Genomic DNA, 56,133 nt, shown 5'->3' with positions numbered 1-56,133 from the left:
AGGTGGCGTTTCCGAAGACCCGCGAGCTGTATCGCGAGGTCTGCGCGCTGCTGTTCTTCCGTTACGGCATCACGCCGACCGCGAACCGGCTGTACCAGCTGGTCCGGCGCGGCAGCATGGGCACGCCGACCGCCGTGCTCGGCGAGTTCTGGGCGGAACTGCGCGAGAAGAGCCGGGTACGCATCGAACATCCCGACCTGCCCGCCGATCTCGGTGCGGCCGCCGGCGAACTGGTCGCCACCCTCTGGTCGCGCGCCACCGCGTCAGCCGAAGCTGCGCTCGACGCGCTGCGCGCCGAACTCGAGGCGCAGCGGGCCGAGGCGCAACAGTCGGTCGCCGCCGCCCGGGACGAACTGGGTCGCGTCGAGACCGCGCTCGAACAGCGCACCGCGGCGCTGCTGGCCGCGCAGGTCGAGGTGCGGGAGCTGGACAGGGCCCAGGCCGAAGGTCACGCGCAGCGGCAGGCGCTGGAGGCCGAACTTGCCCGGATCGGGGCGGCGCTGGCTGCGCGCGATCGCGAGCTCGTGGAGGTCAGGGAAGGGTTTTCGCGCGATCTGACGAAGCAGCGGGAAGCGGCAGAGCGCGCGGAGGAGCGGCTCAGGGCGTCCGAAAAGCGCGCCCTGCTCGAGATCGACCGCGAGCGCAGTGCCGCGACGAAGCTGCAGAAAGAGCTGGACGAAGCCACCCGTCGCGCGGACCGGAAGGACGCCGACCATCGCCGTGCATCTGAAGCCATGCAGGCGCAGCTGGGCGATGCGCGTCATCAGGCGGGCGTGCTGCAGGGGCGGCTGGATGCCGTTCAGGCGGAGAATAGCCGGCTGCAAACCGAGATGATGACGCTGCGGGAAACGGAAACGCGTGCGCGGGAAAGCCAGCAGTCGGCCGCCCCGGCCGGAGTGCGGAAGGCACCACGTCCGACCCGTTCGTCCCGCACCGTGCCGGCCGCCAAACCGGCAACGCGGCGCAGGAAAACGGTATAAACGCAGAGTGACTCCGCCGAGGAAATACGCTGCATGGCTGACAGTTACCTGCTGACTGGACTGACGCTTCCACAGGGCGTCGCGCATGAGTCCCTGCCCGGGACAGTGACGCTCTTTGTATCCGATTGCTGGCCCGGCATGAGTCGCACGCAGATGATTGCCCGCGCGAAACGGCGGGGACTGCGCCTGTCGTTCCGCGCAACAGCGCGGTGTCCGTCCGGAGTAACCGGCGTGTTCGAGTTGCGCTTCAACGATGGCGCCGTGGAATGCCTGATGCTGGCACGGCTGCAGCGCGTTGGGAACAGCAGCGGTGGAAATCGACGGACCCGCCGGGCCGACGTATCCCGACCCCCGGCGCGTGATCCCCGGCAGACCCGGTTGTTCTGACGCGACGGTACCGGTTGCCGCGTCACGCGCTGCCCGCTATGCTCGCAGCCTTCAACGGATCAGGAGTGACGAAGTGCGGCGCGTGACGGTCAGGAAATCATCGGTTCATGGACGAGGCGTGTTCGCGCAGCAGGCAATTCCAGCCGGCCAGCGGATCTTCGAATATCGCGGTGAGGTGACCTCGTGGCGACGGGCCTCTGCCCGGTACCGGCGATCCGGAGCGCCCGGCCACACATTCATCTTTGGACTGGCCGACGGGCGCGTGATCGACGGCAGCGTCGGGGGCAACAGCGCCCGCTGGCTGAACCACTCCTGCCAGCCGAACTGCGAGGCGATCGAGGACGGGCGGGGGCGGGTTTTCATCGAGACGCTCAAAGACGTGATGCCGGGCGACGAGCTTTCTATCGCCTATGGACTCACTATCGATGACGCGATTACTCCCGAACTGATCGCTGACTACGCCTGTCGCTGTGGGACGAAGAGGTGTACCGGTTCGATGCTCGCCCCGGCGAGCGGATATTAAGCGCGCCCCTGACAGGCGCATCCAGCTTTTCCTTCGAAATGGTTGGCCGCAGGAAGATCCGTCGAGCTGTGCGCCGTCCCGTCGCACGCGGCCGCCACACGTTATCTGCGCAAGGCCGACGCGCCTTGCCAGCACCCCCGTCGACGGAGTAGGATTAAATCCTGTCAGCCTGGAGGGCGCCATGCGTACCACAAAGCAGTTCAGCATTACCCTGCCCAACGAGATGGCCGAGCTCATCCGCACCAAGGTCGCCAGCGGCGAATATGCTTCTGAAAGCGAGGTGATTCGCGACGGGCTACGCACCCTCGCGGCCCGCGACAGGGCCGTTGAGGCCTGGCTGCGCGACGAGGTGGTGCCTGCGGCCGAAGCTTTGCGCGCGGAGCCCGCGCGCGCGCTCACGCCCGAGCAGGTGCGCGCTCACCTGGCGAAGAAGCGCTCGGGCGCCGCATGACCTACCGGGTGCAGTTTGCCCCGGAAGCGCGGGACCAGCTTGAGGACATAGAACGGTTCATCATTGAAGCGGGTTCGCCCGTCACGGCGGCTTGCTACGTGGACGCCATCGTGAATTTCTGCCTGCGCCTGCAGACGTTCCCTGAGCGCGGCGTCCCGCGCGATGATCTGTTACCTGGCCTGCGCGTGACCCACTACCGGCAGCGCGCGGTCATTGCTTACCTTCTGGATCCCGAGGTGGTGTCAATCGTTGGCGTGTTCTACGGCGGGCAGGCCTGGGAACCGTCTTTCGTAGATCCGACGGAACACGACCACTGATGACGCGCCCGCACCGCGGTCACCGACGCGAGCGGTCGGCGCGCAATCGTCGAGTCAGTCGACGAGCACGACAGGAAATTGAGAAGCACGGTCAAATGGAATAACCTCGTCAGTCCGACCAGCCAACTGTTCTGAATCCGACGGATGCAGCTCGACATTTTCAACGACAGCCGCGATGTGATGCTGCGCAATGACGTCCTGTCAGCGTTGCAGCGGTACGATGCCGCGGGCGCGCGGCGCGCGCTGCAGGCCCTTGCGAACGAGTATCCGGACGATGTCGCCCAGGTGTATTTCGGTTCGATCGTCAATGCTCTCGAGGGTCGATCGACGGTACCGTTTGACCGTCACGAAGCCGCCCTGCAGGCTCGCCAGGCGCTATCTCACGAAGTCCAGCCCGCAGTCGCGCGTGTGTTCCCGAGGCAGAGCGGGGCGACCTGGCTCGCACCGCTCTGGGCAGAACTGGCCGGGCGCGCCGCTGCGCTGCCTTTCCGTGCGGACCACGCGGATGCGCACGTGGCGCCGCTCTTCCTGCTTGCTGCGCGGTGGGCCGAGGCCTCCGATGCGACATCGCGCATCGCGTCCTGGCGACGGATTCCAGCGCCGCTTTGCTGGATGACGGAGGCACGTTACCGGCTCGATGGCCTGGACGCGGCCTGGCCATTGCTGGTGGAGCTTGCGTGGCTTTCTCCATCCCGGTTTGACCAGCTTTTGAGCCGGCTTGGCGACACGTGCGTCAATACGTTGCGGCGCTACTTCGATACGTCGTTCGACGGCGCCGGCGACATTGACGATCTCGCATGGTTTCCGGCGTGGGTCCTCACAGAAAAGGCCGGACTTGCACCCCTGTTCAGGCAGGCGGAGCCTTCCCGACGGCACGCGCCCGAACTGGCGGCGAAGCTGATGCTCGGACTGCTCAGCCTGGAGCGGCAGGGCCGGCATCACGAACTGCTGCAAGCCCGGCGCGAACTGCAGACACTCAATGGGGCGGTGTACGCCGCCTATATGAAGACGCGCTGAGCAGGTGGCCCGGGATATGACACGCACACCATCTCACAAGTGGGTCTTTGCCGCGCGGTTCCGACGGGGCACCTTCGGCTGGAAATCCGCGTTGCCGATCCAGCGTCTGAAAGAAGCCCAGGCGGAGATCCGGCAGATCGCCCGTGCCGATCCTGTTCTCGCCGCGGATGGCGCGGTCGCTTTGCTCGAAAAGCTTTCGCCGGCGCTCGAACACGTAGACAGTTCGTCCGGCGCAATGGGTACCGCGGTGAATCGCGCGATCGATACACTTGTGCCGGTCATCGCCGGGGTGGACGTGTCCGCTCCGGTACGCACACGTTGGCTGGAGCGCCTGTTTGACGCGCTCCAGGACGACCAGATGCCGTATATCGAACAGCTGGGCGATCGCTGGGGTGACCTGTGCGCCTCGCCCGCCATCGCGTCCGCATGGGCAGACCGGCTGTTGCCGTTTATAGTTCAGGTGATGGGCGCTGAAGGTTCGGGCGGCCATTTCGCGGGTACCACCGCCTGTCTGAGTGCACTGAATGCCGCCGGGCGCCATGAGGAGCTCCTCGTTCTCGTGAACGGCGCGCGCCTGAACTGGTGGGGGTATCGCCAGTACGGGGTAGACGCACTGATCGCACTGGGTCGTTCCGCTGAAGCACTGCGTTACGCGGAAGCGTCCAGGGGGCTGAATGCGCCCGCTGCTGCAATCGCCCGCAAAGGCGAAGCTATCCTCCTGTTGTCGGGCATGATGGACGAGGCATATCGACGCTACGCGATCGAGGCCAATCAGGGCGCCACGCATCTCGCGACGTTCCGTGCCATCGCGAAAAAGTATCCGGACAGGAGTCCGGACAGCATCCTCCGCGATCTGGTCACGAGCAGTCCCGGCGCCGAGGGGAAATGGTTTGCCGCCGCGAAGGATGCCGGCCTGCTCGATCTGGCGGCGTCTCTCGCGATGCGCGGCCCCACCGATCCGCGAACCCTGACGCGGGCCGCACGCGATTTCGCGCAGCGCAAGCCTGAATTCGCGGTGGCCTGTGGCACGGCGGCGCTGCACTGGATGGCAGCAGGCTTCGGTTACGAAATCACGGGTAGCGATGTGCTGGATGCCTACGGTGCGCTGGCGGACGCGGCCCTTGCTACCGGCATGGAACGTGACCAGCTCAACAGGCGTCTGCGGGACCAGTTTGCGGCCACTCCGGGGCATTCGTTCGTCGCCACGGTGCTGGCGCATCATTGGGCGGCATGACGTCGCGATGCATCCAGGTCACGGGATTGACGGTTCCCGCACGACCCGTGGTCCGGCGTGTTGTCGTCAACGAGTCGCTCCCGGTCGTATGGGACGAGCGCGCGTTTTGCCGCCGATGACCGGACTGACGCGCAACGCGGCTGGAGATGGCAGTTTTAAGACAGGCAGCAGTCAGTACAGGACTTGCATCATGGAAGAGTACAACCCCGGGTGCGCGCCCGAACCTGAATCATGGCTTGAACTTGACGAACAGGAGCGCATTGCGGTCGTCGAAACGTATCACCGCGGCGCCAGGATCAAGCTTCCCAACGTCACGGCACACGCTGCGCTACACGTGATCGTCGAAAACCAGATCGCCCTGAACGTTGAGCCCGTGGTCCGGGCGATGCATCGCCTCGGGAAAGAAGGACTTACGCGACACGATGCGGTTCACGCGATCGGCTCAGTCGTCGCAGAGCATCTATTTGATATTCTGAAGACGGATCAGAACGGCGATGCTGCGACTTCTCAAGCACGTTATTACGCGGCGGTGGAGCGATTGACCGTCGCGAGCTGGCGCAATGGTGAGCACTGATGGCGGTACCATCGAAGCTTCAGCCCTGGTTTGAAGCGCGGCAGCGTTTCAGGTTGAGCGCGCGAACTGGGATTGAATCCCCGAAAATTCGGATCGCTGGCTAACGACCAGCAGGAGCCGTGGAAGCGCCCCCTCGCCGAATTTATCGCGCACTGTTATCGCAAGCGCTTTGGTCGTTCGACCCCCGAACACGTGCAATCGCTGGAAGAAGTCGTGAAGCGTGCGGAACAGCGACGCAGCGAGCGTCGGGAGAGAAAAGCCAACAATGCGGTTCTGCCAACAGGGCCTCAACGTACCGATAGCGGATCAAACGGAAAGCTGCCAGAACTGCACGAACATGACAGTGAATAGGTACGAAGGGAACGGACACGACGACCGTCTGGGTGGCGATGTAGACTATTTGCGCCAAGGATGCATCTACCTTTACTTCCGAAACGCTTCTACTTTCGCTTCATTGCACGATTGGCGGGCTGCGAGCCCAGCCCGCTAATCCTGCTGTTCAGTGTAACGGTGACACACCTCGTCTAAATCATACGGGTTGGTTGCGGGGTGGCGGCGCGAATTATCAAGACTGTAGGTCGATCGCGAATGCGGGGTCCGCCCTTCGTCAGTCTTGCCGTGGTCACTGGAGCGGAACGTATGGCCACGTTGACATGAGCTGGGTGCGACTACCTCAGATCGAACACTTACGACGGTCGTCGCGATTTCGCGGGGTGACTCTGTCCGGCAAGCGGACCTTCCTATGGCGAGCTTATTCGCGATTACAAGATAAGCGATCGCTCTGAAACGTACGCAACCGCCCGTTTGGAAAGGCAAAACACATTGATCAAGCCAATCTCTTGGGGGTTGGCAGCTAGCGCTCGAGCCTGAGCGTCTCTAGATGAGAGTGCATTCGAGGAGGCTACTCCGCTCCACAGATATAGGTTGAGATGGGCGATAATATGGCATTCCAGCGCGCGTCCCTCGGCATGTCGAGCACGCGTCACAGCTATCGTGCGTTTCTCTTTTTGCCGCCCATGTCAGACCTCAGAATCGACCGCAATGCCAAGACCCTGCGCGAACTTACGCTGGACAAGCTGCGTGGCGCGATAGTGCAAGGGTATTTCCGGCCGGGCGCGCGGCTCGTCGAACGCACGCTGTGCGACGAACTCGGGGTGAGCCGCACGGTGGTGCGCGAAGTGCTGCGGCATCTGGAGACGGAAGGGCTCGTTGAGATCGTCGCGCGGCAAGGGCCGATCGTCGCGCGGCTCGATCCTGAACAGGTCGGCGAAATCTACGAACTGCGCGGCCTGCTCGAAGCCAATGCCGCGCGCGCGTGCGCCGAGCAGTCGACGCCCGAACTCGTTCGGCAGTTGCGCGAGATCCGCGCGACCATCGAAGACGCGTTCGAGAAGCAGGACCTGCCGCGCGTGCTCGAATACACGGAGCGATTCTACGAAGCGCTGTTCGAGGGCGCGCAAAAGCGCGTCTCGCTGGCGGTCGTCAAAACGCTGAACGCGCGCATCAACCGGCTGCGCGCGTTGACCATCGCCATGCCGGGACGCGGCGGCGAGTCCAATCGCGAGATGAACAACCTGCTCGATGCAATCGAGCGGGGTGACGGCGAGGCGGCTTCGGCGGCATCGGCCGCGCACATCAAACGGACCGCTGAACTGGCGCAAAACGCGCTCGCGCAGCCAAACGAGACCGCCGGCAACGCCTGAGCCGCATCCCATTCCGTTCCCACGAAGGCCGCCGGTAATCCGGCGGCCTTTTGTTTTGCCCGCGCACCTGTCTCCTCGCTCTACTCTGACAAATTCCTCCTCCGATATGTTGCGCCGCACAAGCGGATGCAGTCGCCGAACCCGTTAGCCGAAAAACATGCCTGAAAGGGTGTGATTCGTATCATGGTATTCCATAACACCGTTGTTCTTGGTGTGGGCCATAAGATGGAATACCATAATCTCAACGGATGACATTCACGGCCTCGGCCCCTCAGGAGAACGATATGAAGATGGAAGTGCGCAAGCTGGTTACTTACGTCGAAGAAACTTTCATCGAAGGCGGCAAGGAGGCGGCGCGGCCGTTGAAGCTGTTTGGCGCGGCGGCCGTGCTGCGTAATCCGTGGGCAGGGCGCGGCTTTGTCGAAGACCTGAAGCCGGAGATTCACGCGCTCGCGCCGCAACTGGGCGAAATGCTGACGGCGGAAGTGCTGCGCGTAGCCGGTTCCGGCGATGCGGTCGAAGGCTACGGCAAGGCGGCAATCGTCGGCACGTCGGGCGAGATCGAGCACGCGTCGGCGCTGATTCACACGCTGCGCTTCGGCAACCACTACCGCAACGCGGTTGGCGCGAAAAGCTATCTGAGCTTCACCAACCTGCGCGGCGGTCCGAACTGCCCGATCTCGATTCCGCTGATGCACAAGCACGACGAAGGCATGCGCTCGCACTACCTGACCGTGCAGTTTTCGATCGTCGACGCGCCTGCTCCCGATGAACTGGTGATCGCGCTGGGCGCATCGATTGGCGGCCGTCCGCATCACCGCATCGGCGACCGTTATCAGGACCTGAAGGAGCTCGAGTCCCATGAAGCCTGAGCTCGCGTCCGCGCGTGCCGTGTCGCGTGGCGAGGCTGCGGACACGAGCTACAGCGTCTACACGCCGCGGTTGGAAGAAGCGCGCGCCACGGTCGTGCTGATCCACGGGGTGGGTATGAACCAGACCGTATGGTCGCCGCAGATCGAAGCGTTGACAGCGAACTACCAGGTCGTCGTGTACGACATGCTCGGGCACGGCGACAGCGCACTGCCGACAGTCGCGCCGACGCTCGACGAATACGCGTCGCAACTCGAAGCGCTGCTCGACACGATGCGCATCGAACGCGCGCATGTGGTAGGACACTCGATGGGCGCGCTCGTCGCGCTCGAATTCGCGCTGAAGCATCCGCAACGCACGCTGAGCGTCGCCGCGCTGAACGCGGTGTACGACCGCACGCCGGCGCAGCGCGAAGCCGTGATGACGCGCGCCGCGACGCTCGGCGATGCGCCGCTGGATACGGGCGTCGACGCCACGCTCTCACGCTGGTTCGGCGATCCGGTTCCGGGCCATCTGACCCAGGCGGCGCAAGCCGTGCGCGGGCTGCTGCTGTCCGTCGATCCTGTCGGTTACGCGCGCACCTATCGGCTCTTTGCCAGCTCGGACGATGCGCACGTCGGCCGTCTCGCCAGCCTCGCCGTGCCCGCGCTGTTTCTCACGGGCGGGTGCGATCCGAATTCGAGCCCGGCGATGTCGCGGGCGATGGCGGCGGCCACGCCGTTCGGCCGCGCCGAGATCATCGCCAACGAGCGGCACATGATGAACGTCACCGATCCCGAGGGCGTCAACGAAAGGCTGCTCGCGTTTCTCGCCGAAGCGTCGGTGGAAGAAGCGCCGCATGAATCGATCAATGGAGAACGTCATGACTGAGCCGATGTTTGACCAAACCGCGCAACAGACTTTCGACCTCGCCGAATTTCGCCGCGCGCTCGGCGCGTTCGTGACGGGCGTGACGGTCGTCACGACGATCCAGCCGGACGGCTCGCCGCGCGGCTTCACGGCCAACTCGTTCACGTCGGTCTCGCTCGATCCGCCGCTGATCCTCGTGTGCATCGCCAAGACCGCATCGAGCTATGAAGTGTTTTCGCAAACACGCCACTTCGCCGTGAGCGTTCTTGCCGAAGATCAGAAGTCCGTGTCCGGCGTGTTCGCCTCGAAAGCGGCCGACAAGTTCGCGCAAGTCGCCTGGCAGACGCGCGCAACGGGCGCGCCCGTGATGGACGGCGCGGCGGCGACCTTCGATTGCACCACGCATGATGTGGTCGATGCCGGCGATCACATCATCCTGATCGGACGTGTGGTCGATTTTCTTCATACCAGCTCGTCGCCGCTTGGCTACTGCCGGGGCGCGTATGTGAACTTCAGTTTGTCCCAGGATGCACTGGCTGCCGCCGGATCACGGGCGCAAGTGGGCGCGATTCTCGAACATCGCGATGGACTCGTGCTGCTCGACACCCCCAAGGGCCTGCAGTTGCCGACGGGCATCAAGCTCGAACCCGCAAGCGATGCCGCGAGCCTGCGCGGCGTGCTGGCGAAGCTCGGCCTCGAAGCGCATCTCGACTTTATTTTTGCCGTATTCGAGTCAGGCAACGGGCCGGCCTCGAGTGTACAAATCTACTATCGCGGCCGCGTGATCGACAGCGGCGCGGCATGGATGGACAGCACCATCCGCATTGTCCCGCTGGCGCAGATTCCGTGGCACGAACTGCGCGATGACGCGGTGCGCTCGATGCTCGAGCGCTACGTGCGCGAACGCAGTGAAGACGCGTTCGGCATCTATGTCGGCGATACGGAAGCCGGCACGGTGCAGACGCTCGCGCTCGCGCACTGAGCGCACCAAAGGCCAATCCGCCGATGAATCCTGCTGCGCACGATCGCGCAGCCCGCAGCATGGGACTGGAGTAGGTGCTAAAGCACGAACTCCGGTCGACACGGGAGACGAATCATCATGAAGTTTTCATTGTTCCTGCATATGGAGCGGTACGACGACACGACGTCGCATCGCGAACTGTTCGACCGGATGACCGAGCTCGTGCAGATCGCCGAGCGCGGCGGTTTCGAAACAGCGTGGATCGGCGAGCATCACGCGATGGAATTCACGATCGCGCCGAATCCTTTCGTCAACCTCTCGTATCTGGCCGCGAAGACGGAACGCATCCGTCTGGGCACGGGCACGGTGATTGCGCCGTTCTGGCATCCGATCGCACTGGCGGGTGAGGCGGGCATGGTCGATGTCGCAAGCAACGGGCGGCTCGATCTCGGCATCGCACGCGGCGCGTATTCGTTCGAATACGAGCGCCTGCTGCCGGGCCTCGACGCAATGGGCGCGGGTGCGCGCATGCGCGAACTGGTGCCCGCGTTGCGCAAGTTGTTCAAGGGCGATTACGCGCATCAGGGCGAGTTCTGGTCGTGGCCGTCGACGACGCCCGTGCCGCGTCCGGTCCAGCAACCGCATCCGCCGATGTGGCTGGCCGCGCGCGATCCGAACTCGCATGCGTTCGCCGTCGCGAACGGCTGCAATGTGCAAGTGACGTCGCTAGCGCAGGGCGATGCGGAGGTCGTGAGTCTGATGGAGCGCTTTAACGCCGCCTGCGCCGCGCATGCCGACGTGCCGCGTCCGCAGGTGATGATGCTGATGCACACGTTTGTCGGCGCGAACGCCGCCGAAGTGGATGAGGCGGTGCAGGACCTGGCGCGCTTCTATCGCTACTTCAGCAAATGGTTCAAGAACGAGCGGCCGGTCGAGCAGGGCTTCATCGAGCCGCTGACGGATGCCGATGTCGAGATGTTCCCGCAATACTCGCCCGAGGCGATCCGCAAGAACCTCGTGATCGGCGAGCCGAAACAGGTGATTTCGCGCCTCAAGGGCTATGAGGAACTCGGCTACGACCAGTACAGCTTCTGGCTCGACAGCCACATGAGCTTCGAGCGCAAGCGCAAGTCGCTGGAGCTGTTCATTTCCGACGTGATGCCCGCATTCGACGCGCGCTGACGCGAACGCTCTTACATCTGATGACTCCACGGAGTAGCTGACATGGTCCAGCGGTTCCAGCAATACATCGACGGTGCCTTCGAAGATGCGCGCGAGCATTTCGACAGCGTCGATCCATCGACGGGCGACGTGTGGGCGAGCATGCCGGCCGCTAGCGCGGCGGATGTCGACCGCGCGGTGCGCGCGGCCGATCGCGCGCTGAACGATCCGGCGTGGGCGAATCTGACGGCGAGCGCGCGCGGCAAGCTGCTGTACAGGCTCGCGGATCTCGTCGCGCAACACGCGCCGCGTCTGGCCGAACTCGAAACGCAGGATACGGGCAAGATCATCCGCGAGACGCGCAGCCAGATCGGCTATGTCGCCGAGTATTACCGCTATTACGCGGGCGTCGCGGACAAGATCCAGGGCGCGTGGCTGCCGGTCGACAAACCCGATATGGAAGTCACGCTGCGGCGCGAGCCGGTCGGTGTGGTCGCGGGCATCGTGCCGTGGAATTCGCAGCTTTTTCTGTCGGCGGTGAAGGTCGGTCCTGCGCTTGCCGCGGGTTGTACGATCGTGCTCAAGGCGTCGGAAGACGGTCCAGCGCCGTTGCTCGAATTCGCCCGGCTCGTGCACGAAGCCGGTTTTCCGAAAGGCGTCGTCAATATCGTGACCGGATTCGGCAACGATTGCGGCCGCACGCTGACGAGTCATCCGCTCGTATCGCGTATCGCCTTCACCGGCGGGCCGGAAACGGCGCGTCACGTGGTGCGCAATTCGGCGGAAAACCTCGCGGCGATGTCGCTGGAACTCGGCGGCAAGTCGCCTGTGCTGGTATTCGACGACGCCGATCTCGACAGCGCCTGCAACGCCGTCATCGCGGGCATTTTCGCGGCGACGGGGCAAAGCTGCGTCGCCGGTTCAAGGCTCGTCGTGCAGCGCGGCATTCACGATGCGCTGATCGAGCGGCTCGTGGCGAAGGCGCAAACGATTCGCATCGGCAATCCGCAGGACATCGCGACCGAAATGGGACCGCTCGCCACCCGCCGTCAACTCGAACACATCGAGAAGGTGCTGCGCGCGAGCGTCGAAGCGGGCGGGCGCATCGTCACCGGCGGCAAGCAACCGGACGGCGTCGGCCAAGGCAACTACTTTTTGCCGACCATCGTCGATTGCGCGAACGCGCAAGTGCCGAGCGTGATGGAAGAACTGTTCGGGCCGGTGCTGAGCGTCGTCACGTTCGATACCGAAGCCGATGCCATCGCACTCGCCAACGACACGCGCTACGGCCTCGCATCGGGCGTATTCACGCGCGACCTGACGCGGGCGCACCGGCTCACGCGCGCGTTGCGCGCGGGCATCGTGTGGGTCAACACGTATCGCGCGGTGTCGCCGATCGTGCCGTTCGGCGGCTATGGCCTGTCCGGTCTCGGTCGCGAAGGCGGGCTCGAAGCAGTGCTCGATTACACACGCACGAAGTCGGTGTGGATCCGCACGTCGGACGAACCGATTGCCGATCCGTTCGTGATGCGCTGACGCACAAGCGCCAACTCTGGTCGACACGAGACAAGCCAGCATGTTCTACGAAATCCGCACATACCGCATCAAGACGGGCGCCGTGCCCACTTATCTGAAGCTCGTGGAGGAGGAGGGCATCGAATTGCAGAAGCGGTATCTGGGTCAACTGGTCGGCTACTTCTTTTCGGAGATCGGACCGCTGAATCAGATCGTGCATATCTGGGCCTATCCGAGTCTCGACGAGCGCGAACGCCGCCGTGCCGCGCTCGCTGAAGACGCCGCGTGGCGGGCCTTTGCGCCGAAGATTCAGGCGCTGATGGAAGAGATGGAAAACAAGATCATGAAGCCAGCGCGATTTTCGCCGCTCGCCTGAGAGAGCATTCGACTCGCTACCTTACACGTTGGACCGATACCGACCGTATTCCTTGGAGAGAGACATGAGCAGCAGAAGCAACTCATTTATCGCGCCGCTGATCGCGCTCTGCGCGGCGACGCTCGCGGCGTCCCCGGCACTGGCCGCGGACCCGATCGTTTTCACGAGTTGGGGCGGCACCACGCAGTCGTCGCAACAGAAGAACTGGGCGCAGCCCTTCACGCAGGCCACCGGCGTCAACGTGCTGATGGACGGCCCGACCGACTACGGCAAGCTCAAGGCGATGGTCGACAGCGGCAATGTGAACTGGGACGTGGTCGACGTCGAAGGCGATTTCGCGTACGCCGCGCACCAGGCAGGACTGATCGAGCCGATCGACTATTCCGTCGTGAAGAAGGACGAACTGGATCCGCGCTTCGCGACGCAGGACGCAGTTGGCAGCTTCTACTACTCGTTCGTGCTCGGCTACAACAAGGCGAAGTACGCGGGCGCGCAGCCGGTCACGTGGGCCGATCTGTTCGATACGAAGAAATTCCCCGGCAAGCGCACGCTCTATAAATGGTCGGCCCCCGGCGTGCTCGAAATCGCGCTGCTCGCCGATGGCGTGCCGCCCAACAAGCTCTATCCGCTCGACCTCGACCGCGCGTTCAAAAAGCTCGACACGATCAAGGGCGATATCGTCTGGTGGAGCGGCGGCGCGCAATCGCAGCAACTGCTCGCGTCGGGCGAGGCGCCCATCGGCATGTTCTGGAATGGACGCTTGCATGCGCTCGAACAGACAGGCGTGCCGGTCGGCATCTCGTGGAACCAGAACCTGACGGCCGCCGACATGCTGGTGATTCCTAAGGGCGCAAAGCACAAGGCCGAAGCGATGAAGTACCTCGCCGCCGCCACGAGCGCTCAGGCGCAGGCAAAGTTCGCGACGGATACGGGCTATGCGCCGATCAACGTGAAGTCGGCCGCGCTGATGTCGCCCGCCATTGCGAAGACGCTGCCCGATCAGTACAAGTCCTCGCAGATCAATCTCGACATGAAGTACTGGGCCGAGAACCGCGATGCGATTGCCAAGCGCTGGTACGCGTGGCAATCGAAATAGGCACGCTGCACGTGAGCGCCGCATAGTCATCGGAGTGGATGGGAGACACCATGCCTAATGTTCTGAGTACCGTCGCGCATCCGCCCGCGACGGCCACGCGCCGGCGGCGCGACTGGCGCAGCATCCGCCTGCTGGTGCCCGCGCTGTTGCTGCTCGTGATCTTCTTTCTGCTGCCGGTGCTGTCGCTGCTGTTGCACAGCGTGCTCGAACCGGCGCCGGGGCTGAGCAACTACGCGCAACTGCTCGGCTCGACGACCTATCTGCGAGTGTTCGGCAACACGTTCCTGGTGGCGACGGTAGTGACGGTGGCGACCCTCGCGATCGGCTTCCCGACGGCGTGGCTGCTCGCCATCGCGCCGCGCAAGCTGAGTTCCGCGCTGTTCGCGATCATGCTGCTGTCGATGTGGACCAACCTGCTGGCGCGCACGTTCGCCTGGATGGTGCTGCTGCAACAGACCGGGCCGATCAACCGTTTGCTGATGGCGCTCGGCGTGATCAGCGAGCCGCTGACGCTCGTCAACAACCTGATCGGCGTGACCATCGGCATGACGTATATCATGCTGCCGTTCCTGGTGATGCCGCTGCACGCCACGCTGCGGAGCATCGACCCATCCACGTTGCGCGCCGCGGCGATCTGCGGCGCGAGCCGCTGGCAGGCGTTCTGGCGGGTGCTGGTGCCGCTCGCGATGCCGGGCATCGCGTCGGGCGCGTTGATGGTGTTCGTGATGGCGCTCGGCTATTTCGTCACTCCTGCACTGCTCGGCGGCGCGTCCTACATGATGCTGGCGGAACTTATCGCCCAGCTCGTGCAGCAGCTGCTGAACTGGGGCCTCGCCGGTGCCGCCGCCTTCGTGCTGCTCGCCGTGACGCTCGCACTGTATGCGCTGCAACTGCGCTTCACCGGCAGTGCGCGCGCCAATCCGGGAGGCCGCTGAGATGAAACAACCCCCACGCTCACTACGTTCGCTGCCCCCCGAGGGGGCGTCGGCCTCCCTTGGGGCGGCCCGGCGGGAGGACTGACATGTTGCTCGATTTCGATCGTCTGGGCGCGCTGCGCTATATGTTGCTGGCCGTTGGCGCCGCCGTTGCACTGTTTCTCCTGCTGCCGATCGCGTTCATCGTCGCGCTGTCGTTCGGCGATTCGCAATGGCTGATCTTTCCGCCGCCGGGCTGGACGCTGGAGTGGTATCGCCAGCTTTTCACCGACGCCGGCTGGATCGACTCGCTGCTGACGAGCGCGAAGCTCGCGGTGATCGTCACGGCGCTATCCGTGCTGATCGGCTTTCTCGCGTCGCTCGCGCTGGTGCGCGGCAAGTTTCGCGGACGCAATGCCGTGCAGGCGTTCTTCCTCACGCCGATGGTGCTGCCCGTCGTCGTGCTCGCCGTCGCACTGTATGCGTTCTTCCTGCGTATCGGCCTGAACGGCACGATGACGGGCTTCGTGATCGGCCATCTGATCATCGCGTTGCCGTTCTCGATCATCTCGATCAGCAACTCGCTGTCGAGCTTCGACACGGCGCTCGAAGATGCGGCGCTGATTTGCGGCGCGTCGCCGCTCGAAGTGAAGCTGCGCGTCACGTTGCCCGCGATCCGGCTCGGCCTGTTCGCCGCCGCGATCTTCTCGTTCCTCGCATCGTGGGACGAAGTCGTGGTGTCGATTTTCATGTCCAGCCCGACCCTTCAAACGCTGCCCGTGCGAATCTGGGCAACGTTGCGGCAAGACCTGACGCCGGTCGTGGCGGCGGCGTCTTCGCTGCTGGTCGGATTGACGACCGTATTGATGTTGGCGGGCGCCCTGGTGCGCCGCGCACGATAACCGAGGTGAATGAGCCATGACTGCCGCATTCCTGCAAATCCAGCGCCTGCGCAAGACCTACGACGACGTCGTCGCCATCGACCATGTATCGCTCGATGTGCGCAAGGGCGAGTTCATGACCTTTCTCGGACCGTCGGGTTCGGGCAAGAGCACCACGCTCTATATCGTTGCGGGCTTCCAGGAGCCGAGCGAAGGGCGCGTGCTGCTCGACGGCAAGCCGCTGCTCTCCGTCGCGCCGAACAAGCGCCATATCGGCATGGTGTTTCAGCGCTATACGCTGTTTCCGCATCTGACGGTGGGCGAGAACATCGCCTTTCCGTTGCGCGTGCGCCGCCGTCCCGACGCGGAAGTGAAGGCCAAGGTCGAACAGATGCTGAAGCTCGTGCATCTGTCCGAGTGCCGCGACCGGATGCCCGCGCAATTGTCGGGCGGGCAGCAGCAGCGCGTCGCGATTGCCCGCGCGCTCGCCTATGATCCGCCCGTGCTGCTGATGGACGAACCGCTCTCCGCGCTGGACAAAAAACTGCGCGAGGAAATCCAGCTCGAACTGCGCCGCATTCATCAGGAGACGGGCGTCACGATTCTCTATGTGACGCACGATCAGGAAGAGGCGTTGCGGCTGTCGGATCGCATCGCCGTGTTCAACAAGGGGCGCATCGAGCAGGTCGGCACGGGCGAGGAGCTTTATGGGAATCCGGCGTCGCGTTTCGTCGCGAGTTTTATCGGCAACTCGAATTTCCTGCCGGTGCGCGTGACGTCGAACCGCGACGGCCAGATGAACGGCGTGTTTCCGAACGGTCATACGGTGGCATCGGGCAGCTTCAATCCGGTGCTCACGGCGGGCGACGAAGGCACGCTGATGATCCGTCCGGAGCAGATGCGCATTCATGCACTGCGCGACGCGAGCAGCGCGGCGGGTCTGCCTGTCACCGTGCGCGACATCACGTATCTCGGTGACGCGATGCATTACGCCGTCGCGACGCCGTGGCAGCAGGAGATTTCGGTTCGCATGCCGGCCGGACATCGCCATGACAGCGGCCTCACGATCGGCACGCATGCGCTCGTCGATTGGGACATGCGTGATGTGCGGCTGTTCGCGCAGGCGTGAGCACGGCAATGCACGCCATGAGTGACGCTCTGCCTTCGCTGAAAGTCGAACGCCGCACCACGACGTTGCGCGAACTCGCGCTTGAAAAAATGCGTACGGCGATTCTGGAGGCGCATTTTCGTCCGGGCGAACGGTTGGTCGAGCGTTCGCTGTGTGAGGAACTGGGTGTTAGCCGGACCGTCGTGCGTGAGGTCTTGCGGCATCTGGAGACGGAAGGGCTGGTCGATTCGATACCGAACCAGGGGCCCATCGTCGCGAGGCTGGATGCCAACACGGCCGCCGAAATCTACGAAATTCGCGCGCTGCTGGAAGGCGATGCGGCGATGGCGTGCGCACAGCACGCGGATGAAACGGTGCTTGCGCTACTGGCCGAGTGCATCACGCGAATCCAGCAGGCGTTCGAAGCGCACGCGCATCAGACGGTGCGCGAGCTGACGACCGCGTTTTATGAGGCGATGTTCCATGGCGGCGGGAAGAAAGTGTCGTGGGAAATCGTGCAGACGCTCAATGCGCGGATCAACCGGTTGCGCGCAATGACGATCGCCTCGGATGATCGCGGCTGGCAGGCCGTGCAGGAGATGAACCACATTCTCGATGCTATCCGTGCGCGCGACGCGCACAGCGCGCGCGATGCGGCCACGAGTCACGTGGCGCGGGTAGCAGATATCGCGGCGCGAATGTTGACGCAGTCGGCTGAAGAGGTGCTGCCTTGACAGAAAGGCTATGCGCCGGTTCTTGCGATGGCATTGTCAACTTGCCGAGAGTGAAACGGCACTACGGCAGATGTGACGACTGGTCAGAAGGCAGTCGACGGAGTTTGGGCGAGTTCGGCGAATTCGCGCCATGCAACGAACCGGGCTGCGAGTTGTTTGCGATGAAGTGAGGCGCTTATCACTTGCCGCTTCAGTGCGAAGTGTTGCCGTATCGGCCCGAAGCACGAGAGAAATTTTTGTGTGCGTTTCGGGTCGCGAAAGCCGCGCATGCGACGCTCGCGTTCGCGCGTCGGTTGGTGGCTGTTCTCCGCCCGGTTGTTCAGCCGGGCAGCCGCTTTTACGAACACGTGCTTTACGCCCACCAACTCCGGAATTTCGGCCTTTGCGGCCGGATAACTGCGCAGTTGATCGGTGACGATCTTGCGCGGCACGGGGCTGGAGCGCAGCAAACGCTTGAAAAAACGTTTGGCCGCGGCTTTGTCGCGCCGCTTTTGTAGCAGGATGTCGAGTTCGGTACCATGCTCGTCGACCGCACGCCACAGCAGATACGGTTCGCCACGCAGCGTGACGAACATCTCGTCGAGGTGCCACGTGCTACCCGGCTTGCGTCTCGCCGCTTTTACCCGGTGCGCAAAGCCCCGACCAAACTTGTCGCACCAACATCGGATCGTCTCGTATGTCACGGTCACACCGCGCTCGAAGAGGAGTTCCTCAATGTCGCGCAAACTCAACTGAAAGCGGAAATACCAGCGAACTGCGTGGCTGATGACCGCTGCCGGGAACCGATGACCGTGATAAAGCGATTTTGCCTTCTTCATTGCTCAATCTTACGCCGCAGCCTCGTCAACCTGACAGAGCCCACGACAGGGGCATGCGGTGAAACGGACCGCCGAAAACAGGCTGAAGGTGGTCACGGTCCGCGTCGATCCACAGATCGGGCAAAGGTTGCACCTACTGGCAGAATTGACGGGACGCAGGCAGTCGTTTTTCCTGCAGCAGATGATCGGGGGCGGCATCGGCGCGATGGAGGACACCTGGCTGCCGCCGGATGTGCTCTCGCGGGTCCGCAGTGACACGATGCCGTCGCGGCAGCAGGCGGTCGACGCGATCCCAGACCTGTTTGGCAGCGCATTCTTAGCCGGCACTCGGTGTGACACATAGTCGTTCCACGTTTGCGCCAGACTATAGTGGTATAAATCAGCCCTCGTTATCGAGGGGTCAGCAGCAATCATGGACCTTCTGCGCGAAGCAAACGACGGTACCAGCACCCAGCCGATCCCGCTACCGCGGCGGCGCGGGCTCATTTTCCCCGCTTTTGCGTGGTCCGGCTTCTCATCCGCGTTCGCCTCCATTGTCGTCGGCAGTCACCTGCAGGCGTCGCTAGGCACGCTCGACGCGTTGTTTGCCGCAATCCTCGGCAACTGGATCCTTTTCATCTATTCGGCGGCGATCGGTTTCGCAGCCGGCCGCTGGGGCTTGAGTTCCCAACTCGTGCTCGAAGCAGTCTTCGGCCGCTGGGGCGCCGTCATCCCCGGCGCGTTGCTCGGGTCGCTCGTAACGGGCTGGTTCGCTTTCCATGTCGCGCTTACCGCCTCGATCCTGGCCGGCATACTGCATCTGCCGGGCGATTCGACACTCGCGATTTGCGTGATTGGCGTTCTTTTCGCGATACCGGCCATTCTCCGCATCAGCCGCGGCTTCAACATGACAGCGATCGCGATCCCCGCGATGGTGCTATTCGCCGCTATCGTCATCGCGCATCACCTCGCACCCAGATGGGCTGTACTGCTGGACGGCCCGATCGGCGGAACGCTGCCGTTCGGCACAGGCGTGTGCATCGCATTCGGCACCTTCGTCGTGAGCGGCACGATGACCGGTGACATCGTGCGTTACTGCCGCACCGGAAACGAAGCGGTGCAGGCGACCGCATTCGGCTTCCTCCTGTCGAATCTCCCGTTCCTGATTTTGGGTGTGCTGGTCGCTGCGGCCGGTATCAGCGTGAACGACCTGTTCACCGCGGGCAACGCCCTCTCGTGGCTCCTGTTGGTGCTCGTCATCGTCTCCAACTGGACCACCTGCGATGCGTGCCTCACCAACGCCGGGGCGACGTTCAAAAGCGCCTTTCCGACACTGCCGTGGATGACGATCACGGCTGTTGCCACATTGTTGGGCCTGCTACTGGCCATTGGCAACACCGTCGGCGACGTGTCCGGGTGGACGTTGCTGCTCACGACCGTTGTATCGCCGATTGGCGGAGTGATCGTCGCGGACTATTACGTCCTGCGTGTGCGCGTGGGGTTCTCGCGCACGAGGGTGGCGCCCGTCAATCTTGCCGCGCTGCTTGCGATGGGGGCGGGCCTGACGGTGGCGCTCTTTTGTCACCGGATGTTCCCCGACGTGATCACCCCTTTGATTAGCGCGCCTGCAGCGGGCTGCCTGTATCTCGTTCTGTCCGGTGTGGCGTCGCATCGTCTCGGCACGGATCTCGGTGCGTCTAACGCTGGCGCGGAAGCACTTGACTGATGTCCATGTTCGGCACCCGAACCAGAGCGCTCACCCCGCGTCCTCCAGCCGAGGCGAGAACCGCCATTGTGGTGATCGTTCTGATTTCGTCGCTCGCGTTTCTGCTTTTTCAGGCACGCAAAGACGCGCTCGACAATCTTCTCCTGCATCAGGCACGTCTCGCGATCCAGTTTGCCTCTGCCGAAGCCCGTGTCGATACTTCAGACGGTGTAACGCTCATTGATGACGCTGTACGCCATTCGAGCAGCCCGCTCGCGGGCATCGCCGCATGGCCGGGGCAGAAGACGATCGCAATTCCGCTCGCATCGGGCTGCGCGGAAAGTCCCGTCTGCCGTGGTCTGTCAGACGCGCAGAACGAAGACACCCAAGGCAAGTTCATCATCCGCAACGGCGCGCTGTTCGCGTCGCTTCGTGGCAGCAAGGTCGCCGTTTTGACGTCCGCACCGCTTTCCGCGCTGGCGGCTGGCCTGTTCGGCCGCAATACGATGGACATTGCCGGCGTGTTCTTCCTCGGATGCCTGCTCCTGCTCGTGCGCGAGAGCCGGTTAAGCGACTACTCGGTGCACCGCTTACTAGACGCGTCGCCGATTCCGCTTCTGCTGATTGATGCGCAAGGACAGATTGAATTCGCCAACCGGCAGGCGCTTGATCTCTTTCTGGACGATCCGTTGCGCTCACTCGGCAAATTGCAGGAAGCGCTGCGGCGCGAGGCGCATCTATTCACGTGGCTGATCTCTCAACAGGACACGGGCGGCGCAATCGAGACGAGCGAGTTCGAAACCGATAGCGGCGGTGCCGTCCGCCACCTGCTGGTTTCGCGGCAGTCGTTGCCGGTGCGCTCGAAGCGGATGATCATTGCGAGTGCGGCGGACATCACGGTGAGGCACGACGCAGAGACCGCGCTCGTCAAAGCAAAGAACGCGGCCGAGGCGCTCGAGCGGATGAAGTCCGAATCGCTTGCGATGATAAGCCATGAGCTGAGAACGCCTGTCAACGGGGTGCTCGGACTCGCGCAACTGCTCGTCCAATATGAGCTTCCCGAAGGCGCTGCGCAGATTGTGCGCCGGATGATTCAGGCCGGTAAGACGCTGGCGGCGATCATCAACGACATTGTCGACCTCGCCTTGCTCGAAGTCCGGCACGTCCGGCTGGACCGTCGTCGCTTCGATTTGCGCGAAGTGATCACGGGCGCCGCCACACTGGCGAGTGCCGCCGCCGTGGAGAAGGGCCTGATGGTCCGCGTGAGCGCGCTTACGCCGCTGCCGTCAGCCGTATTCGGTGACCCTGCGCGCTTGCAGCAGATCATCATCAACCTGGTCAGCAACGGCATCAAGTTCACCGAGTCAGGGCACATCGAGGTCAAGACGGATGTCGCCGCGCGCCGTGACGATTGGATCGAGATCGTCGTCGAAGTGACCGACACGGGGATCGGCATTGCCCCCGACGTCATCCCGCAGCTGTTCCGTCCGTTCTCGCAGGCGGAAACCGGACATGAAAAGCGCTTCGAAGGAACGGGTCTGGGCCTTGCGATCAGCAAAGGTCTCGCTGAAGCGATGGGCGGCTCGATTTCGGTACGCAGCGACATCGGGCACGGTTCGACCTTCGCGGTGCGCTTGCCGTTCGCATTGGCGGAGCGCGAGGAAAGCGTGCCGAAGGTCGCGCTGAGCTCGCGCGTGCTGGTCGTCGACGACGTGGCGCTCAATCGCGACGTCGTAAGCGAATTGCTGCGCGCCGAAGGGTGCGATGTGACGTCCGCCGGCTCAGGGCAGGAAGCGCTGGATATCCTCAAGACGCAGCATTTCGACCTGGTGTTGATGGATATCCGCATGCCCGTGATGGACGGGCTCGCCACCACTGCAGCGATCCGGTCGAGCCGCGAGCCGCACCGGCATACGGGCCCGATACTCGGGCTAACCGCGAATCCTCTGCCGACTGACAAACCACTTTATTTGCTGCGCGGCATCGACGGGATCATCGAAAAGCCGGTCGAGGTGGAAACCCTGCGCTCGGCGTTGCGGCAGGCGACGCTGCCGGCGCAAACCGTCGTGACCGAAGAACCGGAGCGCATCGAACGGCTGCGCCAGAAGCTGGGACAGAATCGAACCCTGCGGATCGTCGCGGCGTTCGCGCAAACCGCCAGCGAGGCCCTTGAAGGAATCGTGAACGGTTGCGCTCGCGCGAGCCTCGAGAAGGTCGCGGAGAACGCACATCGTCTCGCGGGCGCGGCGTCGAACGTCGGGTTTCAGCAGTTGGCGGACGCCGCTGCGGATCTGGAGCAGATTGCCCGGACAGGAAGCGCGATACAGGTTTCGGACGCGACGTTGACTGTCGTCATCATCTACCGGGATGTGGAGTCCTACGTGCGCACCCTGTTGTCGTCTGCGCCGGTCGGACCCGAGAACAGATACCCGGTGCCATGAACGGTTTTGATCAGGTGTGGATTGTCGGGATCCGCCTCGATCTTGCGACGCAAGCGGCGCACGAGCGTGTCAATCGTTCTGTCCATTGACTCGAAGTGCCGCCGCTTGATGGCCAGGATCAGCCGCTCCCGGGACATCACCTGGCCCGCGTTCCGGACGAATACCGAAAGGAGATCGAACTCCGCGGTCGTGAGGGGCACGCTTTGGCCCGCCGGGTCGGTCAGGCTGCGCCCGCGCGTGTCGAGCTGAAACCGGCCGAACGACAGCATGGAAGGCGCGGTGACGCTACGGCTGTGTTCCACGCGCCGCAGCAGATTGCGCACGCGCGGCAGCAGTTCACGTTCATCGATCGGTTTCGCGATGTAGTCGTCCGCGCCGTATTCGAGGCCGAGAATGCGATCGACCTTGTCGTTTCGGCCCGTGATCAGAATGATGCCCATCTCGGACTTTTCGCGCAGATCGCGCGTCAACGACAGGCCGTCGCGCCCCGGCAGCCGGATATCGAGTAGCACGAGGTCCACCGGACGGACGCGCATGATCCGGTCGAGTTCGTCGGCATCGGCCGCGCAGCAGATCTCGTAGCCTTCCGCTTCCAGAAACCCTTCAAGTGTTTCGCGTATGGATGGGTCGTCATCGACCACGGCAATTCGCTGATCAGTCCGGTTCTGCTGCATAGGTTCCTCGTGAATGCTTATTGCCCCCACCCATCCGGGACGCGCGCGGCCAGTCCTTCGCGATTGGGCCGGCCGCCGCCCAGCCCGGGCTGTAGCACTCCCGCGTCCTCCTGTTCACAAATTTTAACAAACCGACACAGCCTGTTCAACGGATGGTGGAGACTCGTTCACAACATCGATGGATAGTTAGCGCACCACCCAAAAACCGGATCAGGAGATGAGCATGGACGTCAAGCAACAGATCTGCGGCATGGACGCGGTCGCCCTCGCGAGGGCCATTCGCAGCAAGGAGCTTTCGCCCGTCGAAGTGGTCGAGGCACACCTGGCGCGAATGGATGCGCTCGAGCCGTCGATTCACGCGTTCTGCACCATTACATTGCAAGCGGCGCGCGAGCAGGCGCGCCAAGTGGAAGCACGCATTCTGCGCGGCGACGAGGTGGGTGCACTGGCCGGCGTGCCTGTGGGCATCAAGGACCTCGTCAGCACGGCGGGCATCAGGACCGCGTCCGGCTCGCCTGCGTACAGGGATTTTGTGCCCGACGAAGACGACGTGGTCGTCGAGCGCCTTAAAAAGGCCGACGCGATCATCGTCGGAAAGACCAACGTGCCGGAATTCGGCTACAGCGGTGTTGGCCACAACCCGGTATTCGAAACCACCCGGAACCCATGGAATCTGGACATGACGCCAGGTGGCTCCAGCGCGGGTTCCGGCGCGGCGGTGGCGAGCGGCGAGGTGCCGTTTGCCATCGGCAGCGACGGCGGCGGATCGATCCGTATTCCGGCGGCGCATTCGGGAATTTACGGCATCAAGCCGTCGATGGGGCGCGTGCCGCTCTATCCCGGCTGCCGTGATGAACGCTACCCAGGCGTATCGAGTTGGGAGAGCCTGGAGCATATTGGCCCGATGAGCCGGACGGTCGCGGATAGCGCACTGATGCTGTCAGTGATCGCAGGGCCTGATTCGCGCGACCGCCATTCGCTGCCGTCCGCCGGTTTCGACTGGCTAAAAGCGCTCGACGGCAACCTGAAAGGGCTGCGTGTTGCCTACAGCCCGGACTGGGGCTACGCGGCTGTCGACCCGCAGGTGCGCCGCGTAGTCGATGACGCAGTGCGTGTCTTCGAGCGCGATCTGGGCTGTAGCGTCGAGATCGCGCATCCCGGGTGGAGCGATCCCTTCGACGCGTTCTGGGCGATCGTCGCGATGGATACCGACCTCAAAGGCATGCGTGAAATGGTGGCTCGGTGGGGCAAAGAGATGTCGCCGCACCTAGTCGCGTTTCTGAATCATCCGTGGACCGCAGAGGACTTCACCAACGCAATGGTGACCCGCAAGAGCGTGGTCAACAAGATGTGGCGCTTCATGACGAACTACGACCTGTTGCTGACGCCGACGCTGACGGTCCCGCCTTTCCCCGTTCATTGCCAGGGACCGGAGAAAACCGACGGCCGCATGGTCGCGCCAACGCAGTGGCTCTCGTTCACCTATCCGATCAACCTGACCGGCCAGCCGGCGGCCTCCGTGCCGGCGGGCTTCACAAGCGACGGCCTGCCGATCGGCCTGCAGATCGTTGGGCGCCATCTCGACGATCCGCTGGTGCTGCGCGCGTCGGCGGCGTTCGAGCGGGCGCGTCCGTGGCGCAATACGGTGCCGCCGCTGCTCAAGGACCTCGGCCTCGTCCAGTGAACAGCCTATCCAGCCAGGAAACCCAGGGGGACATCATGACCAGCTCGACCGAACAGCACGGGCTCGACGAAGAGTTCGAGCACAAGCCCGTTCCACTCTCGCATCGTCACCGGTTGTCTTCGGTGGCGGCGGTGTGGTTCGGCTTTCCAATGATCATCACGAACGCGGTATTCGCCGGCATCATCGCCTACAACCTCGGCTTTTCGCGAGCACTGCTCGCGATCCTGATAGGCAACGCGATTCTGCTTGCGTACGTGGGCACGTTAAGCTTCATCGCCGGTAATACCGGCCGCAGTTTTGCGCTGCAGGCCGAGCGTACATTCGGCAAAAAGGGCTACGCGATCACATCCGGCTTTCTCGCGAGTGTTGTTGTCGGATGGTTTGCGTTTCAGACCGGTCTCACCGGGACGACGGTGCACGCGTCGTTCGGGTGGAACGAAACGGCGACCATCGTAGCGGCCACGCTGCTCTATACCGCTGTGACGTTTATCGGTATTCGCGCGCTCTCGATCGTCGGCATGATCGCCGCGCCGCTTTATTTGATTCTGGGATTTGCGGCGCTGTATCTGATCGGATCTGAGCATTCGCTGTCGGGTGTGCTTGCGTACGACGGGCTCGGCGCGAACAGCATGATGTCCTTCGGCGGCGCCATCACGCTGGTGGTGGCGACGTTTGCCGATTCTGGCACGATGACCGCGGATTTCACCCGCTGGTCGAAGGACGGAGAGAGTGCGGTCTATGCAACCCTCACCGCGTTTCCATTTGCCAACATGGTCGCGCAGGTGTTCGGCGTCGTGATCGTATGCGCAGGGGCCGCCGCAGCGCCGGCGACCGAGGGTGGCAACTTCATGTCGGTTCTGACCAGCCATGGCGGCGTGCTGTCGGCCATTGCGCTGATCTTCGTCTTCGTGAACCTCGGGTCGGTGTGCACACATTGCCTGTACAACGGTGCGGTGGGCTGGGGGCGCATCGCGAACAGGAAGATGAGAACGATGACCGTCCTTCTCGGGTTACTTGGTGGAGTGCTGGCCGTGGCAGGCGTGTGGAGTCTGTTCCTGAACTGGCTGAACCTGCTCGGCGTGCTCGTACCCCCGATCGGCGCGGTGATCATCGTAGACCAGATCCTTGTGCGGCATTACTCGTACGACGACGACGTGCCGAACTTCCGTGGCAGTGCGTTCGCGGCGTGGGCATGTGGCGCGTTCGTTGCGGTGCTCGTGCACGCGACGGCGCCGTGGTTCTCCGATGCGGTCGCCGGAATGCTGGTGGGTGGGTTCGCGTATTACGCGCTGTCCCAGGGGGCGAGGCGCGCGGTGCGTCAGCGCAACAGCTTGCTTTAGGAGCGCGCGGGCGCTGCGCTTCGGCAAAGGGCGGGGCGGCCTGTCTTCAGGTTTGCTCCGTCGAGCTCAGGTCACCGCACCGCGCGAACGTCTCGTCAGATCGCGCCGAACCGCCTCGCCGGTTCGCTTAAGGCCCCCTAAGCCGCGACCATCTGCAACTTTGAAAATATGCTTTTCATCGGCGGTGACGCATCACGTCCCAACACTGGCGTGGGCCCATCTGCCCGAGCATCCTCCGCCGTATCAATTCGCGACGGTAGTGACTGGCAACCAGCACCGCGGCGACGGCCAGTCCCAAAACCCCCCACGACAATTCCCGCCCACGAGTCACTCAAGGAAGGCTCCCTTGGCTGAAGAACTGGATCACCCAGTAAGTGTCATTTGTCGTCAAGCATGCGAGCAGCAGCTTTGAGAAAAAGCTGGCCGTCGTCGGTAACGCGAGGGCGTTGTTGAGCGGAGGCGAGTTGCTCCAGTGTGACAAGTTGTCGGGAGCGGACGAAAAGTGGGGGAGTGTTCGTTCAACGCCGAACGGCCTCGGGTGACCTGAAGTGCGGGTATCGGTTTCGAAAGCAGCGTTCCAGTCTTCCATCGAGCAGCTCGACGCGGGTCTGCAGCAGATAGTGGGCCCCGTGCATGGACCATCGCATTTGTTGCCGTTTTGAGAGACGACGATTGATCAAGTGATTCATTACAGACTCTGCTGACGCCGACGACACACGGCGTCCTTCCATTCTTGCGCGTTGATAGTCGACAAGATCCTTTCTGTTGTGCTCGAGGAATGTGAGCAGACGGACGGTTGCACGATAAGCAGTACCTGAGGTGAGTCGATAGAAAAAAGGCAGTTCTTCTGCAGCGATTGCCAAAGAGGCGGCCAGCGTGCGGAGCATTTCGATTGCCGTCTCACCCCGACCGCGCCATAGCGCGTCGCGCACTCTGCCAAGAAGGCGCTCTGATCGCTGCATGATTTCAGGTCGCTTAGAGAAATAGTTGTACGCACAAATGGAAGATCGTACAGCCCGCAGCTTCATGCTGACGTGGAACCAGTCAAGAATCCTGGGCGATACACGAGGAGCTATTGATGTCACCAGCGAGCGCATTCCGCGAGCACCATCCGAGATCACGTCGATTATGGTTGATGGAACCCAGCCACATTGATCGAGCGCGCCCGCCACAAGAACCCGGGTCAAGCTCGGACGCTGCAAAGCAGACACAAATCTTCGCGCCATTTGGCCATCGCGCTCGACCCTGCCTGCGATGACTTCGAATTTGCGAACTTCCTGAAACTGGTTCGCGCTCAATACCGTTCCATCGATCGCGATCCGCAGGTGGCTGGCGCTGTTGCGCTTTCGTGCGCCAGCTAACCATCCGATCCGGAACTGTTCGTTTTCGACATATTCGCCGCACCGAACGGTATCTTTGCGGACTGTAGTGTGTGATAGCGTCGGCAGTCCCGCCAGGTCGGCGACGGAACGTGCGGCCTCACGATAGGAAACGGAGGCACCGTGTTTAGCGCAAAGGTATGTTAACTCTGGGGTGCGTCGCGTCGGCAGAAGAGGCTCAATGGAACATTCTGAAAACCGCAGACTGATAGAGTCCCCGTTGTCATCGTACGGCTCAGGCGTGCACAAGCAGGAGACGACCCGCGGCACCTTAACCTGCACTCTGCCAAGTGCAGTCGAAAAGGTCCGGGGACGCCAATCCTTGACGCGCCGATAGCTGCCGCATTCCCGGCAGTTCCGACGAAGCTTATCGTATGCGTTAATCTGGTCTTGGGCCACGCATTGTTGCAGCGCAGCCAGCAGTTGACGACCTTCGGCAAGAGACAATCCGAAATCGGCAGGGGTAGCGCCATTCACCGGGCGACTAACAGAGCCAACGGGGACTGTCTCGTCCGTTCCCTGTCGTTGCAGAAGAATTTTCCAACGCAGTTCCATGGCCGTCTCCCCAGTAGGTCAACTACTGCAGTTTAGACCAGGCGTGCCTCCCCCAGATTTTGTCCACTCCCTGCCGCGAAGGTAAGTTGACGCCGCGCGGAGCGGGCTACCTGCGTGCCGTGACGGGAGCGTGCATGATCCACGCGCGCCTGATTGCCATGGCTCGCAGGCCCCGGTCTTCGTCATCCGGTTCCTGCCTCGCACACGAGGCTCCGCTGCGTAATGCGGTGCAATGGTCACGCGCCTCTTCCAGCGCTCGTTTCGGCGCAAGCGCAATAGCCGCTTGCCGACGCGCCTCGCCCAATATCCGGCCCGGTTTCGCCGGCCTGCTTGCCATCATCACGAACACGAGACGCGACGTGTCTTCCTAAACGCCGCGTCACTATTCGTCAACCACAACTCTCCATTTGCGATGCCTTCGAGCATTTCACTTGTAACCGAAGCGAGGCGCACCTGAAGCGTTTGGGTAACAGTGGGTTGATTAAATTCAGTCATCGGATGCGGATGCAGTGACTGGCGACGATATAGATCCCGACTACTCACTGCGGCGCCCGGTTCGATCCTGTTTAAGGATCAAGACGTCGGTCGATGTCACTAGTTTCATACCTCTTTAAACCTTGATAAGGATGCTTAATCATGAAATCCCTCGCGTCGGTTGCCGTTGCTGTTGCCGTGCTTGCCAGCCCGATCATGTCTTTCGCCGCGACCAATGGTCCGGTAACCCGCGCCGAGGTCCGCGCGCAACTCGTGCAACTCGAAAAGGCTGGCTATAACCCCTCGGCAGGCGACGATCCGCACTATCCCGCCGACATCCAGGCCGCCGAAGCAAAAATTGCTAAGCAGGATGGTGACCGGCTCGCGGTTGACGCCGTGGGCGGCGTAGCGCAGGCCGGTTCCTCGCAGACAGGTTTGGCGGCAAATGCAATGTCGTCCCGTTCCCTGTATGCCGGGCATTGACAATCTGTCAGTCCATTCGAGTGATGTCCGGTAACGCACATTCGGCAAAGCGGAGACACGCCAGCAACGGGTGTCTGCCGCCGTCTGCCGGCATGGCGAGCGACGAACCCGAAGCGGCAATCCTGATATTGCGATCCGCTTTTGCTGACTGACTCGTTCACAGTGACTTGCCGGTTCGTACAGCCAAACTACTGCGAGAAACCGATGGAAGACCTGATAGGTCGCGCGATTTACCACCCGCTCGTCGCGCTACCTACGTTCTATCTGACCGATCTGATGTGTAAGGTCGACTACAGCCCGGTCATTGCCCTCCTGGTGTTGGCATCTGGATCAACGTTCCGGCTGGCGCGGCTTTCAAGCAGATGGTATCGCCGCAGCAGAAGAGAATCTGGAAACTGATATTCCCGGCACCACCCGTGGCACTGACGTTTCGTTATGCGAGTCGCAAACTATTGTTCGCGGGTGACCATTGCAGTTGGAGCCTGGCCACTACCAGGCGTGCCAGCGTCCGATTCTTAACAAGCTTACAGGGTTAGGGACGCCGTGAACGATCCCACGCCAGTCGATCAGCCTGATTCGCCCGATAGCATTCTGGTCCGCCGTTTCGCCAGATTTCGCGGCTGACGGTGGAGGCAGCCCGACCGAGCTGCTTTGCAATCGAATGCAGTGAATCGCCTGAAACCAGCGCCCGCGATATCTCCTCGCGCTCGGCCAACGTTAGCGCCAACGGAGATCGGCGACGCGGTGCCGGCCTTATTCCCCCTGTCTCAGCCAGAATCCGCTCTACAGACGAGTGATTCCGGTCAAACAGTTGAGCAATGTGCTGAAGAGATTGACCTTTCTGCCAGTGCTCCCACATCAGCGCCTTCTGGCTCTCTGTGCAGTCAATCCGTCGTCTTTGCTTCATTGCAACACTCCTGCCGCTCGCGCAGGCTCAAGTGTGTTGCATCGACGGGTTGAATCCGCACACAAAAGAGGGCGCATCGCCTCGGCAGACGATGCGTTCAAAGAACTCACGATGACGCCTGTGAGGTAAGCCGAATGTGTTTGTCAATGTTCCCAATCCCGAAATAGATACTTCCACGGTGTCACCCGCTTTGAGGAAACGCGGAGATGTCGTACCGATTCCGACTCCGGTAGGAGTACCAGTCGATATGATGTCGCCAGCCACGAACTCCATGCCGGCGGAGATTGACTCAATCAGAATCGGGATATCAAAAGATTAGGTCGCTGGTTCTGAGCCGTCCCAACGCGAAGATCGAAGCAATTGTTCTGAGGATAACGAACGTGGACCTCGCGCAAGGCGAAGTTCTCGTTCTATTCCGATGTGAGTTACAAGGAAATCGGAACCAATGAAATGTGAGCGGCCGGATCGTTACGGTCAGAGTCGTGCAGAACCGATGTCAATCCACGTCGAAATGCGCACGCGTGTCGCCGGATCGGGCGCCGGCGATGAGACGCGCCGCGATCAGCCCCGCCTCGTAGAGAACGATCAGCGGCACAGCGAGGATCAGCTGCGAGAACACGTCCGGCGGCGTAATGGCAGCAGCGATCACGAAGGCTCCGACGATCACGTAAGGCCGTATCTGCCGGAGTTTCGCGATGCTGACGATGCCGGTGCGCGTGAGCATAACAACGACGACCGGCACCTCGAACGTCACGCCGAACGCAATGAACATCGTCATCACGAAGCTCAAGTAGTTGTTGATATCGGTGGTCATTTCCGCGCCAAGCGGCGCGTTGTAGTGTGCCATCAGACGGAAGATGGTCGGAAACACGACGAAGTACGCGAACGCCATGCCACACAGGAACAGCACATAGCTGCTGCCGATCAGCGGCCCGATTAGCTTCCTTTCATTCCGGTAGAGGCCCGGCGCAACGAACGCCCATAACTCATACATCACGCATGGCAGTGCGATTACGAACGCGACGAGCATCGTCACCTTCATCGGTACAAAAAACGAGCCGGTGACGTCGGTGACAATCAGCTTGCCGCCTTCCGGCAGATTCTGCATTAGCGGCCGGGCGAGCAGACGGAATATATCGGGCGCCCAATAGACAAGACCGACGAACGCGACGATCAGCGCAGCTCCCGCGCGAACCAGCCGGCGGCGCAGCTCGACGAGATGCGAGAGGTAGGTTTGGTTTTCAAGGTCGGTTTGTGTTTGCGGTAGGTCACTCACGGCGCTCACCTGTCTGATGCAACGGTTGAAGTTCAAAAGAAGCGCACCGGCTGTGGTCGCGTCGCGGGACGATTGCCGCCGGATCGTGCCTTGCGCAACAGGATCACCTGAGAACCAGCGTCCGGCGCGCGATTGCCGTTTCGCAGGCCGGCGCGCATCGGGCGTCTGCGTCGCGTCGAATCTCCAGATGCATTTTTTGGGATAGTGCGCGATGTAACGCCATTGCTCACGCCGATCGCTGATGTGTCGCCACCTGCGATTGCAATCGGTGAGTCCGGCCTGGCGAGTGTTGATAACGCATCGCGCTGGCCAGACCTGGTCGAGTCGATCGCGTCTTCGAAGCGGCCCACGGTCGACTCAAACTGAGCCTTCATCCGGCGCAGTTCGTCGAGTTCCATCTCGCGCGTTACCTGAGATTTCAACTCGTTGACATAACGCCGCGCCCGACCGAGGAGTGCGCCTGCCGTGCGCGCTACGCGCGGCAGGCGTTCCGGTCCGAGGACGATGAGCGCAACTACGCCTATCAACGCCATTTTGGAAAGATCGAAGTCCAGCATCGTTGTATCCTCCATCCGCGCCCGATAGGCGTTTGATCAGCGAAAATCGTCGGTACGACGCACCGTTTCCTTCGCGTCGACTTCCTCCGTTGCGCCGCGTGGCGACCATTGCGGCTCCAGTCCGGCGAGCGATTCGGCTTCTTTAACGCCTTGTTTGAAACCCTTGACCGCGAAGCCGAGATCGCTTCCGATACTGCGCAGCTTGCTCGTGCCGAACACCAGCGAAATGATCGCCAGCACAATCAACCAATGCCAGATGCTTAGGGAACCCATGACAAATCTCCTACGAAGTCGCCGCGTCAGTGATTGCGGCATGAAACTTGGCCGTCAGGCCGGGATGCGGTGCTTAATACGTCCGTCGAGCGGTTTGTTAAAAGCCGCCGACGGGTGTCGGGCAACGCGGCTAACAGGAAGGCAGCCGGAACGCCCGGTTACTCGTGTGCGACGTACGGCGTCACCATCTTCTTCGGATCGACGACCTTATCGAACTCAGCCTCATTGACAAAGCCGAGCTTTAGCGCGGCTTCCTTCAACGTGAGGTCGTTGTCGTACGCGTAGTGCGCGATCTTCGACGCCTTGTCGTAGCCGATGACCGGCGAAAGCGCCGTCACGAGCATCAGCGAACTGTCGACGTCCTCCTTGATCTTCTTCAGGTTCGGCTTCGTCCCTTCGATCAGGAACTTGCGGAAGGTCGTGCACGAGTCGGTCATGATCGTGATCGAGTGCGTGATGTCGAAAATGATCAGCGGCTTGTAGACGTTCATTTCGAGGTAACCGCTCGCACCGCCGATGCCGGTCGACACGTCGTCGCCGATCACCTGGGCGGCGACCATCGCGAGCGCTTCGGCTTGGGTCGGGTTGACCTTGCCCGGCATGATCGACGAACCCGGTTCGTTTGCCGGAATGATCAGTTCGGCGAAGCCCGCGCGCGGGCCGCACGACATCAGCCGGATATCGTTCGCGATCTTGAAGAGCGAAACCGCGAGCGTGCGCATTGTTCCAGACAGGTGGACCAGCGCGTCGTGCGCTCCCTGTACCGTGAACTTGTTTGGCGCCGTCACGAACGGCAGTTTCGTGAGCCGGGCGATCTCGCCCGCCGACGCTTCGGCGAATCCGGGTGCCGAGTTCAGGCCGGTGCCCACCGCCGTGCCGCCGAGCGCGAGACGGTAGACGCCCTTCAGTGCATCGTCGAAGCGTTCGAGGTTGTCCGTTAGCATGCCGGCATAACCGGACCATTCCTGCCCGAGCGTGATTGGCGTCGCATCCTGCATGTGGGTCCGACCGATCTTGACGATGTCCTTCCAGTCGTTCGCTTTCACTGCGATCGAATCGCGCAGCGCCGCCACGGCGGGCATCAGCCGCTGCTTGACGTTGATCGCGGCGGCCATATACATCGCCGACGGGAACGAGTCGTTCGACGATTGCGACATGTTCACGTGGTCGTTCGGATGGACCGGCGTCTTGCTGCCGAGCGGCGTGCCGGCAATCTGGCAACAGCGGTTCGAGATGACCTCGTTCACGTTCATGTTGAACTGCGTGCCGCTGCCGGTCATCCACACATGCAGCGGGAACATGTCGTGATGCTGGCCGGCGAGAATTTCATCGCACACCTGCACGATCAGCTTGTGTTGCAGCGCGTTCAGCCGCTTGCCGGCGAAGTTCGCATTCGCGGCTGCCTTCTTCAGGATCGCGTACGTCGTGATCATTTCGCGCGGCATCAGATCGCCGCCAATGCTGAAGTGTTCGAGCGAACGCTGCGTCTGTGCGCCCCACAGCTTGTCGGCTGGAACGTTGACAACGCCCATGCTGTCAGTTTCCCGGCGGAAACCGGCCTCTGGTACGACTGCTTCGGAAGCAGCACCTTGAGCGAACGCGGAAGTCCCGGCGACGGCCAGAGAGGCAAGAAGGGTCGATTGAATCATTTCTCTGCGATTCATTTGCTTTCCTTTAAAGGATTGAGAGGTTAGTCAGCGTGATTGGCAGCATCGGCACATTGCGAGGCCGAGCTACGACGGATACCGGGTGGTGCGACGCGCAACGGTGGGGCAACTCGTTGATTGCATTCGTTGTCCGCCTGACGCCCGTCGCTGCGTTCACATCCGATGACTGAATTTCATCAACAGGCCATTACCCGAGGGTTTCAAATACGAGCGGGTTCGGTTGCAGATGAAATGGCTCGATCGCGCATGCGCGCAATGCGCTCGACGATCGGATCGCGGCTGTGATGAAAGTGCCGGGGCCGGCGCGAACAAGCGCGCCTCCCAGCGGGGCGCCTGTCGGACAAGAGGAGCGCCATCCGTGTTTCATTGGTAATGTTTTGCGGCGACGTCGAAACAGTTGCGTGACTTTCCGCGGCTTTAATGCCGACATGCGGTGCAGCGGCGAGGCTGACCGCTCGACAACGCTCTCAGGATCTGATTCCATGACTCCTTCAACACGGGCTGTTCTACGGCGACTGACTGGTTCCGGGACGCTGCGCCACATGCCTTTGGGCGATGCGTTGCGGGGCGGAATCGTATGCGCGACGCCGGCGGTGCTGGCGGCGGTCCCGCACACGCCGCTTTTGAGCTGGTCTGCGATTGCGGCGTTCTGGACATGTTTCTGTGACCCGGGCGGCAGCAGGCGAACCAGACTCCGCTTCGCTTTGGCGTTTGGCGCGGCTGGTGCGGTCGCTTCGGGCCTGGGGGCGTGGGTGGGAGCCTGGGCGACGCTTGCGCTGGTGCTCGCAGCGTTGACAGGTTTTGTCGGTGCATTCGCTGGAGTCAAGGGTTCCAAAGTCGGTTTGTGCGCACTGCTGGTGGCGACCGACTTCGCGCTATCAGTTGCATTTCCGGCTGGCGATCTCTCTCATGCCGTCGCGTACGGTGCTTACTTCCTGTATGGGAATCTGTGGGCGGTGGCGTTCGCCATACTGCTGTGGCATACCGATCCGTTGTCGCCCGCGCGGCGCGCGGTCGCCGTCTGCTAGTTCGAAATGTCCGGGTTCGCCGGGAAACTATCGCGCCGCCTGGCAGGGACCGACAGTGACGGGGGCGGCCCTCCTGGCGCCTGGCGGGTCAGGGTCCGTGAACTCCTGGAGACTACCCGCAGCGCAGTAGCTTCGGCGGGGCAAGGACCGGAGAGCGGAGCCGGAAGCCGATGGGCCGTTGAACTTGCTTTCACAGCGGAACAGTCGTTTGTGGCGCTGGTCGCTCTTGAGCATCTGCTGGCGCCGGGCCCAGTAGGCGAACAAACGCCAAGCCGGCTGCGCGAGAGTATATCGACAGCCCTTGCGGAGCTGGACGACCTTCTCGGTGCGCTCGTGCCTTGTTTTGGCTTTCCCGGCAGGGCAGCGCGGGGGGATTTTGCTCAACGGCTGTGCCGGTTTGATGCGTCTGTCGAGCGCTTCGAAATTTGCCACCGCGAAATTTCTGCGGCACGTGGAGAGGGAATCAACGGTGCACCCGTAACCGCGGCCCTCCGCCAGGTAGGCCATGCCGTTCGTCACCACATCGAGACCGCCGAAATTGCCGCAAGCAGCAGATTCCGCACGTCGGCCGCTGCTTTGCTTCGGGTCGCGACGCCGCGCTGCAATAGCTCGTTCTGGGAAGAGGCGGTCGCGAACTTCAACACAGAATCCATCTGGCTCCAGCATGCAATTCGTGTCGCGCTCGCCAGTGCACTATCCGTCGCACTCGTTCGGCATTTCAGTCCGAACCATGGCTACTGGTTGAGCCTGACCGCACTGTTCCTCGTGCAGCCGAACGTTGCCATGACGTTGAAGCGCTCCGCACACCGCGTTGCCGGCACGATCGTCGGCGCGCTTGTCGCCGCGGTTTTGGGTTGCTTCATCCACTCGCCGCTGCTGCTCGCCTTGGCGGTGCTGCCACTGGCGATAGGTACGCTTGCAGCGCGTTCAGTCAGCTACTGGGCATACGCGCTGTTTCTCACGGCGCATTTTATCCTCGTTGCACAGCTTGGGCAGCCCAGCGGGTCGGAGCTCGCGCTCACGCTTGCTCGTGTGTCCAACAGCGTGGCCGGGGCGGCGCTTGCGATCGCCATTTCGACGCTCGCGTGGCCGCGTTGGGAGAAGCACCGTATCACGCATGCACTGGCTGCTGCTATCGGGGCGGCTGCAGCCTATGTCACAGAGGCGTTGCATGTTGCGGGAGGTTGCACGGCTACAGGCGCCAGTCTTCAGGATTTGCGACGCAACGCATGTATGGCGATAGACGCAGCCGAGGCTTCGTTCCACCGGATGTTCCGGAAGCGAAGTCGCCAGAACGACGCCCACATCACACCCTCCTTCGTACAGATCGGGCGCACCCGCGATACAGCTACCGCTCGATATTCCGCGCGACCGCCAGGGTGCGTTCGAGCCGAAACTGGTGGGGCGCCATCAGACGCGCTGGACGGGCTTTGATGACAAGATCATCTCGCTCTATGCACGGGGACTGAGCGTACGGGAGATTCAGGGCCATCTGGAGGAAATGTACGGCACTGAAGTGTCGCCCACCCTCATTTCCGCCGTCACCGACGCAGTCAGCGAGGAGGTGAAGATCTGGCAGACTCGCCCGCTCGACGCGCTTTACCCGATCGTCTACCTGGACTGCATCCACGTCAAAGTGCGCGACAGTGGCGCGGTGCGGACCAAGGCGGTCTATCTGGCCATCGGCGTGAACATGGATGGCCACAAGGAGGTCCTGGGCCTGTGGATCGCCCAGACCGAGGGCGCGAAGTTCTGGCTGCAGGTGGTCACCGAGTTGAAAACACGCGGCGTGCAGGACATTTTTATTGCCTGTGTCGACGGGCTCAAAGGCTTCCCCGAAGCCATTGAAGTGGTCTATCCGAAAGCGGCCGTGCAACTGTGCATCGTGCACATGGTGCGCAACAGCCTGAACTCCGTCTCGTGGAAGGTGCAGCGCGAGGTCGCCGCCGATCTGAAGACGATCTACACTTCATCGACCGTCGAGATGGCGCAGCAGATGCTGGGCGCCTTCGAGGCGAAGTGGGACAGGGACTACCCGTCGATCGGGCAGAGCTGGCGGCGCAACTGGGAACGCGTCATTCCGTTCTTCGATTACCCGCCAGAGATCAGGAAGGTGATTTACGCCACAAATGCCATCGAATCGATCAACATGAGCCTGCGCAAGGTGATCAAGACCCGTAGCTCATTCCCGACCGACGAGGCCGTGACCAAGCTGTTCTACCTGGCGCTGAACAACATCAGCAAGAAGTGGTCGATGCCGATCCGGGACTGGAAAGCAGCCCTGAACCGCTTCACCATCCAGTTCGAAGAACGGCTGGTGCCGGCTTAAACACAAACCCGTTTACACAAAATTCGGGACACTCCCCAATTCTATTCCCTTGCCACATAACCGCTCTTCTGTCTGATGACCGCGCTCGTCCGGTTTCCCTTGTTGCAACAGAGCCGGAGCGCCGCCTCTATTTCAGTTGTAACGTTCCGCGGCAGCGGTGAAACAGTTGCGTGACTTTCGGTGGCTTTAATACCGACAAGGGGTGCCTGCGGCAGACTCCCCCGGACCCTTGGTAATGCGTTGAAAAGCGGTATTTGGACTATGGAAACCAAAACAGATATTCTCATCATCGAAGACGATCCGTTCATGCGCGACCTGGTTGCACTGTCGCTGCGGGACGCCGGATATCGCGTCTGCGAGTGCACGGGACAACGCGCGCAACACCTTCACGAAACGGTCTCCGCGAAGGTCATCGTCGTAGATCTGAACGAGCCCAGACACAGTTCGATGAAGACCATCGACGCGTTGCGTGTGCGCTTTCCGGCGGCGTTGATCGTCGCGATTTCGGGCTACTTCGGGGCCGGTGCAGCAACGGCCGACGCGGTGATCCGGCAGCTCGGCGTGGACCGTGCGCTCGCAAAGCCGTTCGATTGTAACGACCTCGTCGCTTCAGTCAAGGCGTTGCTCGAGCCGCTTTCGAATGACTGAACCCTCAGTGAAGAGATTCGACATGATCGATACGGAACGGGTGAGACGCAGCTTCGCGTGGCCCACCAGATACTGGCTCATCGCGCTTGGTGGCGGTCTGCTGATCGTCTTGCTGTGGATCGGCGCGGCGGCCGACATCATGCGGTCCCGCCGGCTCACGCTCGAGTACAACGATCGCGAGCTGTCGAGTCTCGTGAGCGCGCTCGCGGAGCAGGCTGCTCGTTCGCTGCAGGGTGTCGAATTCATTCTGGGCCGCACGTCCGTGTGGGCACTCGACCCGAGACGCACGCAGACATCGACCGACGACGTCCGCATGTTCCTTCGCCAGGAGATCGACGGCGTGCCGCAAATCCGCCAACTCGAGATTTTCGATGCGGCCGGCAACCGGGTTGCGACTACATTCGCAGCGATGAAACCGGTGAACGTCGCGGGCCGCACGTACTTCCAGCAACTGCAGCGTGCGACGGGTAACGCACAGGTGATCAGCGAGCCCATCGTGAGCCTCGCAGACGGAAAACCGACGTTCGCAGTTGCGCGGCGGCTCGAAGATGCACAGGGGCACTTCAGAGGCATCGTCCTCGCGCTCATCGAGAACGAGTATTTCCGCAAGTTCTACGAACAGGTCGATCTCGGTCCCGGCACCGCGATCCGCCTGCGGCGCACGGACGGAGCACCCGTCGTGGTGTTAGAGAACCGTCCGGCGGACCTGCCGTCAAAGCGCATCCTTTCGGTGCAAAAACCGGTGCCTGGGTTTCCGCTTAAGGTCGAAGCCACGCGCGACGAAGCCGTTGCACTCGCGACGTGGCGCACGTCGACAATCGATGAGCTGGTCGGCGCCGCTGCGCTGTCGCTGTTCGTCGTGGTGCTCGCGATCGCGCTTGTCAGACAGCTACGAACCCTGAGGCAGGTCAACCGGCGCTTGCAGTCGAGCCAGCAGCACTGGCGCGCGGTATTCGATAACGCGCCGGTGGGCATCCTGCTGCTGCGACCTCACGATTACTATCTGGCCGCCAACCCCGCATTCCAGCGAATGGTCGGTTATTCGATGGCTGAACTCGCAGAATTGAGAGCCGTGGATATTACGTATCCCGACGACATCGAACTGACGCGACGGCACATCGACCAGCTGCTGCGCGGCGAACACGACAGTGTGCGTTTCGAGAAGCGCTATCGGCATCACGACGGCCGTGTGGTCTGGACCAACATGAACATAGCCCGCGTCACAGTGTCGACGGAATCGTCTGATCGGGCGTCGCTGCTACTCGAGGACGTGCTCGTCGCCACCGTCGAAGATGTGACGCAACGCCGCGAGGACGAAGCGGCGCGCCGCCAGCTGGAAAGTCAGCTCCGGCAGTCACAGAAACTCGAAGCGCTCGGCACGTTCGCAGGCGGCATCGCTCACGATTTCAACAACATCCTCGGCGCGATACTCGGCTATGGAGAGCGCGCCCTGGATGCTGTCGGGGAGGGCACGCAGGAGCGGCGCTATATCGAGCAGGTGCTGAATGCCGGCGATCGCGCACGGTCGCTCGTCGAGCGCATTTTGACCTTCAGCCGCAGCGGAATCACGACCCGGGTGCCGGTTCATCTCCAACCGGTGGTCATGGAAACCATTGAGCTATTGAAGGTGCGATTGCCGGAAACCATTCAACTCGAGGTTCGACTCGATGCGCGGGATGCGTTCGTAGCTGGCGATCCTGCGCATATGCATCAGGTCGTCATGAACCTGTGCAGCAATGCGGTTCACGCGATGCCGGGCGGCGGCACGCTCCGCGTCGAACTGACGCTGGAGCACCTCGATACGCCACGCTCGCTGTCGCATGGCGCGACCGGTTCGGGCGAGTTCGTGCGTCTCACGGTGCACGACACCGGCGTCGGCATCCCGCCCGATCTGCTGGAGCGCATCTTCAATCCTTTCTTCACCACGCGCAAAGCCGGTGAGGGTACGGGGTTGGGTCTCTCGCTCGTCGAGGGCATCGTGCGGGAATACAGCGGTGCTGTGGACGTGCAAAGTGTCGTCGGTCAGGGCACGCATTTCGAGGTCTATCTGCCGGTGATCGACGATGTGGCCGTATCGGTCAGCCAACGCGAAGCGGCGTTGCCGCATGGCGGCGGGCAGACGGTGCTGCTCGTCGATGACGAGGAGGCGCTCGTTGCGCTCGGCGAAGAAGTGCTTGCGGAGCTTGGTTACGAACCGGTCGGTTTCGTTTCGAGCGAGGCGGCATGGCAGGCGTTCGACGCGAATCCCCAGCGCTTCGATGCGGTGATCACCGATCAGACCATGCCGGGTATCACGGGACTCGAACTGGCCACACGTATTCGCGCGGCTCGCCCTGACGTTCCGGTGATTCTTGCCAGTGGGTATAGCAGTGTCGCCCTGGAACGCGACGCGAAAGCGGCCGGCATCGCCGATGTGCTGCGCAAGCCGCTTCGGCAAGCCGATCTTGCGTGGGCGATGAGCCGTGCGTTTTCGCAGCGGGACAACGAAGGGGCCGGATGATGTGTGATCGGCCCCGGACCGGGGAGCTACGCCGGCAGTCTGCGACGTGGTGATTTCAGTTTATTGATTTGAGAAGCGAGGAACGTGTTCTGGTGCGTTCTTCCGGGTTTCACCAGAACCACAGGTATTGTCAGTCATGAACCTTCGGCACTTGAGATTATTCGTTATGCTAACTGATGAACTGAATTTCAGTCGCGCCGCATGAAGGCATGCCTGGTGCGCCTGTGGGCCGACTCTATAAGAAAAAAAGACATAGAAGCATAACAAGCTGGTCTTGGACCGTCCCCGGACGGATTCGTAACACGACCCGACGATCTTCCGTTGCGATCTGACGTCGAGACGGGCACGTCCGGGCCGTCAGTCAATCTTTATTTACTGGAGAATTGCAATGTCAATGACCGTAGCGGAGCAGTTTGTCGAGGTACTGGTGGCAGCAGGCGTCAAGCGGGTGTACGGCATCGTCGGCGATAGCCTCAACGGCTTGACCGACGCAATCCGCCGCCACGGAGGGATCGAGTGGATCCATGTGCGGCACGAAGAAGTGGCCGCGTTCGCCGCGGGCGCCGAAGCGCACCTGACGGGTTCGCTCACTGTCTGCGCCGGCAGTTGCGGCCCGGGCAACCTTCATCTGATCAATGGCCTGTTCGACTGTCATCGTTCCGGAGTTCCGGTGCTGGCGATCGCTGCGCATATCCCGTCGCGGGAAATCGGCAGCGGCTACTTTCAGGAAACCCATCCGGAGTCGTTGTTCAAGGAGTGCAGCCACTACTGCGAACTGATCTCGAGCGCCAACCAGATGCCGCGTACGCTGGAAATTGCGATCCGCGAGGCGACCGGCAAGCGCGGCGTGGCGGTGGTCGTGATCCCTGGCGACGTCGCGTTGCAGCAGGCGGTGGACGCGCCGCAGCCCTCGCCAGCGGGCCTGTTGCCGCCGCAGGCGGTCGTAACGCCGGCCGAAGCCGATCTCGACCGGCTGGCCGCGATTCTCAACGGGCAGGGACGCGTGACCATGCTGTGCGGTTCGGGTTGTGCGGGCGCGCACGATGAAGTGGTGGCGCTGGCCGAGCGGCTGAAAGCGCCGATCGTCCATGCGTTGCGCGGCAAGGAGCACGTTGAATGGGACAACCCGTACGACGTGGGCATGACCGGCCTGATCGGATTCTCATCGGGCTACTACGCGATGCTCGATTGCGATCTGCTGCTGATGCTGGGAACGGACTTTCCGTATAGCCAGTTCTATCCCCGCAAGACCGGCACCCGCATCGTCCAGATCGACATTCGCCCTGGTAATCTCGGGCGCCGCACGCCGATCGATCTGGGCATTGTCGGCGACGTGACGGCGACGCTCACGGCGCTCATGCCGAAACTGCAGGAGAAAACCGACGCCGCGCATCTCACGCAAGCGCAGCAGCATTACCGGAAGGCGCGCAAGGATCTCGACGCGCTGGCGCAAGCCGGTGCCAGGAAGTCGCTGATCCATCCGCAGCAAGTCGCGAAGGCGATCAGCGACCACGCTTCGGAAGACGCCGTGTTTACCTGCGACGTTGGTCTTCCGACGGTATGGGGCGCACGCTACCTCGCGATGAACGGTAAGCGCCGGCTGATGGGATCGTTCTGGCACGGCTCGATGGCCAACGCAATGGCGCAGGCGATCGGCGCACAGGCTGCCTTTCCCGACCGCCAGGTGATCTCCATGTCGGGCGACGGTGGCTTCGCGATGTTGATGGGCGATTTCCTGAGCCTTGCGCAACTGGGGCTGCCGGTCAAAGTAGTGGTCTTCAACAACGGTGCGCTTGGCTTCATCGAACTCGAACAGAAGTCCACCTCGTTCGTGCCGATCGGCACTGAGCTGAATAACCCGAATTTCGCCGCGATGGCCGAAGCGGTCGGAATCCGCGGTATCCGCCTTGAAAAGCCAGACGATGTCGAGCCCGGCATTGCCGCGGCGTTCGCCCACGACGGTCCGGTGCTGATCGACGCGGTCGTGAACCGGATGGAGCTGGCGATGCCCCCCGCGGTCAACCTCGAAATGGCAAAAGGGTTCTCGCTTTATATGGTCAAGGCAATCCTGAACGGACAAGCGGACCAGGTGATCGATCTCGCGCAAACCAACCTGTGGCGCTAGGGGAGTGAGATGGACACCACCGCACTCATGCTGTCGCGACTGCAATTCGCCTTCACCGTATCGTTCCACATCATCTTCCCATCGTTCACGATCGGACTGGCGGCGTGGCTGACGGTACTCGACGCCCTGCACCTGATCACCGGGCGGCCTGCGTACCGCCGGGCTTCTACCTGTTTTCCACCGCGATGGTGGCGCTCGGCACAACGCTCTCGGCGTTCTGGATCATGGTGAACAACAACTGGATGCAGTATCCGGTGGGCTACATCATCCAGGGTGGCGTCTACGTGCCGGACGACTGGTTGAAGATCATCTTCAGTCCGGTCGTCTGGGTGCGGTTTCCTCATATGTTGCTGGCGGCTTACGTTACTGGAGCGTTTTGTGTGGCCGCGACCGGTGCGTGGTACACGCTGCGCAGGATGTGTCCCGCCGAAGCACGCATCATGCTGCGCATGGGTCTTCTGCTCGCGGCGATCCTCGTGCCGGTTCAACTGCTATTCGGACATCTGGTCGGCGACTATGTGCACCGCTATCAGCCCATCAAGTTTGCGACGATCGAGGCGCGCTGGCACGACGAACAACCCGCATCCGAAGTCCTGCTTGCGTGGCCCGACTCAGCCCATGAAAAGAACGACTATGCGATTTCGGTGCCGGTGCTGGGCAGTCTGATTGCGTCGATGACGCTCGATTCGAAGGAGGTCGGTCTCACTGACTTCGCACGCAGCGAGCGTCCGCCGATCGTCATTCCGTTCTTTGCATTCCGGGTCATGGTGGGGTGCGGTCTCATCATGCTGCTCGTTTGCACTGCATGAAAGCCTCGCGATCATGCACCGCTGGCTCGACCGTCCTTATCTTTTCATCGTGCCGCTGGTCGCGCTCTTTGCAATCGGCGGGACCCTGACCGGTGTCAGGCGAAGGCGCGACAACCAGCCGTTTCTGATGATCGTGCTGCTGTTCATCTGTGCGTACGCGACGTTTGCGATCTCGTTCTGGCCGTACATGATCCCTTTCTCGCTCACCGTTGCACAGGCAGCGAGCCCGCATGCAAGCCTCGCTTTCATGTTCTGGGGGAGGGCCTGTTCGTATTCCCTTTGATGCTGATCTACACGATCTGCAGCTATAGCGTATTCAAAGGCAAGGTCGATCTGACTTCGGGTCACTACTGACGCTAGCGCGGGGCGCGAAACGCGCCGGTGTTCGCGGAATTGGGCATGCAAGCAACCAGGCGAGCGTACCGCCATGTCACTCGATCACCCAACAGGTAGTTTATGAGGAATTCCGAATGAAGCTGCGTGTGAACGGCATGGACGCTCTGTGTATGGTGCGCGCTTCGGGTTACGCGTCGGAACGAACGGTCGTTCATGTATGCGACCCGGGCAGCCAGATTACGGATGTAGCGCAAGGCGCGCGGTTTGCAACCTGTCCGCAATCGGGGAGCGAGAAACTTCATTGCAAGACGAACTTGCCATGAGGTATCGAGATGCAGCCGCTTCTTTCCGTTGTAACCCGCGTACGCCGTCGCGGCGCGACACCGTCAAGCTCGCCGGCCCGCTGGTTTGCCCGGCTGCTTCGCGCCGCGCTAGTGACGCTCAATGCCGCCGCGGCATCGTCATCTGAGCAAACGTTCCTGATCTGGAACGCACTCGCACTCGCGGTGCCACAGCTTCTCGCCCATCTCGATGCGTTCCATGCCGCGCTCGCGGCAGGTTCGTCCCGTTGGAACTAATCCTTGCCGCCGGAGACACCATGAAAGTCGCCTTGTTCGTTCCCTGTTTCATCGACGCCTTCTTTCCGGACGTCGGCGTCGCAACACTCGAGCTTCTCGAGCGATTTGGTTGCGATGTCGACTTTCCGCTCGAACAGACCTGCTGCGGACAACCCATGGGCAATAGCGGTTGCGAGAAAGACGCCGCTGCCACGGAAGCGCTGTTCGTCGAGAATTTCGTCGGTTACGACTACATCGTTGCGCCGAGCGGCAGCTGCGTGCACCACGTGCGCGATCATTTCACGGCAATCGAACAGACCCCGGAAAGTCGCGCGGTGCGAGCCAACACTTACGAGCTGGTCGAATTCCTGCACGACGTGTTGAAGGTCGACGCGCTTCCCTGGGCCGAGTTTCCGCATAAGGTCGGGCTGCATAATAGTTGCGGAACGCTGCGATCGCTACGCACCGCGAAGATGTCAGAGATTAACGAGCCGTTTTTCTCGAAACCGCTTTCGCTGCTGAACAAGGTCAAGGGAATCGAATTCGTTACGCCCGCCCGGCCTGACGAATGCTGCGGATTCGGCGGCACGTTCTGCGTGACTGAGGAACCCGTCTCTGCACGGATGGGCTACGACAAGGTGCGCGATCACAAGCAGGCCGGCGCCGAATACATCGTATCCGCCGATTCGTCGTGCCTGATGCACCAGAAAGGCTGCTCGGAACGGCTTGGCCTCGATCTGAAGTTTATCCATATCGCCCAGATTCTCAATGGAGCCCGCTCATGAAACGTGTCGATCACGTCAAGGCGTCGCGCGAATTTATCGCCGACGAAAAGCACATCGAGTTCCACGACAAACGCCTGTGGGCTCTGCGGACCTTGCGCGACGAGGCCGCGCACGGCATCGAAGAATGGGAACAATTGCGCTCGCTGGCATCGGGGATCAAGGAGCATACGCTGACGCACCTCGCCGACTACCTCGAAGAATTCGAGCACAACGCGACGAAGAACGGTGTGATCGTGCATTGGGCGAAAGATGCGGAAGAACACAACCGCATCGTGCACGAGATTCTCGATAGTCACGGTGCAAAGACGCTCGTCAAGAGCAAGTCGATGCTTACCGAGGAATGCGGAATGCGCGAGTACCTCGAACCGCGCGGCATCGCGGTCGTCGAAACTGACCTGGGCGAACGGATCCAGCAGCTCGATCACCAGCGCCCCGCACATATTGTCGTGCCGGCGGTTCACAAGCTCGCATCCGACGTCTCCCGAGTGTTTGCTAAAACCCTTGGGACCGATCCGGACAACAACGACGTGCATTACCTCGCGCAAGCGCAGCGCGACGCGACCCGGCCGCTGATCCTGAACGCCGAAGCCGGGATGACCGGCTGCAATTTCGCGGTCGCGGAAACCGGTGGTATCACCGTATGTACGAACGAGGGCAATGCCGATCTCAGTGCAAACGTGCCACCGTTGCACATTGCATCGATCGGCATCGAGAAGGTGATTCCGAAACTCGAGCATCTCGGCGTATTCGTTCGCATGCTGTCGCGCAGCGCGCTCGGCTCACCGATCACGCAGTACACGTCGCATTTCCGTGCCCCGCGCAAAGGCGGCGAAATGCACTTCGTGCTGGTCGACAACGGCCGTTCAGCACGGCTCGCGATGGACGACTTCTGGTATTCGCTGAAGTGCATCCGCTGCGGCGCCTGCATGAATACGTGTCCGGTCTATCGGCGCAGCAGCGGTTTGAGTTACGGGGGCGTCTACTCGGGCCCGATCGGCGCGATCATCAATCCGACCTTCGATCTGAAGAAATACAGCGCGTTGCCGTTTGCTTCGACGATGAACGGTAGCTGCACGAACGTCTGCCCGGTCAAGATCAACATCCACGAACAGATCTACAAGTGGCGCCAGATCGTCGCCGAGAAGCACGAGCTGCCGTTCGTGAAGACGCAGGCGATGAAGGTAGCTGGCAAGGTGCTGTCCGAGCCGAAGCTGTATCGCGCCGCGATCAAGGCTGCGGACACCGCCGTCGCTAAGTTGCCGCGTGCCTTCATCTACAACCCCTTCAATGCGTGGGGCAAGCAACGGGAAGTGCCGGACGCGCCCGAGCAAACCTTCCGCGACTGGTACCTGAAAAACAGGAAAGCAAAATGAGCAGCCGAAACGCTATTCTCTCAAGTCTGCGCGGCGCGCAGCGCACGCCGGCCACGCTACCCGACGTGCCCATGTTCGACGCCGGCCTGCCGCCGGCACTGGAAAAATTCAAGGAAACGTTCGCCGGTATGGGGGGAATCTGGGCGGACAGGTCCGTGGACGGTGATCTCGACGCCCAGATCCACGCACGCTTTCCGGACGCGAAAGTGATCTGCTCGGCCGTGCCCGAAGTGGCTGGTACGCGACGCATCGAAGAGGTCCGTGACCCACACGAACTGAACGATGTCGATGTCGGTATCGTGCGGCCGCGGTTCGCGGTCGCCGAGACCGGGTCGATCTGGCTCAGCGAAATGCAGTATCAGGTCAATGCGCTTGGCTATCTGTCGCAGCATCTCGTTGCGTTGGTCGATCCGTCCGACATTGTCGGTAATCTGCACCACGCTTATCACCGGTCCGAATTCTTCGCTGCGAACTACGCGGTGCTGATGAGCGGACCTTCGGCGACCGCCGACATCGAGGGCGTGCTGATTCGCGGCGCACAGGGGATCCGGTCGCTAACGGTCATTCCGGTCGCGCGTGGAGCCGGCTGACGGATGCGGGCGCGTATGAGTGGCGTCGTAATTCATATGAACGTTGAACCGGCAGCACGCGCAAACCCCAGGACTTGTAGCGGCCGAACGGCGCTTATGAGGCCGCAGCGCTAAGTTTGTCGACGCTCACCGCGAAGATGTAGCCGGCGCCGCGTTCGGTCTTGATGTAGGCGGGGTGCGATGGGTCCTCTTCAATTTTGCGGCGCAGCCGGAGGATCTGGACGTCAATTGACCGGTCGTATACGTCGTCGTAAAGACGGCTCGCTTCGAGAAGCTGCTCGCGCGTCAGAATTCGCCCCGGGGAAGCGAGAAACGCGTTGAGCAGGCAGAATTCGCCGTTGGTGAGCTCGACTCGCTTTCCGTCCGGCGACGTCAGCCGGCGCGTGCCGATATTGAGCTCCCATCCCGCGAAGCGATACGCGCGCGCGTCGACTTGACGGCCCGTCAGCGATTGCGTGGCCGCTGTCCGGCGCAACACGGTGCGGATGCGCGCAAGTAACTCGCGCGGGCTGAAGGGTTTGGTGAGGTAGTCGTCGGCGCCGAACTCGAGCGCCATCACGCGGTCGGCTTCGTCGAGCCGCCCGGACACGACGATGATCGGCAGCGACGACTGCTCACGGAGTCGGCGGGCGATTTTCATTCCGTCCTCGCCCGGCATCCGCAGGTCGAGCACGACCAGGTCGATCGCGTATTCCTCCAGCGCCGCAGTCATTTCCTCACCGTCGGCGGCGACGGTTACCCTCAGGTCGTTGTCCGACAGATACTCGAAGATGAGATTGCGAATGGCTGGATCGTCGTCTACTGCAAGTACATGTGGAAGATTAGACTCGCTTATCACTTTAAGCCTCGTTGCAAAGCGGGAACGCTGCACGGTCGTGCCGCCATGTGCGGCAGACTAGTGATCGGATTGATCGCCATGACGGATTGCATATTATAGCGACTGGATGACGCGAGCACAGAACGCACTGCGGAGCGGCGACCAGGCGTGAGTGGCGCTACGCACCCAGGCCTTCGAGGCTTGGGAAAGCGTGACGTGCGCTCCAATGCTGGGGCGCCTTGCAGCTTAAATTAGGTTTCCTCAAATCATTCATGTTCGGCCGCTTGTCAACCGATACTTTGACAGTACCAAGCAACCATAGCTTTCGCAAACAACCTTCTTCCGATTTCCCGGCGACTGAAGCTCCCGATTGATGACGCTAGATCAATTGAGACGATTGCATTCCGCGCAAGCGCGATCGAATCATTTCATTTGCAACCGAACACGCTCGTGTTTGAAACCCTCGGGTAATGGCCTGTTGATGTAATTCAGTCATCGGATGTGAACGCAGCGACCGCCGTCGCGCCGGCGGTCGGCTTCCGCAAGGAAACGGACAGCACGGGTGTTGTCAATGTTCCCGCCGACAAGCTGTGGGGCGCGCAGGCCCAACGTTCGCTCGAACACTTCAGCATCGGCGGCGATCTGATGCCGCGCGAAATCTATTACAGATAGCCTATCTCCTAGGAACTTCCATGTGGATTGTCAAACTGGCGCTGAGCAGGCCTTACACCTTTATTGTTCTAGCGATCCTGCTGTTCATAATGGGACCGCTTGCCATCATGCGTACGCCTACGGATATTTTCCCGAATATCAATATCCCGGTGGTGAGCATTGTCTGGTCGTTCAACGGCTTCTCCGCGCAAGACATGGCGCAGCGAATCACGTCGAACTACGAACGCGCGCTCACTTCTGACGTGGAAAATATCGAACATATTGAATCGCAGTCGCTGAACGGCGTCTCGGTCATCAAGATCTTCTTTCACCCCGGCGCCGATATCAATCGCGCTATCGCAGAAGCCGGTTCGAACGCCGAATCCCTTCTTCGTATCCTGCCCCCGGGCACCTTGCCGCCGAACATCATTACGTATAACGCATCGACCGTGCCTATACTGCAACTCGGCCTGTCGAGCAACACGTTGCCGGAGCAAACGCTCTATGACCTTGGCAACAGCTTTATCCGTACACAGCTTGCTACTGTGCAGGGTGCTGCCGTCCCGCTGCCCTTTGGCGGCAAGATCCGCCAGATCATGGTCGACATCGATCCGCGTTCAATGGAGGCAAAGGGCTTGTCGCCCAGCGACGTGGTCAACGCCGTCAATGTGCAGAACCTGATCCTGCCGGGCGGCACGGCCAAGATCGGCTCGCGTGAATACAACGTGCAGATGAACGGCAGCACCGACAGCGTCGCGGCGCTCAACAACCTGCCGATCAAGACGGTCAAAGACGGCGTGGTTTATGTACGCGACGTCGCGCAGGTGCGCGACGGTTATGCGCCGCAGACCAACATCGTGCGCAGCGAAGGCAAGCGCGCCGCGCTGCTCACTGTGGAGAAGACCGGCAGCACGTCGACGCTGACGATCATCAGTCAAATCAAGGCCATGCTGCCGAAGATTTCCGCCGGCTTGCCCCAAGCCCTGCACATCACGCCGCTTGCCGACCAGTCGGTATTCGTGAAGTCAGCCGTGACGGGTGTCGTCCGGGAAGCCCTGATCGCCGCATGCCTTACCGCTCTGATGATCCTGCTGTTCCTCGGCAGCTGGCGCGCGACCCTGATCATTGCTGTCACCATTCCGCTTTCGGTGCTGGCCTCGCTGATCGCGCTCTCGGCGCTCGGCGAAACCATCAACATCATGACCCTCGGCGGCCTGGCGCTGGCGGTCGGGATCCTGGTGGACGACGCCACCGTGGCTATCGAAAACATCACGCACCATCTGGAGAACGGCGCACCGCTGCATGACGCAATCCTCAACGGATCAGGTGAGATCGCGGTGCCGACCTTCGTTTCAACGCTCTCGATCTGCATTGTGTTCGTGCCGATGTTCCTGCTTTCAGGCGTGGCCCGTTACCTGTTTGTGCCGCTGGCTGAAGCCGTTGTGTTCGCAATGTGCGCGTCGTACTTCTTCTCGCGCACGCTGATCCCGACGCTGGCGATGTATCTGATGAAGGCACCTTCGAAGGACGGCCAGCCGTCGCGTGGACCGTTCGCGTTCCTGAAACGATTCCAGATGGCGTTCGAACATCGCTTCGAACAGCTGCGCCACGGTTACAAGGGAACGCTCAGTCGCGCAATCGAGAATCGCCGCCGGTTCCTGCTGGTCTTCATGCTGCTTTGCGTGGGTTCGCTCGCGCTCGTGCCCTTCACAGGCCGCGATTTCTTCCCGTCGGTGGATACCGGTGAAATCCGCCTGCATATGCGTGCACCGACTGGCACCCGAATCGAGCAGACGGCGCGTATTGCAGACGAAGTCGAAGCGAAGATCCTCACCGTCATTCCAAAGTCGGAAGAGGCCGCCTTGCTCGACAACATCGGCGTTCCGGTGAGCGGCATCAACCTGACCTATGACTCATCGGCGCCGGTTGGAACGGCGGACGCCGACATCATGATCACGCTGAAGTCAGGACATGCGCCGACCGCGGACTACGTCGCCAAGCTGCGCAACGTACTGACCGCCTCCTTCCCCGGCACCACCTTCGCGTTCCTGCCGGCGGATATCGTCAGCCAGATCCTGAACTTCGGTCTTCCCGCGCCGATCGATATCCAGATTGTCGGCAACAAGCTCGACCAGAACCGCGTTGTTGCGAACAATCTGCTGGCGAAACTGAGATCCGTGCGCGGCCTCGTCGATGCCCGTATTCAGCAGCCGGGAGACGAGCCCGCGATCAACGTGGACGTCGATCGCACCAAAGCGATCCAGGCTGGCCTGACGCAAAAGGACGTTGCGCAAAACCTGCTCATCGCACTGTCGGGCAGTTCGCAGACCACGCCGAACTTCTGGCTCGATCCGAAGAACGGTGTGAGTTATCCGTTGATGACCGAAGTGCCGCAATACGACATTCATTCGCTGCAGACGCTCGCGAACGTGCCGCTGACGCAAGCTGCGGGCTCGACGGCGCCGCAAAACCTGCTGGGCTCGCTGGGCACGATGTCGCGCGGCACGCAGCAAGCCGTGGTCTCGCACTACAACGTGCAACCGGTGCTCGACATCTTCGCCTCGGCGCAAGGACGCGACCTCGGTGGCGTGGCCTCCGACGTGACCACGCTCGTCGATAAGGCGCGGGCACAGTTGCCCCCCGGCTCTTCGATCGTCCTGCGCGGCCAGGTGCAATCAATGAACGAGTCGTTCAGTGGCCTGGCGACGGGACTCGTATTTGCCATCGTGCTGGTGTACCTCCTGATGGTCGTGAACTTCCAGTCGTGGATCGACCCGCTCATCATCATCAGCGGCTTGCCTGCGTCGCTGGCGGGTATCGCATGGATGCTCTTTGCCACGCACACCACGCTCAGCGTTCCCGCGTTGACTGGGACAATCCTGTGCATCGGCATTGCGACGGCCAACAGCATTCTCGTCATCAACACGGCGCGCGAGATGTTGCAGGGCGGCTCAGCGCCGCTGACCGCTGCGCTTGATGCCGGCTTCAGCCGTTTCCGTCCCGTCCTGATGACCGCGCTCGCGATGCTTATCGGCATGTTGCCCATGGCGCTTGGTCTCGGTGACGGCGGCGAACAGAATGCGCCGCTCGGCCGTGCAGTGATCGGCGGCCTGGCGATTGGCACGGTCTCCACCCTTCTTTTCGTCCCGGTCGTTTTCGGCATGGTCCACGCGTGGATCGAAAAGCGCCGCTTGAAAAAAGCCGCGGCGCAAGCCACTCCGGCCATCCAGTGACTGCCTTTAAAGGAGCTTAGAAAATGGACCATCAAAACGACCTGCATGAACCACAGACCTCGGCTGACGAGATCAGGCCTGTCGCGCGGCGACGCTTCGTGGCGCCGCTGACATTCGGCGCCATCGCTGCCGCGCTGCTTGTCATCGGCATTGTTCCGAGATTGCACGCAAGCACCGCGCTGACCTCGCAAGCCGCTGCGCAAAACGCGTTGAGCGTCTCCGTCATCAAGCCGCGCAACGCCCCTGCGACCCAGGAGCTTCTGCTGCCCGGCGCCGTGACGGCCTATGCCGATGCTTCGATCTACGCCCGCACGAGCGGCTATATCCAGCACTGGAATGCCGATATCGGCACCCCGGTTAGGGCCGGGCAAACACTGGCTATCATTCAGACACCGGAACTCGATGCTCAGCTTCATCAGGCTCGTGCCGACGAAGCGACGGCACAGGCCAATTTCGAATACGCCAAAGTCACCGCGCAACGCTGGCAGGACATGCTGAAGACGCAGTCGGTCGCGCAACAGGACACTGACACCAAGGTCAGCGACATGCGGGCAAAACGCGCCATGCTGCAGTCCGCTCAGGCCAATGTGCAACGCCTGTCCGAGCTTGTCTCGTACGAGAACGTGAGCGCACCCTTCGACGGCGTGATCACGGTACGCAACGTGAATGTGGGTTCATTGGTCACGGCAGGCAGTTCACCGGGCCTCGCCGCGCAGCCCGGTGAACTCTTTCATATCGAGCAGACAGATACGTTACGCATATTCGTCGACGTGCCGCAAAACGATGCGCCTTACGTCACGCCGGGCACCGCGGTTTATCTGAGCGTGCAGCAATATCCAGGCAGGCAGTTACCCGGAAAGGTCGCGCGCAGTGCGGGCGCGATCGATCCGGTGAGCCGCACGTTGCACGTGGAAGTCGATGTCGACAACCGCGACGGCGGGCTGATGCCCGGCGCCTACGCGCAGGTGCATCTGGCCTTGCAGAACAACCACCCGGCGCTGGACTTGCCGGTTAGCGCACTGCTCTTCCGGCCCAATGGCGTGACGGTCGCAGTTGTCGACAATACCGGCAAGACCGCGCTGAAGAACGTGACCATCGGACGGGATTTCGGCACCCACGTGGAAGTCACGACCGGGCTCACCGCCAACAATCGCGTGATCGACAATCCCGGCGACGCTATCAGCCCCGGCGAGCCGGTGCAGATAGCCTCGTCCGCTTCGTGAGGATCGCGACCATGTTCATGTCACCCGCTTCCTTCACCCGCAAGGCACTCGTCGCCTGCGTGAGCGCGGCGCTCGCTGCTTGCTCGACCATGCCTGCTTACGAGAAACCGGACGTCGCCGTTCCGGCGCACTACGCCGGCGCCGGGTGGGCGCCCGCCGCACCCGCGGACACGCAGCCGCGCGGCCCATGGTGGACCGTCTTTGGCGACCCGGAACTGAACCGGCTTGAAAGCCGTATCGATGTCTCGAACCAGACCGTGAAGAAAGCGGTCGCGCAGTTACAACAGGCGCGCTCGCTCGTCGACTATCAGCGCGCCGGTTTCTTCCCGAGCGTGACGGCCGGCGCGTCGCAAACCCGGTTCCGTACATCGCAGAACGTGCAGGGCCATTCGCTTGCGGGCAAGACCATACCTGATTATTCAGCCGGTCTGAACGCTTCGTGGGAACCCGACCTCTTTGGCCGCGTGAAGGACGCAACGGTCAACGCGCAAGCGAATGCCCAGGCAAGCGAGGCCGACCTTGAAGCTGTGCGCCTTTCGATGACGAGCGACCTGGCCGTCGATTACTTCGACCTGCGTTCACTCGATACCCAGAAGAAACTTCTCGACGACACCGTAAAAGCCTATGCCGACGCATTGCGGATCCTGAACGACCAGCTCAAGAACGGCGCAATCGATGCCTCCGCCGTGGCACAAGCCGCGACCCAACTGGAAAGCACGCGGACACAGGACACTGATATCGATGTCCAGCGCGCGCAGCTGCAGCACGCGATCGCCACGTTGATCGGGGAACCGGCATCGACCTTCTCGATCCCATCAAAGGTGGAATCGTTCACAGTGCCGGCCATTCCGGCCAGCCTGCCCTCGCAGCTTCTCGAACGACGCCCCGACATTGCCGCCGCCGAACGGCGCGTGTTCGCCGCCAACGCGCAGATTGGCGAGGCCCGTGCTGCGTTCTTTCCTGATCTCATGCTGTCCGCAAGTGCCGGCCTCGAAAGCACGTTTTTTGCGCCCTGGCTGACCGCATCGAGTCTCTTCTGGTCGATCGGTCCGCAACTGGTGGGTACGCTCTTCGACGGTGGCCGGCGCGATGCCACGCTGAAGGGCGCGAATGCGCAATACGACGGCTCGGTAGCCGATTACCGTCAGACCGTGCTCGTGGCCTTCCAGCAGGTCGAAGATAATATGTCGGCACTGCACTCGCTGGAGAGCGAAGCGGCGAGCCAGCAGCGCGCGACAGCAGCGGCCGGGCTTGCGTTGAAACTCACGACCAACCGGTTTCAGGCGGGTGCGGTGAGTTATCTCGACGTAGTGACTGCCCAGACCATCGCGTTGACAAACCAGCGCACCGCGGACCAGATCGATGCACGCCGGCTTGATGCAAGCGTGTTGTTATTGAAGGCGCTTGGCGGCGGTTGGCAACGGCTCTAGTCACTTCCCGTTGCGGGTCTACCCGAACGATATATCGTAGGACCGGTGTGGGTCGACTCCGGAAATTTGATGCTGCGAGCGGACCGGCAGATTGCCGGCCGTCGAGGAACTTCCGGGTTCGGCCCAGAGTGTGTCAAAACGCCTTTTTGAAGCGCTAGAATTCTTCATCCGATAGCGGAGGATGAGCGAGATGAAGCGGTTCGTTCAAGGCGATAATCGTACGCAAAGCTTTCTGCTTCCCGAAGCGCTCGATGACTACGTGACGGACACCAATCCTGTGCGCGTGGTGGACGTCTTTGTGGACGAACTCGATCTTCAGAAGCTCGGGTTTGACGGTGTCGAGCCCGCGCTGACCGGTAGGCCTTCGTATCATCCGGAGGTGATGCTCAAGATCTACTACAAGGGCTTCCCCATTCAGCACAAGTCCGATGGAGTTCCTGGTGTTGCCTGTTGCGTTGCCTGCAATGTTTGAGAAGGTGAAGGACTGCGATACTACAAACGGTCATGTCGGGCCAATCGCCCGGACCCTGATGAAAGACGCACGCGAGGACCTAATTCATCTATCGGGAACGGATACTCCAGTAGATCTTCCAGGTACTCCCCGCGCGGGTCCAACCCACTTCACATCACTGTTGGCGGCGCAAAGTGATCTTCTATCTATTCATGGTTCTGACCGCCGTGGAGAAGGTCCGATTGAACAATGCGGCAGTGCCGTAGAGCGAAGCAAATCTGTCACTACCCGGCGTAGCACTGGCGTGGAAAATCGCGTGCAGGTTGACATTTTTGCGTACGCACTAAGCGGCGCAAAAGTGTCAATTCGCATATATCCGTATTAAATTCGTCAATTCGCCTCCTACACTTCGAATCCCGTCTTGAAGGCGTGGATCTCATGGAATCGTCCCTCCCGCTGGTCAAGCCGATCGTGCTTGTGCGACCACGAGGCGCGCATCGGTTCGAAGCGTTCAGCCCCAAGCTGCAGCGCCGGATTACGTTCTGTCGACGTTTCCTGCTTGAATTGTGGGTGCTCCTCGAGACGGATCCGGCGGTGGTCGCTTTCTGCGAGCGTCCCGGTTACATACAGATAGAGGGGCGCCCACGTCTCGCGGATTTTCTGGTTCGTTACGTTGACCATGATGAATTGGCAATCCTGACAGATTGTGATATTAACAGCGTGAGCGAGGCTACGAACTCTCACCGTCCGCTTGATGGCAATGCGTTATCCATCCGTCGAGTCGGCCCGGCTGAGCTGGCCGCCGCACGGGTCTGGATTGAGAACTGGCAGCGCATGTTGCCGTATGTTGTCGCCAACCACGGCCTTATCTCACCGACGCTGTCGGAGGCGATTGTGCGGTTCGTTGCTGTGCCTCAGAGATTACTTGCCATCGAGCGTGAGTTTTCGATCGGCGATCCGGTTGGTTCTGTTGCAGTAAGGCGGTCCGCTATGATGTGCGGAACGACACGAACGACTGAAAGCTCGATGAAGACGTTGAATCCGGCGGTGGCCCGAGTGCTCAAACGCCTGCATTATCCGCTCGAGGTGATCCTGACTTGCGTGCGCTGGTACGTGGCTTATCCGCTGAGCCTGCGACACCTTGAAGACATGATGGCTGAGCGCGGCGTTTCGGTCGATCATTCGACTGTGCACCGCTGGGCCATCAAGCGTGTGCCGCAGGCACACGGAAAGGAGGTTCGCGCTGAACTGACGGACTGTGTACAAGCTGCATGAGAGATGAGGGTAGGCCCCTCGGAGTCGGCGTTCAGGCGCGGGCTCCAAACCACCCCAAGCTGCTGCGGTAAAGAGCCGTGGTGGTGAGCGTTGGGGACAAAGCCCGAGGT

The 56,133-nt window shown here is 61.8% G+C and carries 52 protein-coding genes and 5 pseudogenes; 47 read left to right on the top strand and 10 right to left on the bottom strand.

Translation table 11 applies throughout. The features are described 5' to 3' along the window. Window positions 1-2 precede the first annotated feature (2 nt). The 21 genes from GNZ13_RS20870 to GNZ13_RS20770 all read left to right on the top strand — a co-directional run bounded on the left by GNZ13_RS20870 (window position 3) and on the right by GNZ13_RS20770 (window position 17,651). A complete protein-coding gene (locus tag GNZ13_RS20870; RefSeq protein WP_172167703.1) occupies window positions 3-980 on the top strand; it encodes a DNA-binding protein in 978 nt (325 codons plus the stop codon). Window positions 981-1,013: 33 nt separating this feature from the next. Further along, window positions 1,014-1,367: a hypothetical protein gene (locus tag GNZ13_RS20865; protein WP_172167701.1), complete on the top strand. Its 354-nt coding sequence runs from the start codon at window positions 1,014-1,016 to the stop codon at window positions 1,365-1,367. A gap of 73 nt (window positions 1,368-1,440) precedes the next feature. Continuing rightward, window positions 1,441-1,890 carry an SET domain-containing protein gene (locus GNZ13_RS20860; RefSeq protein ID WP_172167699.1) on the top strand — a complete coding sequence of 150 codons (450 nt, stop codon included), beginning with the start codon at window positions 1,441-1,443 and terminating at the stop codon, window positions 1,888-1,890. Window positions 1,891-2,071: 181 nt separating this feature from the next. Further along, window positions 2,072-2,341: a type II toxin-antitoxin system ParD family antitoxin gene (locus GNZ13_RS20855; protein WP_172167698.1), complete on the top strand. Its 270-nt coding sequence runs from the start codon at window positions 2,072-2,074 to the stop codon at window positions 2,339-2,341. Next, window positions 2,338-2,658, top strand: coding sequence for a type II toxin-antitoxin system RelE/ParE family toxin (locus GNZ13_RS20850; RefSeq protein ID WP_172167696.1), 321 nt, complete (start codon window positions 2,338-2,340; stop codon window positions 2,656-2,658). The genes GNZ13_RS20855 and GNZ13_RS20850 overlap by 4 nt, the downstream gene beginning before the upstream one ends. Before the next feature lie 144 nt (window positions 2,659-2,802). Then, window positions 2,803-3,675 (top strand): hypothetical protein, encoded by an 873-nt coding sequence (locus GNZ13_RS20845; protein WP_172167694.1) that lies wholly within the window; start codon window positions 2,803-2,805, stop codon window positions 3,673-3,675. 16 nt (window positions 3,676-3,691) lie between these two features. Beyond that, complete coding sequence (locus GNZ13_RS20840; RefSeq protein ID WP_172167693.1) at window positions 3,692-4,909, top strand: hypothetical protein; 1,218 nt, start codon at window positions 3,692-3,694, stop codon at window positions 4,907-4,909. Window positions 4,910-5,099: 190 nt separating this feature from the next. Continuing rightward, window positions 5,100-5,483 (top strand): hypothetical protein, encoded by a 384-nt coding sequence (locus GNZ13_RS20835; protein ID WP_172167691.1) that lies wholly within the window; start codon window positions 5,100-5,102, stop codon window positions 5,481-5,483. Between the two features lie 72 nt (window positions 5,484-5,555). Then, window positions 5,556-5,834 carry a hypothetical protein gene (locus tag GNZ13_RS20830; RefSeq protein ID WP_172167690.1) on the top strand — a complete coding sequence of 93 codons (279 nt, stop codon included), beginning with the start codon at window positions 5,556-5,558 and terminating at the stop codon, window positions 5,832-5,834. A 665-nt stretch (window positions 5,835-6,499) separates the two neighbouring features. Then, on the top strand, window positions 6,500-7,186 hold the full coding sequence (locus tag GNZ13_RS20825) for a GntR family transcriptional regulator (RefSeq protein ID WP_172167709.1): 687 nt from the start codon (window positions 6,500-6,502) through the stop codon (window positions 7,184-7,186). 284 nt (window positions 7,187-7,470) lie between these two features. Beyond that, on the top strand, window positions 7,471-8,058 hold the full coding sequence (locus tag GNZ13_RS20820) for an amino acid synthesis family protein (protein ID WP_172167688.1): 588 nt from the start codon (window positions 7,471-7,473) through the stop codon (window positions 8,056-8,058). Further along, window positions 8,048-8,926 carry an alpha/beta fold hydrolase gene (locus GNZ13_RS20815; RefSeq protein ID WP_172167686.1) on the top strand — a complete coding sequence of 293 codons (879 nt, stop codon included), beginning with the start codon at window positions 8,048-8,050 and terminating at the stop codon, window positions 8,924-8,926. The genes GNZ13_RS20820 and GNZ13_RS20815 overlap by 11 nt, the downstream gene beginning before the upstream one ends. Further along, a complete protein-coding gene (locus GNZ13_RS20810; protein ID WP_172167684.1) occupies window positions 8,919-9,887 on the top strand; it encodes a flavin reductase in 969 nt (322 codons plus the stop codon). Before GNZ13_RS20815 ends, GNZ13_RS20810 begins: the two co-directional genes overlap by 8 nt. Window positions 9,888-10,004: 117 nt before the next feature. Continuing rightward, complete coding sequence (locus tag GNZ13_RS20805; protein ID WP_172167682.1) at window positions 10,005-11,048, top strand: LLM class flavin-dependent oxidoreductase; 1,044 nt, start codon at window positions 10,005-10,007, stop codon at window positions 11,046-11,048. A 42-nt stretch (window positions 11,049-11,090) separates the two neighbouring features. After that, the gene (locus GNZ13_RS20800) at window positions 11,091-12,563 is read left to right on the top strand and encodes an aldehyde dehydrogenase (protein WP_172167680.1); all 1,473 of its coding nucleotides are present in this window, start codon (window positions 11,091-11,093) and stop codon (window positions 12,561-12,563) included. Between the two features lie 40 nt (window positions 12,564-12,603). Beyond that, window positions 12,604-12,918: an NIPSNAP family protein gene (locus tag GNZ13_RS20795; protein WP_172167678.1), complete on the top strand. Its 315-nt coding sequence runs from the start codon at window positions 12,604-12,606 to the stop codon at window positions 12,916-12,918. Between the two features lie 64 nt (window positions 12,919-12,982). Next, complete coding sequence (locus tag GNZ13_RS20790) at window positions 12,983-14,014, top strand: ABC transporter substrate-binding protein (protein WP_172167676.1); 1,032 nt, start codon at window positions 12,983-12,985, stop codon at window positions 14,012-14,014. A 50-nt stretch (window positions 14,015-14,064) separates the two neighbouring features. Then, complete coding sequence (locus GNZ13_RS20785; RefSeq protein WP_172167674.1) at window positions 14,065-14,949, top strand: ABC transporter permease; 885 nt, start codon at window positions 14,065-14,067, stop codon at window positions 14,947-14,949. A gap of 86 nt (window positions 14,950-15,035) precedes the next feature. Continuing rightward, on the top strand, window positions 15,036-15,830 hold the full coding sequence (locus GNZ13_RS20780) for an ABC transporter permease (RefSeq protein ID WP_172167672.1): 795 nt from the start codon (window positions 15,036-15,038) through the stop codon (window positions 15,828-15,830). Window positions 15,831-15,846: 16 nt separating this feature from the next. Further along, the gene (locus tag GNZ13_RS20775) at window positions 15,847-16,938 is read left to right on the top strand and encodes an ABC transporter ATP-binding protein (RefSeq protein ID WP_172167670.1); all 1,092 of its coding nucleotides are present in this window, start codon (window positions 15,847-15,849) and stop codon (window positions 16,936-16,938) included. 17 nt (window positions 16,939-16,955) lie between these two features. Then, window positions 16,956-17,651, top strand: coding sequence for a GntR family transcriptional regulator (locus GNZ13_RS20770; protein WP_172167668.1), 696 nt, complete (start codon window positions 16,956-16,958; stop codon window positions 17,649-17,651). 83 nt (window positions 17,652-17,734) lie between these two features. Here GNZ13_RS20770 and GNZ13_RS20765 read toward each other — a convergent pair whose 3' ends face one another. Further along, entirely contained in the window at window positions 17,735-18,469 is a 735-nt protein-coding gene (locus GNZ13_RS20765) for an IS6 family transposase (RefSeq protein WP_172167666.1), read from the bottom strand. Between the two features lie 58 nt (window positions 18,470-18,527). Between GNZ13_RS20765 and GNZ13_RS20760 the strand changes: the two genes are divergently transcribed. From GNZ13_RS20760 to GNZ13_RS20750, 3 genes are all read left to right on the top strand, one after another. Then, window positions 18,528-18,812 (top strand): hypothetical protein, encoded by a 285-nt coding sequence (locus GNZ13_RS20760; RefSeq protein ID WP_172167665.1) that lies wholly within the window; start codon window positions 18,528-18,530, stop codon window positions 18,810-18,812. Between the two features lie 69 nt (window positions 18,813-18,881). Further along, entirely contained in the window at window positions 18,882-20,174 is a 1,293-nt protein-coding gene (locus tag GNZ13_RS20755) for a purine-cytosine permease family protein (RefSeq protein WP_172167663.1), read from the top strand. Next, window positions 20,174-22,594, top strand: coding sequence for an ATP-binding protein (locus GNZ13_RS20750; RefSeq protein WP_236002103.1), 2,421 nt, complete (start codon window positions 20,174-20,176; stop codon window positions 22,592-22,594). Before GNZ13_RS20755 ends, GNZ13_RS20750 begins: the two co-directional genes overlap by 1 nt. On the opposite strand, the gene GNZ13_RS20745 is transcribed toward GNZ13_RS20750, so the two are convergent. Continuing rightward, entirely contained in the window at window positions 22,531-23,268 is a 738-nt protein-coding gene (locus tag GNZ13_RS20745) for a response regulator transcription factor (protein WP_172167661.1), read from the bottom strand. The genes GNZ13_RS20750 and GNZ13_RS20745 overlap by 64 nt on opposite strands. 223 nt (window positions 23,269-23,491) lie before the next feature. On the opposite strand from GNZ13_RS20745, the gene GNZ13_RS20740 reads away from it, so the two are divergent. Further along, a complete protein-coding gene (locus tag GNZ13_RS20740; protein ID WP_172167660.1) occupies window positions 23,492-24,952 on the top strand; it encodes an amidase in 1,461 nt (486 codons plus the stop codon). Window positions 24,953-24,987: 35 nt separating this feature from the next. Next, entirely contained in the window at window positions 24,988-26,292 is a 1,305-nt protein-coding gene (locus GNZ13_RS20735) for a purine-cytosine permease family protein (RefSeq protein WP_172167658.1), read from the top strand. A gap of 518 nt (window positions 26,293-26,810) precedes the next feature. On the opposite strand, the gene GNZ13_RS20730 is transcribed toward GNZ13_RS20735, so the two are convergent. Beyond that, window positions 26,811-28,226 carry an ISKra4 family transposase gene (locus tag GNZ13_RS20730; RefSeq protein ID WP_172167657.1) on the bottom strand — a complete coding sequence of 472 codons (1,416 nt, stop codon included), beginning with the start codon at window positions 28,224-28,226 and terminating at the stop codon, window positions 26,811-26,813. 636 nt (window positions 28,227-28,862) lie between these two features. Between GNZ13_RS20730 and GNZ13_RS20725 the strand changes: the two genes are divergently transcribed. Beyond that, on the top strand, window positions 28,863-29,183 hold the full coding sequence (locus tag GNZ13_RS20725) for a DUF4148 domain-containing protein (RefSeq protein ID WP_172167655.1): 321 nt from the start codon (window positions 28,863-28,865) through the stop codon (window positions 29,181-29,183). Between the two features lie 204 nt (window positions 29,184-29,387). Beyond that, complete coding sequence (locus GNZ13_RS20720; RefSeq protein WP_172167653.1) at window positions 29,388-29,582, top strand: hypothetical protein; 195 nt, start codon at window positions 29,388-29,390, stop codon at window positions 29,580-29,582. A gap of 61 nt (window positions 29,583-29,643) precedes the next feature. On the opposite strand, the pseudogene GNZ13_RS20715 reads toward GNZ13_RS20720, so the two are convergent. From GNZ13_RS20715 to fumC (GNZ13_RS20690), 6 genes and pseudogenes are all read right to left on the bottom strand, one after another. Then, a pseudogene (locus GNZ13_RS20715) lies at window positions 29,644-30,090 on the bottom strand (transposase); the annotation flags it as partial. A 27-nt stretch (window positions 30,091-30,117) separates the two neighbouring features. Then, window positions 30,118-30,390 (bottom strand): fumarylacetoacetate hydrolase family protein, encoded by a 273-nt coding sequence (locus tag GNZ13_RS53855; RefSeq protein WP_328807264.1) that lies wholly within the window; start codon window positions 30,388-30,390, stop codon window positions 30,118-30,120. 196 nt (window positions 30,391-30,586) lie between these two features. Beyond that, window positions 30,587-31,366: a twin-arginine translocase subunit TatC gene (tatC, locus tag GNZ13_RS20705; protein WP_172167650.1), complete on the bottom strand. Its 780-nt coding sequence runs from the start codon at window positions 31,364-31,366 to the stop codon at window positions 30,587-30,589. Window positions 31,367-31,398: 32 nt separating this feature from the next. Continuing rightward, the gene (gene tatB / locus GNZ13_RS52490) at window positions 31,399-31,923 is read right to left on the bottom strand and encodes a Sec-independent protein translocase protein TatB (protein WP_236002102.1); all 525 of its coding nucleotides are present in this window, start codon (window positions 31,921-31,923) and stop codon (window positions 31,399-31,401) included. Window positions 31,924-31,959: 36 nt separating this feature from the next. Then, window positions 31,960-32,196, bottom strand: coding sequence for a Sec-independent protein translocase subunit TatA (tatA, locus tag GNZ13_RS20695; protein WP_172167649.1), 237 nt, complete (start codon window positions 32,194-32,196; stop codon window positions 31,960-31,962). A gap of 158 nt (window positions 32,197-32,354) precedes the next feature. Continuing rightward, window positions 32,355-33,860 carry a class II fumarate hydratase gene (gene fumC, locus GNZ13_RS20690; protein ID WP_172167647.1) on the bottom strand — a complete coding sequence of 502 codons (1,506 nt, stop codon included), beginning with the start codon at window positions 33,858-33,860 and terminating at the stop codon, window positions 32,355-32,357. A gap of 485 nt (window positions 33,861-34,345) precedes the next feature. On the opposite strand from fumC (GNZ13_RS20690), the gene GNZ13_RS20685 reads away from it, so the two are divergent. From GNZ13_RS20685 to GNZ13_RS20630, 13 genes and pseudogenes are all read left to right on the top strand, one after another. Then, a complete protein-coding gene (locus GNZ13_RS20685; RefSeq protein WP_172167645.1) occupies window positions 34,346-34,891 on the top strand; it encodes a hypothetical protein in 546 nt (181 codons plus the stop codon). A gap of 6 nt (window positions 34,892-34,897) precedes the next feature. Next, window positions 34,898-36,325, top strand: a complete 1,428-nt coding sequence (locus GNZ13_RS52485) for an FUSC family protein (protein WP_236002101.1) — start codon at window positions 34,898-34,900, stop codon at window positions 36,323-36,325. Then, window positions 36,237-37,220: pseudogene (locus GNZ13_RS20675) on the top strand (IS256 family transposase); the annotation flags it as partial. The gene GNZ13_RS52485 and the pseudogene GNZ13_RS20675, both read left to right, overlap by 89 nt. Before the next feature lie 261 nt (window positions 37,221-37,481). Then, the gene (locus tag GNZ13_RS20670; RefSeq protein WP_172167642.1) at window positions 37,482-37,868 is read left to right on the top strand and encodes a response regulator; all 387 of its coding nucleotides are present in this window, start codon (window positions 37,482-37,484) and stop codon (window positions 37,866-37,868) included. Further along, window positions 37,861-40,368, top strand: a complete 2,508-nt coding sequence (locus tag GNZ13_RS20665; protein ID WP_172167641.1) for an ATP-binding protein — start codon at window positions 37,861-37,863, stop codon at window positions 40,366-40,368. Before GNZ13_RS20670 ends, GNZ13_RS20665 begins: the two co-directional genes overlap by 8 nt. A 388-nt stretch (window positions 40,369-40,756) precedes the next feature. Continuing rightward, entirely contained in the window at window positions 40,757-42,493 is a 1,737-nt protein-coding gene (gene poxB / locus GNZ13_RS20660; RefSeq protein ID WP_172167639.1) for a ubiquinone-dependent pyruvate dehydrogenase, read from the top strand. Between the two features lie 9 nt (window positions 42,494-42,502). After that, complete coding sequence (locus tag GNZ13_RS52480) at window positions 42,503-42,724, top strand: cytochrome ubiquinol oxidase subunit I (protein ID WP_328807263.1); 222 nt, start codon at window positions 42,503-42,505, stop codon at window positions 42,722-42,724. After that, entirely contained in the window at window positions 42,679-43,302 is a 624-nt protein-coding gene (locus tag GNZ13_RS20655) for a cytochrome ubiquinol oxidase subunit I (protein WP_328807262.1), read from the top strand. The genes GNZ13_RS52480 and GNZ13_RS20655 overlap by 46 nt, the downstream gene beginning before the upstream one ends. Beyond that, on the top strand, window positions 43,244-43,585 hold the full coding sequence (locus GNZ13_RS20650; RefSeq protein WP_172167638.1) for a cytochrome d ubiquinol oxidase subunit II: 342 nt from the start codon (window positions 43,244-43,246) through the stop codon (window positions 43,583-43,585). Before GNZ13_RS20655 ends, GNZ13_RS20650 begins: the two co-directional genes overlap by 59 nt. A gap of 385 nt (window positions 43,586-43,970) precedes the next feature. Further along, complete coding sequence (locus GNZ13_RS20645) at window positions 43,971-44,216, top strand: hypothetical protein (protein WP_172167636.1); 246 nt, start codon at window positions 43,971-43,973, stop codon at window positions 44,214-44,216. A 20-nt stretch (window positions 44,217-44,236) separates the two neighbouring features. Next, window positions 44,237-44,980 carry a (Fe-S)-binding protein gene (locus tag GNZ13_RS20640; RefSeq protein WP_172167635.1) on the top strand — a complete coding sequence of 248 codons (744 nt, stop codon included), beginning with the start codon at window positions 44,237-44,239 and terminating at the stop codon, window positions 44,978-44,980. Next, a complete protein-coding gene (locus GNZ13_RS20635; protein WP_172167633.1) occupies window positions 44,977-46,353 on the top strand; it encodes a lactate utilization protein B in 1,377 nt (458 codons plus the stop codon). The genes GNZ13_RS20640 and GNZ13_RS20635 overlap by 4 nt, the downstream gene beginning before the upstream one ends. Beyond that, window positions 46,350-46,943, top strand: a complete 594-nt coding sequence (locus GNZ13_RS20630) for a LutC/YkgG family protein (RefSeq protein WP_172167632.1) — start codon at window positions 46,350-46,352, stop codon at window positions 46,941-46,943. The genes GNZ13_RS20635 and GNZ13_RS20630 overlap by 4 nt, the downstream gene beginning before the upstream one ends. Before the next feature lie 94 nt (window positions 46,944-47,037). Here GNZ13_RS20630 and GNZ13_RS20625 read toward each other — a convergent pair whose 3' ends face one another. After that, window positions 47,038-47,778: a response regulator gene (locus GNZ13_RS20625; protein ID WP_172167705.1), complete on the bottom strand. Its 741-nt coding sequence runs from the start codon at window positions 47,776-47,778 to the stop codon at window positions 47,038-47,040. Between the two features lie 483 nt (window positions 47,779-48,261). On the opposite strand from GNZ13_RS20625, the pseudogene fumC (GNZ13_RS20620) reads away from it, so the two are divergent. From fumC (GNZ13_RS20620) to GNZ13_RS51580, 6 genes and pseudogenes are all read left to right on the top strand, one after another. Beyond that, a pseudogene (fumC, locus tag GNZ13_RS20620) lies at window positions 48,262-48,420 on the top strand (class II fumarate hydratase); the annotation flags it as partial. Window positions 48,421-48,452: 32 nt separating this feature from the next. After that, entirely contained in the window at window positions 48,453-51,644 is a 3,192-nt protein-coding gene (locus GNZ13_RS20615; RefSeq protein ID WP_172167630.1) for an efflux RND transporter permease subunit, read from the top strand. 23 nt (window positions 51,645-51,667) lie between these two features. Beyond that, window positions 51,668-52,867 carry an efflux RND transporter periplasmic adaptor subunit gene (locus tag GNZ13_RS20610; RefSeq protein ID WP_172167628.1) on the top strand — a complete coding sequence of 400 codons (1,200 nt, stop codon included), beginning with the start codon at window positions 51,668-51,670 and terminating at the stop codon, window positions 52,865-52,867. An 11-nt stretch (window positions 52,868-52,878) separates the two neighbouring features. Then, window positions 52,879-54,297 (top strand): efflux transporter outer membrane subunit, encoded by a 1,419-nt coding sequence (locus GNZ13_RS20605; protein ID WP_172167626.1) that lies wholly within the window; start codon window positions 52,879-52,881, stop codon window positions 54,295-54,297. Between the two features lie 190 nt (window positions 54,298-54,487). Then, window positions 54,488-54,706: pseudogene (locus GNZ13_RS20600) on the top strand (IS5/IS1182 family transposase); the annotation flags it as partial. Between the two features lie 1,068 nt (window positions 54,707-55,774). Continuing rightward, a pseudogene (locus GNZ13_RS51580) lies at window positions 55,775-55,966 on the top strand (IS6 family transposase); the annotation flags it as partial. Between the last annotated feature and the right edge of the window lie 167 nt (window positions 55,967-56,133).

The organism is Paraburkholderia elongata, from assembly GCF_013177735.1.
In the GTDB taxonomy this organism is placed as follows: Bacteria; Pseudomonadota; Gammaproteobacteria; order Burkholderiales; family Burkholderiaceae; genus Paraburkholderia; species Paraburkholderia elongata.
This window is presented reverse-complemented; position numbering and strand designations above follow the sequence as displayed.

Bases quoted from the DNA above. Each gene is read 5' to 3' on its own strand.
- GNZ13_RS20865 (WP_172167701.1), top strand. From the start codon at position 1,014: ATGGCTGACAGTTACCTGCTGACTGGACTGACGCTTCCACAGGGCGTC.
- GNZ13_RS20855 (WP_172167698.1), top strand. From the start codon at position 2,072: ATGCGTACCACAAAGCAGTTCAGCATTACCCTGCCCAACGAGATGGCC.
- GNZ13_RS20850 (WP_172167696.1), top strand. From the start codon at position 2,338: ATGACCTACCGGGTGCAGTTTGCCCCGGAAGCGCGGGACCAGCTTGAG.
- GNZ13_RS20845 (WP_172167694.1), top strand. From the start codon at position 2,803: ATGCAGCTCGACATTTTCAACGACAGCCGCGATGTGATGCTGCGCAAT.
- GNZ13_RS20840 (WP_172167693.1), top strand. From the start codon at position 3,692: ATGACACGCACACCATCTCACAAGTGGGTCTTTGCCGCGCGGTTCCGA.
- GNZ13_RS20835 (WP_172167691.1), top strand. From the start codon at position 5,100: ATGGAAGAGTACAACCCCGGGTGCGCGCCCGAACCTGAATCATGGCTT.
- GNZ13_RS20825 (WP_172167709.1), top strand. From the start codon at position 6,500: ATGTCAGACCTCAGAATCGACCGCAATGCCAAGACCCTGCGCGAACTT.
- GNZ13_RS20820 (WP_172167688.1), top strand. From the start codon at position 7,471: ATGAAGATGGAAGTGCGCAAGCTGGTTACTTACGTCGAAGAAACTTTC.
- GNZ13_RS20815 (WP_172167686.1), top strand. From the start codon at position 8,048: ATGAAGCCTGAGCTCGCGTCCGCGCGTGCCGTGTCGCGTGGCGAGGCT.
- GNZ13_RS20810 (WP_172167684.1), top strand. From the start codon at position 8,919: ATGACTGAGCCGATGTTTGACCAAACCGCGCAACAGACTTTCGACCTC.
- GNZ13_RS20805 (WP_172167682.1), top strand. From the start codon at position 10,005: ATGAAGTTTTCATTGTTCCTGCATATGGAGCGGTACGACGACACGACG.
- GNZ13_RS20800 (WP_172167680.1), top strand. From the start codon at position 11,091: ATGGTCCAGCGGTTCCAGCAATACATCGACGGTGCCTTCGAAGATGCG.
- GNZ13_RS20795 (WP_172167678.1), top strand. From the start codon at position 12,604: ATGTTCTACGAAATCCGCACATACCGCATCAAGACGGGCGCCGTGCCC.
- GNZ13_RS20790 (WP_172167676.1), top strand. From the start codon at position 12,983: ATGAGCAGCAGAAGCAACTCATTTATCGCGCCGCTGATCGCGCTCTGC.
- GNZ13_RS20785 (WP_172167674.1), top strand. From the start codon at position 14,065: ATGCCTAATGTTCTGAGTACCGTCGCGCATCCGCCCGCGACGGCCACG.
- GNZ13_RS20780 (WP_172167672.1), top strand. From the start codon at position 15,036: ATGTTGCTCGATTTCGATCGTCTGGGCGCGCTGCGCTATATGTTGCTG.
- GNZ13_RS20775 (WP_172167670.1), top strand. From the start codon at position 15,847: ATGACTGCCGCATTCCTGCAAATCCAGCGCCTGCGCAAGACCTACGAC.
- GNZ13_RS20770 (WP_172167668.1), top strand. From the start codon at position 16,956: ATGAGTGACGCTCTGCCTTCGCTGAAAGTCGAACGCCGCACCACGACG.
- GNZ13_RS20765 (WP_172167666.1), bottom strand. From the start codon at position 18,469: ATGAAGAAGGCAAAATCGCTTTATCACGGTCATCGGTTCCCGGCAGCG.
- GNZ13_RS20755 (WP_172167663.1), top strand. From the start codon at position 18,882: ATGGACCTTCTGCGCGAAGCAAACGACGGTACCAGCACCCAGCCGATC.
- GNZ13_RS20750 (WP_236002103.1), top strand. From the start codon at position 20,174: ATGTCCATGTTCGGCACCCGAACCAGAGCGCTCACCCCGCGTCCTCCA.
- GNZ13_RS20745 (WP_172167661.1), bottom strand. From the start codon at position 23,268: ATGCAGCAGAACCGGACTGATCAGCGAATTGCCGTGGTCGATGACGAC.
- GNZ13_RS20740 (WP_172167660.1), top strand. From the start codon at position 23,492: ATGGACGTCAAGCAACAGATCTGCGGCATGGACGCGGTCGCCCTCGCG.
- GNZ13_RS20735 (WP_172167658.1), top strand. From the start codon at position 24,988: ATGACCAGCTCGACCGAACAGCACGGGCTCGACGAAGAGTTCGAGCAC.
- GNZ13_RS20730 (WP_172167657.1), bottom strand. From the start codon at position 28,226: ATGGAACTGCGTTGGAAAATTCTTCTGCAACGACAGGGAACGGACGAG.
- GNZ13_RS20725 (WP_172167655.1), top strand. From the start codon at position 28,863: ATGAAATCCCTCGCGTCGGTTGCCGTTGCTGTTGCCGTGCTTGCCAGC.
- GNZ13_RS20720 (WP_172167653.1), top strand. From the start codon at position 29,388: ATGGAAGACCTGATAGGTCGCGCGATTTACCACCCGCTCGTCGCGCTA.
- tatB (WP_236002102.1), bottom strand. From the start codon at position 31,923: ATGCTGGACTTCGATCTTTCCAAAATGGCGTTGATAGGCGTAGTTGCG.
- tatA (WP_172167649.1), bottom strand. From the start codon at position 32,196: ATGGGTTCCCTAAGCATCTGGCATTGGTTGATTGTGCTGGCGATCATT.
- fumC (WP_172167647.1), bottom strand. From the start codon at position 33,860: ATGAATCGCAGAGAAATGATTCAATCGACCCTTCTTGCCTCTCTGGCC.
- GNZ13_RS20685 (WP_172167645.1), top strand. From the start codon at position 34,346: ATGACTCCTTCAACACGGGCTGTTCTACGGCGACTGACTGGTTCCGGG.
- GNZ13_RS52485 (WP_236002101.1), top strand. From the start codon at position 34,898: ATGTCCGGGTTCGCCGGGAAACTATCGCGCCGCCTGGCAGGGACCGAC.
- GNZ13_RS20670 (WP_172167642.1), top strand. From the start codon at position 37,482: ATGGAAACCAAAACAGATATTCTCATCATCGAAGACGATCCGTTCATG.
- GNZ13_RS20665 (WP_172167641.1), top strand. From the start codon at position 37,861: ATGACTGAACCCTCAGTGAAGAGATTCGACATGATCGATACGGAACGG.
- poxB (WP_172167639.1), top strand. From the start codon at position 40,757: ATGTCAATGACCGTAGCGGAGCAGTTTGTCGAGGTACTGGTGGCAGCA.
- GNZ13_RS52480 (WP_328807263.1), top strand. From the start codon at position 42,503: ATGGACACCACCGCACTCATGCTGTCGCGACTGCAATTCGCCTTCACC.
- GNZ13_RS20655 (WP_328807262.1), top strand. From the start codon at position 42,679: ATGGTGGCGCTCGGCACAACGCTCTCGGCGTTCTGGATCATGGTGAAC.
- GNZ13_RS20645 (WP_172167636.1), top strand. From the start codon at position 43,971: ATGCAGCCGCTTCTTTCCGTTGTAACCCGCGTACGCCGTCGCGGCGCG.
- GNZ13_RS20640 (WP_172167635.1), top strand. From the start codon at position 44,237: ATGAAAGTCGCCTTGTTCGTTCCCTGTTTCATCGACGCCTTCTTTCCG.
- GNZ13_RS20635 (WP_172167633.1), top strand. From the start codon at position 44,977: ATGAAACGTGTCGATCACGTCAAGGCGTCGCGCGAATTTATCGCCGAC.
- GNZ13_RS20630 (WP_172167632.1), top strand. From the start codon at position 46,350: ATGAGCAGCCGAAACGCTATTCTCTCAAGTCTGCGCGGCGCGCAGCGC.
- GNZ13_RS20615 (WP_172167630.1), top strand. From the start codon at position 48,453: ATGTGGATTGTCAAACTGGCGCTGAGCAGGCCTTACACCTTTATTGTT.
- GNZ13_RS20610 (WP_172167628.1), top strand. From the start codon at position 51,668: ATGGACCATCAAAACGACCTGCATGAACCACAGACCTCGGCTGACGAG.
- GNZ13_RS20605 (WP_172167626.1), top strand. From the start codon at position 52,879: ATGTTCATGTCACCCGCTTCCTTCACCCGCAAGGCACTCGTCGCCTGC.